The sequence below is a fragment of the Pandoraea bronchicola genome (assembly GCF_902459805.1).
GTDB lineage: Bacteria > Pseudomonadota > Gammaproteobacteria > Burkholderiales > Burkholderiaceae > Pandoraea > Pandoraea bronchicola.
In genome coordinates this window covers 171,374-227,276 of sequence record NZ_CABPST010000001.1, presented here as the reverse complement: position 1 = coordinate 227,276, position 55,903 = coordinate 171,374, and the positions used below count along the sequence as shown (strand labels likewise).

The window sequence follows — 55,903 nt, the reverse complement described above, 5'->3', positions numbered from 1 at the left end:
GCGCACGGTGCCGCGACCTTCGACCACCGAGAAGACCGTCGCGTCGGTGCTGCGATAGGTCTTGCCCTGGAAGCCGGCCGGCAGGTATTGCATGAATGTCGCCATCGTCGGCATCGGCCAGCCGCCGGTCGCCGGATTGACATAGCGCAGCTTGATGCCGTCCCACGGATCGAGTTCGCCGTTGCGATACAGCGTGTCGAGCGCTTCGCGCGAGCGGGCATACGGATAGCTGAAGATCGGCGAGGTTGGATCGCTTACCTTGTGACGCACCGGCAGCATGTTGAAGCCATAGCGCGCAAAGCTGTCGCCTTCGGGGCGCTGCACCGGTTGCTGCGCTTCGGGGTAGTTCTCGGCAAAGCCCGCATCGAAGTACTGCACGAGCGGAATGTCGAGGCCGTCGAGCCATACGACGGGCTCGCCGTCTGCCGGATTGCCGTGGTCATGCCACGTCCACGACGGCGTGATGATGAAGTCGCCCGGATGCATCGTGGTGCGCTCGCCGTTCACGGCCGTCCACGCGCCGCGACCTTCCACGATGAAACGCAGGGCCGACTGGGTATGACGATGGCTCGGCGCGATCTCGCCCGGCAAAATGAGTTGCAGCCCGGCGTACAGCGAGCCGGTGATGCTCGACGAACCCGGCGTTCCCGGGTTCTGCAAAATCAGCACGCGGCGCACGGCTTCTTCCGCACTGATGACACCGCCCGCCTCCATGACCAGCGGACGCACTTCGCTGAATTTCCAGATGGCGGGCACTACGCGCGGGCGCGGCTGCGGCGGCACGAGGCTGTGCAGCGATTCCCACAGCGGGGCCATATGGTTGCGGCCGATGTGTTCGTAATAGGCAGCGCGCTCGGCGCTGGGGGCGCGTTCGGACATGCATGTCTCCGTCTCGGTAGGGGGCCCGGTCAGCTTGTCGAACAAGCTCAGCCAGCGAGGGCTTGCGGGTCTATGGATAGCGTTATACTCGGCGAGACATATTCTTTGAAATGAATAAATCATCGGATCCATACGAAAAAACGTATGGCTCGAGCGATTTTTGGGGCACCTGAAGGGTGTCCGGAGACTGCGCATGGACTGGACCCATCGCCTGCGTCTGCGCAATCTGCAGATGCTGCTGACCCTCGCGGAGACCGGCAACATGAGCCAATCCGCGGCATTGCTCAATACGACGCAGCCCGGTTTGTCGAAGTGGCTCAAGGATCTGGAGGACGATATCGGCCTGCCGCTGTTCGAGCGTCAGGCGCGCGGTCTGCGTCCAACGGTCTACGGGGAAGCCCTGGTCGAACATGCCCGGCGGATCGAAGCGCAGCTCGATACGGCGCGCGACGATCTCGACGCCATGCGCGAGGGCGGCAGCGGGCTGGTGGCGATCGGCACGTCGGGCGCGTCGTCGGCGGACACGGTGCCGCTCGCGGTGCTGTTGCTCCTGCAGCGCATGCCGCGTGTGCAGGCGCGGGTGATCGAAAACACGATGGACCGGCTGATGAATCAGCTCGCGCACAGCGAAATCGACATCGTCGTGGGGCGTTCGGCCCCGGAGTTGCAGGACCGCAATGTCCGCGCCGAGGCGCTGTACCTGGAGCCGCTGCATTTCGTTGCGCGCGCGCGCCATCCGGTCTTTTCGCTGGACCGGGTGGACTGGCCCGACATGCAGCGCTATCGCTGGGTGGTCTGGCCGCGCGGCACGCCGATTCGCAACGCGCTGGAGACGGCGCTCGCCGAGGCCGGATATCCGCTGCCGAACGACACTGTCGAGTCGAACTCCACGATTCTCAACCTCACGTTGCTCAACAACAGCGACATGATTGGCCTGGCGTCGCATCGCACGGCGAGCCGCTTGCAGGCGCTCGGCGCGTTGCGCATCGTGCCGCTGCGCCTCGCCGGGTTCGGGGCGATCTCGATGTACTGGCGCGACGACGGCGCGAATCGCGCGGCGGTGGCGGCGGCGCTCGAGTGCCTGCGCAGCGCGGCGACGCGCTCGACCGGCGACGTCATCGCCGGCGTCGGGGGCGAGGGATGAGCGCTTCGGCCCTCGGGGCCGATAGCGGGGGCTGCCGTTTGCTACACTTGCCGCCTAACGAAGTCACTCTCTCGGGGCATCAATGATTGGCCGCATCTCCGGCACCTTGCTGGAAAAAAATCCGCCGCACATTCTGGTCGATTGCCAGGGCGTGGGCTATGAAATCTCGGTGCCGATGAGCACGTTCTTCAATCTGCCGAACCTTGGCGAGCGCGTGACGCTGCTCACACAGTTCATCGTGCGCGAAGACGCGCAACTGCTCTTCGGCTTTGGCTCACCGGACGAGCGCAACACCTTCCGCGAACTGCTCAAGATCTCCGGCGTTGGCGCGCGTACGGCGCTGGCGATTCTCTCGGGCATGAGTGTGGCGGACATCGCACAGGCCGTCACGTTGCAGGAGTCGGGGCGTCTGACCAAGATCCCGGGCATTGGCAAGAAGACGGCCGAACGGCTGCTCCTCGAACTCAAGGGCAAGCTGGGCGCGCAATTGGGCACGGTGCCCGGTGCGGCCACGCCGCACGATCACAAGAGCGACGTCATCAACGCGTTGCTTGCGCTGGGCTACTCCGACAAGGAAGCGCTCGCAGCCGTCAAGACCGTGCCCGACAGCACGAGTGTGTCGGATGGCATCAAGCACGCACTCAAGTCGCTCTCCAAAGCCTGAGCGCGACACGACCCGGCCTGACCGATCAGGTCGCGAAGAGGCAGTGAGGAAACGGCATGCAATTGCGATGGCTTGAAGACTTCGTCGAACTCGCCCGCACGCGCAGTTTTACGCGGGCGGCGGAGAACCGTTTCGTCACGCACCCGGCCTTCGGCCGGCGCATCCGTGCGCTCGAAGAATGGGTGGGCACGCAACTCGTTGAGCGCAGCAAACCGCTGGAACTCACTGCCGCCGGTACGGTGTTTCTCGATGCCGCTACCAATGCGCTCGACATTTTGCACAGCGCTCGCACGCAGTTGCAGGACGCCGCGCCCACGCTCGAGAACAATCTGAAGATTGCGACCGGCCGCACGCTGGCCGCGACGTTTTTTCCCGACTGGTACGACGAGACGGTTTCGCGCATTGGCTTCTTCACTGCCACGCTTTCCACGAGCGGCGCGGAGGAGGCCATCCTGCGGCTGGCGGCCGGCGAAGTCGATCTGCTCATCGTGTATTCCAGCGCGCACACGCGGCTGCTCATCGATCAGGAGCGCTACGACTGGTTGAGCGTCGCGCGTGAGGTGCTGGTGCCGGTGAGTGCGCTCGACGCCAAAGGCCGGGCGAAGTATCGGCTGGCGGCCGGACCGTCGCCGATTTCCTGGCTGGCGTTCACACGCACCTTGACGTTGCGCGCGGTGCTCGCCCGTCATCTGGCCGAGATGCCGAACCGGCCCACGCTTAAACCTGTCTATCAGGCCGACTCCTACGAGGCCATTCTGGCGATGGCGCGACGCGGCGCCGGTATCGCGTGGCTGCCGCAACGGCTAGTGGCCGATGACGTTGCGCGCGGCACGCTCGCTATCGTGGGCGGCAAAGATTGGCAGATCGGCTTCGATATCGCGCTTTACCGGCGGCGCCATCAGCCGCACCCGGTGCTCGATGCCATCTGGCAGAGCGCTCGTCAGGCGTCGGGCGACGACGCCTGAGCCGGCCTGCGGTTCTCGTGCCGCCTTAGCCGCGCATCAGCACGGCCATGCCCTGTTTCACATACTCGAGCAAACGCGCGTCGATGAGCGTGCCGGTCATCAACTCCGGCTCACGCATGTTCGCTGCGCGGATTTTCGCGTGCGTGGCAGGATCGTCCCCGGCATAGGAGCGGAAGTACGTCAGCCATTGGCGCACGAGCTTCTGCGCCTCGGGCGCGCCGGGGGGCGTGCCGGCGTCGAGTTGGTCGCGCATCGCGCCGATCAGCACCGGCCATTCATCTGTGTACGTCAGGTAGTTCGCTTCCAGGAAGCGAAATTCGTCGTCGTTGAGGTATTTCCGGTAGATCCGCAGCTTGGTCTGCGCGAAGGCTTCCTTGACGTACTGCATCAGGTCCTTCGTGATGCCCGTTTGCGTCTGCACCGACGGCTCGCGCTGGTGCATGATGTTGAGCTTGGCGAGCAGACGCGCATCACCGGCCGTGTCGCGCACGATCATCTTCATCCATCGGCGCGAGACCGCCTGCGCCGCCTCACCCGTCGACGGCTCGCCGCCTGCCATCAATGCGTTGACTTCCGCCACGATAGCGGGCCAGTCGGATTCGTGGGCCTGCTTGTTCTGGTACAGCGGGAAGCGGGCCAGTTCGTCCTGCGAGAAATATTTGTCGTACATATTCATCAGCTCCAGCGTTCTCAGCCATTCGGCAAGTTCCGGGGCTTCGCCAGACGACAACTGCGTTTGCAGCCGCATGAGGCGCTCGCGCAGACGGCTCGCGTCTTCGATCTGTTGCGTGAGCATGTCGACCTGCCGTGCAATCAGCGTGTCGAGGGGGACATCCCGGTTTGCCAGCCATTGACCGATGTCGGTGAGCGACATACCGAAGCGGCGCAGCGCCTGAATCTGATGCAGACGGGCGATGTCGCTGCGGTCGTAGAGTCGATAACCGGCATCGGAACGCGCCGAAGGCGTGAGCAGCCCAAGCGTGTCGTAGTGGTGAAGCGTGCGCACCGTCAGGCCGCTGCGTTTGGCTAATTCACCGACTTTGAGCCGCATGGAAACTCCCGTGATCTTCTGGCGTATGACAAGGCTGAAGCCTCACGCAGCGTGAGGGTCAAGCGATTTTAAGCGACGAAGCCGCAGGCGCCGATGACAGGGATAAGAGAAGAGGGAAGCGGGGAAGGCCGTCGCGCGGGCGAGGGAACCTGCCCGAGCGAGGTGAAGCGGAGACTGCCAAGCCGGCAGAGGCGAAGCGTTGCCACGCTCGCCCCGGCCGTCTCGATCAATGCTCGTGATGCAGATACTTCGCCTGACGTGGCAATCGCAGGCTGACCAGGAAGGCCACGACCATCATGCCGGTCACATACCAGTAGAACGTCGGTTCCATGCCGGCTTTCTTGAGGCCGAGCGCCACGTACTCTGCCGAACCGCCGAAGATGGCGTTGGCCACCGCGTAGGCCAGACCGACGCCGAGCGCACGCACTTCGATCGGGAACATCTCGGCTTTCACAATGCCGCTGATCGACGTATAGAAGCTCACGATGGCGAGCGCCAGACAGATCAGCAAAAACGCCGCGGTCGGGCTCTGTACCGTCTTGAGCGCCGTGAGGATAGGCACCGTGGCGATCGCGCCAAATGCGCCGAACAGCAGCATGTTGTTGCGACGGCCGATCTTGTCGGACAGCATGCCGAAGATCGGCTGCATGCACATGTAGACGAACAGGCAGCCCGTCATGATGTAGCTGGCCGTCTTGATCGGCATGCCTGCCGTGTTCACCAGATACTTCTGCATGTAGGTGGTGAAGGTGTAGAAAATCAGCGAACCGCCGGCGGTGTAGCCCAGCACGGTGAAGAACGCCGCCTTGTGATGGCGGAACAGACCGGCGATCGAACCGGCGTCGCGATTGTTGCGGCTCGCGCTCGTCGACGTCTCGTGCAGCGTGCGACGCAGCATGAGGGCCACGACCGCCGTGATCGCACCGACCACGAACGGAATGCGCCAGCCCCAGGCCTTGAGCTCGGCCTCGTCGAGCAGTTGCTGGAGAATCACGACCACGAGCACGGCGAGCAACTGACCGCCGATGAGCGTGACGTACTGGAACGACGAGAAGAAGCCGCGACGGCCCTTGAGGGCGACTTCACTCATGTACGTCGCCGTGGTGCCGTATTCGCCACCGACCGACAGGCCTTGCAGCAGACGCGCGAACAGCAGCAGCGCCGGCGCCCAGTTGCCGATGCTGGCATACGTCGGGAGCGCCGCGATCAGCAGCGAGCCGAAGCACATCATCATCACCGAAATGACCATCGAGTTCTTACGGCCATTGCGGTCGGCGATCCGGCCGAAAATCCAGCCGCCGATCGGTCGCATCAGGAAGCCGGCCGCGAACACCCCCGCCGTATTGAGCAACTGCGCGGTGGGATCGGAACTCGGGAAGAACGCCGGCGCGAAGTAGATCGCGCAGAACGCATAGATGTAAAAGTCGAACCACTCGACCAGATTCCCCGATGACGCCGCGACAATCGCGAAAACGCGTCTGCGGACTTCTTCCGGGGAGGGCGGCTGCGTGGCCATGGCGGCTTCGGATGTAGCTGTAGCTGTGTCTCTCATTTCTACTGGCGATGGGGGCATCGCGTTGATAACTACGTTTGCGACATGACGCGAAGCCGCGTTTGTCTCATATGCATTTCACATATGAAGCACTAAGCAACTATCGCGTCGCGGGGGCGGGGCCAACTATAGCGGGTCTCGGCAGGGGCAGACAATGCCCGGGCGTCGGATTGATTATTGTGAATATGGAAACAATCCGGTCGATTGTTGCGTTGCAGCATGGTGATCACGCCCGTCTGGCGGTGGTTTGCGCGAACGCCCTGAGCGTTTCGATAGACGGGACGAAAACACGAAAATCACAAAAATATTTTTGACGGCGCGATGTCTCAAGCGGGTTGTCAGGCTTATGCGCGCGCGTGGGGTGTATTTCTGTTGCGCATTCATAAGCATTTCGATAACAAATGCTTAGGCGCGAACAGGGGGGCCGGTACGATGAGCGGTCGCGCTATCTGAAAGCCCTCACGCCGTGTTCGTGAGGCGCCATCCCCAGAACTCATGCAAGGCGATACGTTATTGATCAAGTCGGGCGGCGCTGCCGCGCTGACCGAGTGGCAGCACCATCTGGCACGGCTGATGCCCGGCCTGCGGGTGTACGGATGGGACGATCCGTTCGTCGACGCGCGCAGCGTGAAGTACGCGCTGGTCTATCAGCCCGACCACGGGCGTCTTGCCCGCTACCCGCGCCTGCGCCTGATTCTGAGTGCGGCCGCAGGCGTTGACCATATTCTTGCGGACCCGGCGCTACCGGCGGATATCCCCATCGTCCGGATGGTGACGGACGAGACACGCGAGCGCATGAGCGACTTCGTCGCGTTCGCCGCGCTGGCCGCCGTGCGCGACATGCCGGCCATCGTCGCCGCACAGCGCGACGGTCAATGGGCCAACGAGCTGACCGGACGCCTCGCCCGCGACACGCGCGTGAGCGTGCTCGGTCTGGGGGAACTGGGGCGTGCCGTCGCCGCCCGTTTGCGTGCCAATGGCTTTCGCGTTAATGGCTGGGCACGTACACCGAAGGCGCTTGCCGATGTGCGCGTATTCGCGGGAGAAGCGCAACTCGACGCGCTGCTCGCCGAGACCGATATTCTCGTCAATCTGTTGCCCGATACGCTCGCGACGCGAGGCATTCTCGGGCGCAAGCTGTTTGCGCGTCTGCCGGCAGGCGCGAGCCTGATTCAGGTCGGACGTGGGGCACACCTCGACCGGCAGGCCTTGCTCGATGCGCTCGATAGTGGCCGCCTGCGCTCAGCGGTCGTCGACGTGTTCGACGTCGAACCGTTGCCGCCGGACGATGCGTTGCGCCGCCATCCCAAGATTCTCGTCACACCTCACATTGCGTCGACGGTGTCATATGCCGCGCGAGCGCGTCAGGTGGCCGAGGTGCTTGGCGCACACCTTCGCGGCGCGCCGTTGCCGTTTGTCTACGACGCCCAGCGAGGGTACTGACCCCATGCGCCCAGCCTCACGCGACTCGTCCTTCACGGCCTCGCAGCGCCGGGCGTTCGTGCCTGCATCAAGCGCGATCACGAAGGCATCGCTTCGTCATTGGTGACGGGTGAGGGGGCGCGCCGAAGCATTATTCGACAAAGCATCGAGAGGTCTCTTCAGAAGACGACGGAACTGGTATTGGTCAGGTCATCCCCTTCGACAAACTGGAGCGCAACATGGAAGCCGTCGGCAGCCGCGACGAGGACGGAGCCTTCCTCGAGCGTGGTCCACGGCACGCCGTTTTCACGCAGCGTGGCTTGCGTTTGCGCCAGAGAACGGGTGCGCAGGATGAGCGCAACATTGCGTTCGCTGCCGTCATCTGTCGTCTCGACCTTGCCGAAGCGTTGCCCGGCCTCGGCGGGCGTGACGAAGTGAACGCGGGCGCGGCCAGCCGTGAACGAATAGCCCTGCGCGCCGGTGGCCGCGAGTACGCCGGGGCCGAAGACGCGGTCGTAGAGCGCGGCCGTGGCTGCCGGGTTGGGCGACGAGATCACGAACCCGGCGATGTCAGTCACGCCGTTCGGATGGTCACGCCATTCGTCGCGCCAGACATGCTCCGGCGTGAAGTGATGGCAGAAGAAGGTGCGACCGTTGCGAACGAGTTCGCTGGCCAGACGTACCGTGCGAAAGCGGGCGTCTTGCGTGGTGCCGTCCGGCAGTTGGACGGGGCGGAAGAATTCGGCCGGTGTTTCCACACCGACACCGCGCGCCTGCAATTCGGCGAACAGGCCGTGCGAGTCGTGCGTCTTGAAGACCAGCCCCGTCAGACCGAGCGGGGCTTGGGTGACGTCTGGGCGTGCGGTCGATTTGCCCGCCTCGTAGCCGAGCAGTTCGAGGTAGTTCTCGCCGAAGATGGCCAGATGATTGCTGGTGCCGAGCGAATGGTGGCCGCGCTCGGTCAGGGCGAAGCCCAGACGGCGGTAGATGTCCACCGAGTGGTCGAGCTCGCCTTTGACGTTGACGACAACGTGATCGAGTACCGGTGCGGGAAGCTGACTCACGCCTGACCTCCGGTGCGTTGACGATGGGGCAGAACGGTGGCGGCAGGGCAGGCGAAGGTGGCGAAGGCGGCAATCAACGCGCCCGAGGCAGAACGACTAGACACGACAGCTCCCGACAGAAAAAGGACGACGGGTCCATTCTAGAAGCCTTTGGGGGCCGGCCCAAACGATGGTTTTTGCTTTGCTTAGTGCCGCGCCGTGCGGTCGTGAGGCCCTCACGACTGCACGGCGCGCGTCCGACGGGGCATCTGCACGGCTCGTCCCGCCGACGCCAGGCAGCTTACTCCACGGTCGGAGAACGCCTTGGCCTTAACCGTCAGGTCGCGGCGTGAGGATGCGATCGAAGGAAGTGACGGTTCGCGCGCAGAATCGTCAGACCTTCGTATGGAACTGTGCGAGCAGATCGAGAAACAGCTCAAGCGCACGTGTTCTCGGGCGCGAGGCTTCGGTGATGGCGCTGATCGCGTTGTCATACTCCGGGCCTGACGGCACCCGGGCGAGCGCATAGCGCTTTGGAAACGACGCCGCGTAATACTGTGGCAGCAGGCCGACATAATGCCCGGACAGCACCAGCATGGCGACCGCTTCCAATCCCGACGCCGTCGGCCCTCGCGTCAGTCCCAGCGAATGAAGCGCTTCGTGGACAAACGGCTGGGTCCGGTAGACGAGCGGCAGCGTCGAGGCGTCCTTGATCCGGTGCCGCGCCACGTACAACTGATGACGCTCGATGAACAGCGGCTGATAGTGAAACCCGGCTTCGCGACGATACATGCCGCGAATGGCGAGCTGCACTCGGCGCTCGCGCAACGCCAGGTCGAGTTCGTTGAACGTCATGACCGTCAGTTCGACCTTCACGTCGGGCGCTTGCGCCTTGAGGGCCGCCAGCGCCTCGGGAATGTGGCAGCCGACGTCGGACACGATATGTTCGACCATGCCGATGGACAGTGTGCCCGACAGCACCCCTCGCACCGCATCGATTTCGGGACGTATCCGCTCCAGTGACTTCAACGCGTCGCGGGCCAGCTCCAGCGCGACTTTGCCCGCATGCGTCAGGACGAAGCCGGACGGCCCGCGCTCGCAAAGGCGCGTGCCCAGTGTCTCTTCGACCTCGCGGATGTGCCGGCTGATCGAGGCTTTCGACATGTTCAACTGTTTTTCCGCCGCAGCAAAGCCGCTGGCCTGCGCCACCGCACAGAAGATGCGCAACGAGCGCAGGTCACGCTCGCTGAAATCACGATTTGCCAAGGGTTAACTCCAGCGAAGCACGCTAAAACCGTGACGGATAGCGCGTTTCAAAAGGTTTCATTTTTTGGAACCATACCAATAAAAAAATCATTTTTCATGATCTTTTTGCCCGCATACATTGGTTCGCACAGGCACATCGAGCCGATGCGCCAGACCGATTCGAAACTCACAAGACGCGAGGCAAGCTATGAAGACCTGGTCCAGACGATCCTTTGTAAAGGCAACGCTCGCATCGAGCGCAGCATTGGCGTTGCCGGCACTGCCGACGCTCGCCTACGCCGAGGGCGGCACCCTGGCCGACATCAAGAAGCGCGGCAAGCTGACCGTCGGCACCGAAGCGGCCTACGAACCTTTCGAGTTTGTGGAAAACGGTCAGGTGGTCGGGTATGGGCATGACGTGCTGGAACTGATGGCAGCGAAGCTCGGCGTGCCGCTCGAGCAGATGAACCTGCCGTTTCAGGGGCTGCTGCCCGGCTTGATGTCGCACAAGTTCGACTTCGTTGCGACGAGCGTGGGCATCACGCCGGAGCGCGCCAAGCGCTTCGCCTTCAGCCAACCCGTGGGCGTCGTGCGCTCGGTCCTGATGGTTCGCGCCGACGACGTTGCGATCAAGCAGACCATGGACATTGCGGGCAAGACCATCGGTACGCAGATGGGCTCGTCGTCGCAGCCGGTGGCGGACGAATTCGAGAAAGAACTGAAGGAAAAGACGGGCAAGGGTTACGCGGGTACACGACTCTTCCAGGCATATCCCGACGTTTCGAACGCACTCGCCAACAAGACCATCGATGTGGCGTTGATGCCGTCGAACATCGCGGCCGTTCAGATGCGCAAGCAGCCCAATGTCTTCCGTATTGCCAGCGCCATCGGGCAGCCGAAGTTGCTGGCATGGGTCGCCAATCCGAACGATCTGGAGATCCGCAAATTCATCAACGATTCTCTGGATGAATTCCGCGCGAACGGCAAGCTGGCGGCGCTGCAGAAGAAGTGGTTCGGCGCGCCGATGGAGACGCCGCACGAGAACTACCTGCCGCAAGGTGCCATTTGACGTCCGGCACCATGTTCGACTGGCTCGATATGGGCGGGGTAATCGCGCCGTTTCTCGAGGGGGTCGTCTCGGGGACGGCAATCACGTTGGCGGCGTCGGCGTGCGCTTTCGCGATCGGTCTGGCGCTCGGCGTCGTGTTGCTGCTCGCGCGTATCTCGCCGTTCGCGCCGTTGCGCGGGCTGGTCGTGTTGTGGGTGAGTCTGATTCGCGGTACGCCAGCATTGATTCACATGCTGATCGCGTACTACATGGTGCCGGCGCTGTTCGATATCTCGATCTCGCCCATCACCGCCGGGATTGCGGCGCTGGCGTGCAACACCAGCGCCTACATCGTCGAAATCCTGCGCGGCGCGCTCGGCACGATCTCTCGCGGACAGCGGGCGGCAGCGTATGCAATGGGCATGCGGACCTCGCAGGTCTGGACACATGTGTTGCTGCCGCAGGTCATCTACCGTGCCATTCCGCCGCTGACCAGCGAGTTCACGATTCTGCTCAAGGCGTCGTCGCTCATGTCGATCATCGCCGTGCCGGAGCTGGCGACCGTCGCACGCAATGCCACGCTTCAGACCGATCTGCCGCTGCAGGTGTTCGCGATCACCGCCGCCGTGTATTTCGTCCTGCTGTTCTGCATTTCGGCCGCATCGCGTGTGTGCGAACGCCGGGTCTCGAGGATGCTGCCCCATGGCCATTGATTTCGCTATCGTCCGGGAAGCGATTCCCGTCCTGCTCGAAGGTCTGCGCGTCACCGCACTCGTGAGTGTGATCGGCATTCCTCTCGGCATCGTGACGGGCATCGCCGCCGCCTACTCGGCGCAGTCGCGCACCGTCTTGCGGCCCATCGCGCTGGGTTATGTCGAACTGGTGCGCAACATCCCCTACCTGATCCTCGTCTATCTGTCGTTCTTCGGCTTGCCCAAGCTCGGCGTGAGTGCGTCGGCCATGGCGGTCGCAGTGGGCTGCACGGCGTTCTACACGGGCGGCTACTTCTGCGAAATCCTGCGGGCGGCGCTGCGCAGCGTGGCGCGGGGGCAGACGCACGCTGCGCTCTCGCTCGGTATGACTTACTGGCAGACGCAAAGGCACATCATCGCGCCGCAGTTGTTCGGCTTTCTCATCCCGCCGACAACGAGTCTCGTGATCATGATGTTCAAGGACTCGGCCATCTTCTCGGTGATGAGCCTGCCGGAGATGACCTATCAGAGCAATCTGCTCACCGCCAATACGTTCGCTTACGTCGAAGTGCTCGGCACGACGGCGTTGATTTACTGGGTCAGCAGCGTCTTGCTGGCCGGTGTGGGGCGACGTCTGGAAACCGTTGTCGGGCGACGTACCCGGCACGCCTGAACGCCCCTTGATTCCCACCAAAGGACCCCTCTCATGACGACTTATACCGTTGCGCCGCGTATCGGCCATCCGACCCTGCTCTATTCGGAGCTGGATCTCGACATCGACAATCTCAAGGCCGACATTGCCGTGCTGGGCATGCCGTATGGTGCACCGTATGCGGCGTCGGACTTCAGCAACGATCAGACGAATGCGCCGTCCGCCATTCGTCAGGCCACGGACCGCGTGGTGCGCCGTCCGGCGCATTATGACTTCGACATCGACGGTCCGCTGCTGCAGGGACGCACGGATATTCGCTTTGTCGACTGCGGCGACATCATCCCGGATCTGACGAAGCCGGGCGAACATTACGCCCGCGCCGAAGCGGCGGTGCGGCGCATTGTGGCCGGTGGCGCGATGCCCATCGTGCTTGGCGGCGATCACGGCATCACCACGCCCGTGCTGCGCGGTCTGGATCAGAAGGGACCGATCACGCTCGTGCACATCGATGCCCATCTGGATTGGCGCGACGAAGTGAATGGCGTTCGCGAAGGACTCTCGAGCCCGATTCGTCGCGCGTCGGAGATGGCGCACGTCGACCGTATCGTGCAGATCGGCCTGCGCGCGCAGGGCAGCGGTCGTACCGAAGAACTCGTTGCGGCGCGGGCCTATGGTGCCGAACTGGTAACGGCGTACGAACTGCACGACATCGGCATGGACGCCGTGCTCGCGCGCATCCCGGACGGTGGCAACTACTATCTCACCATTGACGCGGACGGCCTCGACCCGTCGACGATGCCTGCCGTTGCCGGTCCGGCGCCGGGCGGCGTGACGTTCGTGCAGGCGCGCAAGCTGATTCACGGGCTGGTGCGCAAGGGCCGCGTTGTCGGCATGGATATCGTGGAGATTCAGCCCGAGAAGGACGACGCCAACCTGATCTCGTGCGTGACGGCCGGCCGTCTCATTCTCAATCTGATCGGCGCGTCGATCCGCGCGGGGTATTTCGACAAATGAGCACGGCACAGTCCATTATCGAAATTCGCGATGTCGATAAGTGGTACGGCTCGCACCACGTGCTCAAGCAGTGTTCGACGCATGTCGGCAAGGGCGAGATCGTGGTGGTTTGCGGGCCGTCCGGTTCCGGCAAATCGACACTGATCAAGACCGTCAATGCGCTGGAGCCGTTTCAGAAGGGCGATGTGGTGGTCGCCGGAACGTCGCTCACGGCCAAGACGACGAATCTGCCAAAGCTGCGCAGCAAGGTCGGCATGGTCTTTCAGCATTTCGAGTTGTTTCCGCATCTGGATCTCACGCGCAATCTCACATTGGCGCAGCAGATCGTGCTGGGCCGGGACGCCAATGCGGCGCGCACCAAGGCGCGCGCCCTGCTTGACCGCGTCGGCCTGTCAGCGCATGCGCACAAATATCCGGGACAGTTGTCGGGCGGACAGCAGCAACGCGTCGCCATCGCGCGAGCGTTATCGATGGATCCCATGGCAATGCTGTTCGACGAACCGACGTCGGCGCTTGACCCGGAAATGGTCAACGAAGTGCTCGACGTGATGGTGGAACTCGCCCGGGAGGGCATGACGATGATGGTCGTCACGCACGAGATGGGCTTTGCGCGACGTGTGGCGCATCGCGTCGTGTTCATGGAAGACGGCGCCATCATCGAAGACAGCCCGACCGACGTGTTCTTCAACGGCGCCGCCAGTGTTGCCGCCAAACGTTTCCTCTCGAAGATCCTTCCCCATTGAATGCGCGCCGTGCCCGCATAACATCAAGACTTCATATATAGACATCATGACGCATACCCGTATCCGCAAGTTCAATACCCGTGAGACCTATCCGGAACAGAAGCTCGACAACGACCTATGCCAGGCGGTGATCGCAGGCAACACCATCTATTTGCGTGGACAGATCGGTCAGGACCTCGATACGCGCGAGTCCGTAGGTATTGGCGATGTGGCAGCGCAGACCGAAAAGGCGATGGCCAACGTGGCAATGCTGCTCGACGAGTGCGGCAGCCAACTCGAAGACATCTGCAAGGTCACGGTATACATCGTCGATCCGCGCTATCGCGAAGCGGTCTACAACGTGATGGGCCGCTGGCTCAAGGGGGTGTTCCCGGTGTCGACCGGCATCGTGGTGCAGGCGCTGGCGCGTCCGGAGTGGCTGGTCGAGATCGACGTCACCGCGGTGAAGGCGGGGGCGTAAGCGCAGCGAACGCAGCGCGTGCCCCCGGCTCCCCGGCTCGTTGCCGGCGGTCACGCGTCGGCTCTGTCGAGAGGCCGGCAGCGGGAGCAGAAGCCCCGGTCAGAAGCGGCGTTTGACGTATACCGTCGCACCAATATCGTGCTGCCCCAGCAGCGGCACGCGCGCAGTGGCCGAAATGGACCAGTCATCGGTCTTCAGCGACAGGCCGCGTTTCGGATCGGAGCCAAGTTTGTCGTCGGCGTTGTCCCACTGAACGAGAGACAGTCGCGGCGCTACGGCAGGAACGATGGCCAGATAGCTTCGCGCGGGTGGCGCCGCAGGCTTTTCTGCCGACGTGCCGACCCAGCTCGAATGCCGGTTGTCGTCGGCCAGCGCAGCGCTGTTGATCGCTTCGATTCGTGTGTACAGGAGCGCGTTGTCATCGGCCGGCGCGGGCGTATCGGGACCTTGGCGGCCGAATGGGTAGAGCGTAACGGGGACGGCAGGAACCACGGCGACAGACACAGGCGGGGCAGGTGGCGGTACGTGAATGGGGAGCGGCGCAGGACCAATATTGGCCAATATCATCTGTTCGGATGAGTTCGAGTTGGCGCCATCAGCAATCGCCACGCCGCTCAGCGTGACGACACATGCGCCGATCATCCATTTGCTTAGGCACGTCATGGACATGCCTCCCGTGAAGAAATGGAAACGCTACGTCATCAGCCCCATTTGGTCTTCACATGCGACCTTCGCATAACGAACCGTCTTTCGCGGCTTCTGCGCATCGCCTGCACTTACGAAGTGTAGTCAGTCATTTGTTTCCTGCTACCCCAATTTTCACCGAGGTGGGTCTCGATCAGATCAGCGGCGCCTGCAAAAGCCCGTCTGGCGTGACGCTTGCGTGTGCGCTGTCAGCGCGGCCTCGGGTTTGTCCCGACGCCGTTCTGCTCAGCCGCTTTCGCATCGCGCGCCTTGAGCCACAATCCGAAGTCCTTCATGACTTCCACCACGGCGCGCAAACGCTCGCCGTCTTCCGATAGCTCGTACTCCACCCGGACCGGAGACGTCGGGTACACCGTGCGCGTGATCAGGCCGAGCGCTTCCAGCGCGCGAAGATCGAGGGTCAGCATGCGTTGGGAAATGCCGGGCACGTCGCGGCGCAAGTCGTTGAACCGTTTGGGTCCATCGAGCAGATAGGACACGAGCAATAGACGCCAGCGACCGCCCAGAATGCGCATCGACTCTTCCACAGAGCAGCCGGACAAGTTCTCTTTCATTGCAATCTCACGTCTTGATGGGTAAGTATATTTTTTGTACTTACACGACATTTTAGTGCCTTCTTCCTTTTTTATCCCGAATATCTAGAATGGCGTGACTCGCCTTGAACGCCGGGCGATCCAGCATGCTTTCAGTCGACGAGTTCAATTTCGGGAACGCAAATGAAGCTTTACTACCTGCCGGGCGCCTGCTCGCTTTCGCCCCACATCGTGGTCAATGAATTGGGGCTGGACGTGTCGTTGGTGAAGGTCGATTACAAGACGCACATGGCGGAAGATGGCAGTGACGTCTACGCACTCAGCCCTTTCGGCTATGTCCCGCTACTGGTGTTGGATGACGGCACCCCGCTTCGTGAAGGGCCGGCGATCGTGCAGTATCTGGCAGACCTCAAGCCGCGACTGGGGCTCGCCCCGGAGAATGGCACGCTGGCCCGGTATCGCCTGCAGGAATGGTTGAATTTCCTGAGTACGGAAATCCACAAGGGATTCATTCCATTGCTCTATGCAGTGCTGGCCGGCAAGTACGGCACGGAATCTGCCAAGCCGAAGCTCGAGCGCCGTTTCGAATGGATCAACGAGCAACTGGCAACGCGCGAATACCTGATGGGGGAGGCCTACAGCGTTGCCGATGCCTATCTGTTCTCATTGACGCAATGGGGGCAGGCGTCATGGATGACATCGGTCTACAAAGCGGATATTCATTTCGACGAACTGGCGCATCTGCAACGCTGGTACGCCCACGTACGGGAACGCCCGGCGGTGCGACAGGCGCTTGAGGTCGAAGGCTTGCTGCCTCGTCACGCCTGATCCAGCCGCGCCAGTGGTTTGCGCAGCCAGGCGACGAAGTCGTCGAGGTTCTCTGCCGAAGTACCACTGACAGCGATCGCCCTCAATCCGAATGGGAACTCGACGAATCGCCAGGGGGCGGCGAGGCGTCCCTCGTCGATTTCCTTTCGCGCCAGACCTTGATCGACAAGCGCAACACCGAGTCCGGATCGAACGCGACGGGCGTGAGCGTGATGGCCGACAGACTACACGTCCACCAGCAGGATTTCGATTCGCTCCTTTGCGCGACCCGTATTTTTGCGTTTTAGCTTCACCGCGCCAATCTCGCGCGTCGATGTTGGATGCGTGCCGCCGCAAGGCATCATCGCAAAGCCTTCGACTCTCCAGTATCTTCGCTGCGTTTCGACATCGCTGAAATCTGTGAGGATGGGGAGGTCTCGTGCGATCAGATTTGCGGCCTCCGACTCAATCTCGGGAAACAGCGGTGCGAGGCTGACATCGCTCGCGAAATCGATGCGCGCCTTGTCTTGTGCGATGTGGGCGCCGATGCGCTCGATGCCCGGGCGCAGCCGATAGACCAACTGCAAGACCATTTCTGCGGCGAAGTGCAGGCGCATCAGGCGATAGCGCCTGTCCCAGTCAATTCGCCATGTGACGCAGTCCCCAACACGTAGCGAATGGTCGTGCGGCAAGGTATACACGATGTCGAGATCAAGCTTTTCGGCCTTGATAACCGGGTATCCGCCGAGGGAACCATCATCGCTTTCCTGACCGCCGGAGAACGCAAAAAATATCGTCGACTCGACCTGCACTCGGTCGCCGTCCACTTGACTGACGACGGTATCCAGCGTTGTTCGGTAAGGTTCGTCCCAGAATACTTTTCGCGTCACGATCTGACGGGTCCCGATTGCCTGATGAGGCTCATAGGATAGTCGAGCCAGCCGTGTTGGCGCTTGTACGATCTTGCGATCGGTGGCCCCTTCCGCCTGATAGCATCACTGGCCCTGTTCTAAGCGTGCTCGGGAGATGCAACGGAACGCTTCATCTCCCGATGGCGCTATAGCGCCGGCCAGCCGTCGCGAGAAGCGCATTGCCGGTCAACGCGAAGAGCATGAGAAAGAGCGCGACGGACATGAGCGCGTCGATATTCCCCAGATTCATCGCGTTGGCGAGTTGATGACCCAACCCTTTTTGCGACGCGAACATCTCACCAATCAATACGCCGAGCAGCGACAGGGAGAATCCCAGCCGCACACCCGAGAGCACTTCCGGCAACACCGCCGGAAGCGCGACACGAAATGCGATCTGTCGACGCGACAGATGCATGGCCCGGGCCGCGCGGAAATAGACGGGCTTGATCTGCCGGACACCGTTCATCGTGAAGATCAGAATCGGGATCAAACCATGCATGACGCCGAACGCCACCTTGGAGGCGAGCCCCAATCCGAAGATCAGCAACACCAATGGGTACAGCGTCACCTTTGGCAGCGAATACAGATTGACCATGATCGGCTCGGCAACATTCGCCGCCAGACGGTTCGCCCCCAGTCCAAGCCCGAGCGCCACTCCCCCCGCGATGGCAATCACCAGTGAGTAGGCCAGCGCACGGCCGGTCTCTGCGGCATCTTCCCAGAACGATGCCGTGCCCATCATCTGCCCAAGTCCCTGCACGGTCGCCGCAGGAGAGCCGACAGCAGCGCCATTCAGCAGGTGTACCGTTTGCCAGATCCCGATCAACGCCAGCAGGACGGCAAATGTGCCGAGCGGGTTAGGTTTCTTCGTTTCCATGAGATGTGAACCCGATCAGCGACGACCAAGCGCCTGAAAGCGCCTATCGACGTGGTTCAGTACGCTGTTGACCAGCGTCACCGTGACCAGCACCAGGAGCATCAGCGCATACATGTCAGCGTTCTCGAAATTGTTGTACGCGTAGCTGATGGCGTAACCGATGCCCGACCCCGACAGGATGAACTCTGACGCGATAACGCCGATGAACGCGTGCGACACCGCGAGCCGGACGCCGCTGAAGAGATGCGGCAAGGCCGCGGGCAGTTTGATGTGCCACACGGTTTGCCAACGATCGAGCCGCATCACGCGGGCGGTTTTCGAGAATGATTGCGGAATGCGATCGAGTCCGGTCATCGTCGCAGTGATCATCGAGACAATCGCGAGCAGGGTGGCAATGGCAATGATCGGCAACGCCCCGACGCCAAACAACACGATGAAGACGGGGTAGAACGCGAACGTCGGCACGGCGTAATAGCTCGCAATGAGCGGCTCCAGCGCCCGGCGTACCCCGGGCATGGCGTGTATCGCGAGGCCGGCGGCAAAGCCCAATCCCACGGCGCAGACCGAGGCGACGGCGATGTTGGCGAAGCTCGTGACGATGTCGTGCGTGAATCGTCCTTCGCGCAGAATCTCGATGGCGTGTGCGGCCATCGCACTCGGGGCGATCATGACCGAAGCCGGGATCGCGCCGGTGCGGCACAGTCCTTCGATAAGCAGTAAGAGGCCGGCGACAATGCCCAGGCGAATGGAGTGTTCGGTGCGATTCATGACAATGTCTTCGTACCGTCCATCAGCGCCCGCGAACGCCCGGGTGGCTTGTGCCGACATCGTCACCGGGCCGTTCGTCAGCCTGCATCGCCTTGAGCGATTCGGTACGCAGCCTCTCCCACAGGCGAGCGGTGATTTCACCGAAACGCGGCGTGATAACGCTCTGACTGCTACGCTCACGCTCCCAGCCTGTCTCGATGATGTCGATGAAGCGGCCCGGACGGGACGACATCACGCCCACGCGATCCGACAGCACCGCCGCCTCGTCGAGCGCGTGAGTGATCAGCAGTACGGTGGCGGACGTCTCTCGCCAAAGCCGCAACAACTCGTCGCCCATGAGCATGCGAGTCTGCTGGTCCAGCGCGCCGAACGGCTCGTCGAGCAGGATCAGGCGCGGCTCGATGACCAGCGTACGCGCAATACACATGCGCTGACGCATTCCCCCAGAGAGCTGCGCCGGATGGGCATTGGCGAAGTCGCGTAGCCCCATGAAGCCGAGTGCATAACCGACGCGACGTGCGATCTCGGCACTGTCGAGGCCCGCCATGCGAAGGCCGAAACCGATATTCTCGCGCACCGTCAGCCAAGGGAACGAGGCGTCCTCCTGAAAGACAACACCGACCCCTTCGGGCACACCGGAGACCGTTTTCCCTTCAAAGCTCACGTTTCCCGCGCTCGGTGCGGCGAGCCCCGCGATCAGCTCGAGCAACGTCGATTTGCCACAGCCCGACGGGCCGACGACCGAGAAAAACTCACCCTTGCGCAACGTCAGATCGACAGGGCCGAGCGCCTGCATTCGCGTGCGCTTGCCGGTTCGCTCGTGCGGCGTATCGAATGCTTTCGTCACACCTGTCAGCACGACATGCGGCGCATGTCGGTCAGACGGCGTCCCGGCGCCATCGACCGCATGCCCATGCGGACTCGGGCAATGCGAGGTCATAGTTGGCCCTTCGCGCGAACATCCGCCGGCAGGAAGCGCGAATCGATCAGCTTCGCCCAATCGACGTCTTCCTTGATCTCGCCGATGAGCTTGAGCCCGCTCGCAACCCGATCCAGTTCCGCACGATCGAATTGCCCCTGGCTCCACATGTGCGAGCGCACCATGTTGTCGACGGCTTCCGTGGCAACGTCAGGCGAAAGTTTGAACTGCACCGCGAGCAGTTTCGCTGCGCCTGCCGGATCGGCGTATGTGGCGTCCACGCCTGCGCGGCGTCCGGCGATGATCGCGCGCAGCGTATCGGGGTGCGATTGGGCATACGCGCGCGTGGTGATGCCGACCGACGTCGTCATTGGCTTGAGCACGTCGCCGGCACGATAGAGCGTGTGATATCGCGACTTGCGCAGAATCGACAGCGGTTCGATCGCGACGGCAGCGGCGACCGCGCCTTGCTCGAGCATCGTCATGCCGTTGACGTAGCCGCCAGAGGCGACGCGCGTGACCTTCGAGGCGTCGATTCCCTTCTCGCGCAAGACCATCAGAAAGAGCATCTCGGACACGCTTTTGGGCGAGGTGATGGCGACCTTTTTGCCGACGAGATCGTCCAGGGTGCGCACGGCGCTGCCGGGCATCGTGACCATCGACGCCTCGGCAACACTGCGTGTGCCAGTGTTCACGATCACGATGTCCAACCCCTGACGCGCGGCTGCCAGCGCGGCAGACACGGCAACTTCGCCGTAGGGTGTCTTGCTTGCCAGGATGTTGCGCACGGTGGTGCCGCCGCCGCCCGAGCTGAGGATGCCGGTAATGTCGACGCCGGCCTTCTTGAACAGGCCCTTGTCCATTGCCACCGCGTAGGGCAGCCCGTACAGGCTGCTGCCCCATTGAGTGACGGAAATCTCCTCGGCGTGCGCGACATGCGCCGTCGATAGCAAAAGGGCGCTCGCCAGTGCGAACAAGTGGGCGAGTTGGGACAGCCTGTTCATCATCTACTCCGGGTCAGACAAACCGGCGCATCACCGCGCGCCGGGGAAGAAATCAAAAACGAGCACGCCTTGCGGCGCAAGCAAAGGGCCTATCGCCGCTTTGAAAGCGTGATGGACGGGGTCGAAGCAGGTGGCGTCATGCACGATCGGCTCCCCGACATAAAAGTTGCGATCGCCTTCGGAATCGAACGTCATGAAGAACGCATGTTCGAATCCGAACCCGTTGCCTTCGCCGCTTTCCTGCCGACCATGCTCGATGCTGCGAATATACGGTCGCCCATCGCGCAGGCAGTCGTCTTTCAGACGAAGAAAGCGCTCAATCATAGACTCACGCGTAGCGGTTGGCACGTGATTCGCAAAACGCAGCAGCACGATGTGCCGGATCGGGATCGCACCGTAGTCTCTTGACGTAAAGGCATGCTCGCCGATTTGCGCGCATCGGCTCGCGAGGCGCTCGGTGGCGGGCGGCAAAGCGTATTCGGCTGATGCCGCGAGTGGATCGGTGGTTTGGCTGGCGGTGAGCGGCGTGGCGTTCATCGTAGAACTCCGTTCATGGTGAGAGGGGTACCCAGTATCGGATGCGACGCCCATGAAGGATTGTAGAAATGCGCATCGCCGGCCAACGCAGCACGTCGCAACTGCGATGGCGTCTGCCCCGTCAGGGCACGGAATTCATGAACTTGCTGCGCCTGATCGATGTAGCCCGCGTCGAGCAACTGCGTGAGCGTGCAGGAGGGGGGCGCGAGCAACAGCGCCCGCAGCGAGCGGCGCAACCGGGCCAAACGCCGGAATCGTACCGGCGACGTGCCGGTCGTCTGGCGGAAACGGACTTCCAGTTGCCGGCGGCCGAGGTGGGTGACGGTGCCGAGGTCTTCGATGCGCGTCTGAGCACTGTGAAGTTGCGCAATGGCCGGGCGGATGTCGCGGCCGGCCAGAGGGCGCCGGAGCTGCTTGAGAAAGAAGCTGTCGAGGAGCGCGGCGCGAGCGTCGAATGCGGTGGCGTCGGCCATGCGCTCGTGCAACTCGTTGACGGACGCGCCCCACAGTTCGGTGGCGGCAACGAATGTATCCGCGAGTTCGCAGACAGGCACGTCCGTCAGCGACGGAATTTCCCCGGACTTGATCCGGACCGCAATGAAGTCGAGGGCGGCCGGGGCGTCGAGGGCGGCGCTCGTTGCGCGAAGGCAGGTGATGTGCGCGCCCGGCAGACGGACGCCTGTGGCGGTCGCGAACGACTGGCCGAAGTGGAAGAAGATCTCCATTCCGCCGGGCCCTGGCAGCAGCGGCATAAGACGCACGGCAGAGGCGGCACGCACACCGGACGCAGCCCGGACGTCCCAGCCCCAGTAGCGATCGATGGCGGTCTGAAGCGCCGCAGTGGGGCGTCGATGTGTGATGCGCATGGATTTCGTCGTTTCAGAACGAAGTGTCACAGGGACTGGCGAGGGTTCGACGGGACGTTTTCGCCGTCGTTTTCGAGGCTCACATGATGAGGCATTTTGGATTTTCCCGTCGGTGTGTGCTGGCGGGTCTCGTCTTCGGAGACGGCGGCGACCTGCAGATTGCCGTATTCGTGGTTAGTATTGGCGACGCGTTCGTTCCTGCCGGCACTGCGAGGCTGCTCATGCGCATTATCGAGATTCGCGAGCGCAGTATCCCCGTTTCCCGCTATGACGATCCCGTCATTGCTTCGGACGGTCCGACGACCAGCCTGGTTGCCGTGACGACGGACGTGATGCGCGCCGGTAAGCCGGTGATCGGCTATGGCTACGCGTCCATTGGCCGCTTTGCTCAGGGCGGATTGATTCGCGAACGATTTGCGCCACGTGTGCTGTCCGCAGCAGCGCACGACTTCGGCGATGACAGTGGCGTCACGCTGGACCCGTTTCGCGCGTGGCGCGTGATGATGACCGGCGAAAAACCCGGTGGTCATGGCGAGCGGTGCGTTGCGGTGGGAGCGCTGGATATGGCGATATGGGACGCCGCCGCGAAAATCGCCGGCTTGCCGCTGTATTGATTTCTTTCTGACAAGCTGGGCCGCGTAGTGCTTTCTGGCCGCACGGCGGGCATCTGTTTTCGTTGCACCTTCGCGCCGTTCGCGGGACTGGCTGACGGCATGTGCGTGGTGGCCGGCCATACCGATGTGCCTCAGGTGTCCGGCATCGGATTCGAGACGGTTCCGGCCGTGTGGCAGGCATTTCAGGCGCTGCATTGAGCCCACCGGAAAATGACGCTCGCCAGTGCATTCATCGCACCGGCCAATGACCCCGCACCGGAAATCAGAAGACGTGATTGCATACAGGCGTTCGTGGCTCGCAACGATTGACAGCTTAGGCATGGCGCTTTACTTTGTAAAGCATGACGACACCGAAAATCGGAAAACCCGTACGCGGATCGAAGACCGGACGACCCATTATGGTCGTACTGGATTTGCTCGGGCGGCGCACGGCGTTGCGAATTCTCTGGGAACTGCGTGGTACACCGATGACGTTTCGGGCGCTACAGGACGCATGCGAGACGAATGCGCGCCTGCTCAATACAAGACTGACCGAGCTCAAGGGGGCGGGGCTGGTCGAGCACGGCGAGGGCGGTTATCGCCTGAGCGCCGAGGGCCGGCGGCTGGAAGCCGCATTGCAACCGTTGCTGGGCTGGGCCAAGGGATGGGCCACGCGCGACCCGGGCGCATTCGAGGCGACTGATCACGAGAAGCCCGAATGATTCACGGCACCAGATCACAACACGACGACTACGCGACGTATGCCGACTCAACCTATTCAGGCAATTATTTTCGATTTCGATCTGACGCTGGCCGACTCCTCCGAGGCCATCGTCGAATGTACCCAATATGCATTGACGCGTCTGGACTGCCCGAGCGCGACGCCCGAGCGGATACGCTCGGTGATCGGACTTTCCCTTCCGGTCATGTTTCGTTCCTTGAGCGGGGACGCCGATCCGGAGCGTGCCTCGGCGTTCGTCCGGTACTTCGTCGAGCGTGCCGACGTCATCATGGTGCAGTCCACGCGAATCTATCCTCAAGTGCCGGGGCTGTTAGCGGATCTGCGCAATGAGGGTCTGGCGCTTGCCATCGTTTCGACCAAGTTCCGGCACCGGATCGATGCGATTCTCACCGTGGCTGGCTTGCGCTCGCAGGTTGACGTGCTCGTGGGGGGCGAAGACGTGAAGCGGCATAAGCCGGATCCCGAGGGGATCGTGCAAGCGCTCGGACAGCTCGGAATACCGGCGGCACAAGCGATTTACGTTGGCGATCACGCCGTCGATGCGCAAGCGGCAGCGCAGGCGGGCACCGGATTCATCGGCATGGTGAGCGGGACCACCTCATTCGATGCCTGGACACAGGCGGGTAAAAAGGCGGTCAAACGCCATGTGGGCGAGGTGGTGGACCTTGTGCGGGCGATGCGGTTGGTGTGATTTCCGGCAGACGCGGGTCGGTAGCGCTCGGTGGTCGGGTTGTGCAGGGCGGTTGTGCGTGTTTCCCCACCAGCGGCATTTAAGGATGCCGCCTATCGGTGCAAGGTGTTCGATCTCATCGAGGACGCTGGCTCGCCTTGCCTCTGTCGATACGGATGGGCGACTCCCGCGTTGGACTTTCGCAGTGCGACGACGCGCACGATCCGCATCCGGTTCCGCATCCGGACGAGCGTGGCGTGGTGTCACGCCAGCGGCGGGCTGGCGTGACGCCACGCCGCACCAGCCAGTCCAGAGATCGTTGCGTCACCCAACGTGTTTGTCGAGGTAAGACGTGTTTGACTACGCTGAACGCGCTCGCCGCGACAATTGCACCGATGACAACGTTTTGAACGACATGTGACATTGCATTCATCCCATCACTTTATAGAAGCCACAGCGCCAGACGGTAAGTCACGAAGGATACGAAGTAGGCCAGGCCGAACATGTAACTGAACGAGATCAGGACGTAGCGCCAGGACTGTGTTTCGCGTCGAATGACGGCGAGGGTCGACATGCACTGCGGTGCGAAGGCAAACCACGCCAGCAGTGAGAGAGCCGTTGCGAGGGAGACGTTCGACGACAACGCGGCTGCCAGACCTGCGGCGTCGTCGGCGCCGCCTGCTACCGCGTAGACCGTGGCGAGAGCCGTCACCGCCGTTTCGCGTGCGGCAAATGCGGGCACCAGCGAAATACTGATTTGCCAGTTAAAGCCCAGCGGCGCGAAGATCACTTCCAGTGCCCGCCCGATGTAGCCTGCAAACGAATAGTCGATCGCGGGGCCGGTCGCGCCCGCAGGCGCAGAAGGGAAGGTCGAGATAAACCACATGATGACCGTCAGCGCGAGAATCACTCCAGAGAGTCGCCGCACGAATATCCAGCCGCGTTCCCAGAGGCCGAGCGCCAAATTGCGTATCTTCGGCATGCGGTAAGACGGCAGTTCCATCAGCAGCGGTGGTTGCGAGCGTGTACCGCGCAGGCGTTTCGAGATCCAGCCGACCGCCATCGCACCCGAGATGCCTGCGACGTACATCGCAAAGAGGACCAACCCGGGAAGCTTGAATACACCGAGCACCGGGCGATCCGGAATGAAGGCGCCGATAAGCAGCGCATAGACGGGCAGGCGCGCCGAGCAAGTCATGAGCGGCGCGACGAGGATCGTGGTGAGACGCTGGCGCGGGTCGGCAATGCTGCGCGTACCCATAATGCCCGGGATAGCGCAGGCAAAGCTCGAGAGCAGCGGGATGAAGGAGCGCCCGGTCAGTCCGACCTTGACCATCATTCTGTCGAGCAGAAACGCGGCGCGCGGCAAATAGCCGGATTCTTCCAGTACCAGAATGAAGAAGAAAAGCACCAGAATTTCCGGCAGGAAACCCAGCACTGTGCCCAGACCGCCAAAGATGCCGTCAACGACCAGACTGCGCAAGGGGCCATCGGGCAGATAGGCTCCGGCCTGCTCGCCAAGCCAGCCGAAACCGTCACCGATGGCGTCGGTCATTGGCTTGCCGACAAAATAGACCGCTTGAAAAATCAGGAACATCACGGCGGCGAGCAGCAACATCCCGATTACCGGATGTAGCGCCAGTCCGTCCAGACGCTCGTCCAGCGCGTTGGTGATGTCGGGCGCGCGCACGGCAATCCGCATGATGCGTCGCACTTCCGCGTGCAGATCACGCGTGTCGAGTGTCATGTTGTGGGGCGCAGCATGATCTGCGTCGCGCACCTCGACGGCGCTGCCGGACTGCGTAATGCCATCAAGCGTATCGACGAGCGCTCGCACGCCCGAGCGCGCAATGGCCACTGTCTCGATGACCGGTATGCCCAATTCGCGTGCCAGTGCATGGACATCGACATCGATGCCCCGGCGGCGAGCCGCGTCCATCATGTTCAGCGCCAGCACCGTCGGGCGTCCCAGCGCGAGAATCTCGAGCACGAAACGCAAATGCAGACGCAGATTGGTGGCATCCACCACGCAGACGATCAACTCGGGCACCGGCTCTCCGGCATAGATGCCGTGAAGCACGTCGTGCGTGACCTTCTCATCCAGACTGGTTGCGGAAAGACTATAGGTGCCGGGCAGGTCGAGGACACGGATCGTTTTGCCCGCAGGAGTGACAAACGTGCCTTCCTTACGCTCGACCGTCACACCCGCATAGTTCGCCACTTTCTGACGAGCACCGGTCAACTGATTGAAAAGTGCAGTTTTGCCGCAGTTCGGATTACCTACCAGCGCAATTCTCATCGACGTCGATACCATGCGATTCACCCTAGCTCGACCTGAACACGCGCGGCTTCGTCGCGTCTGAGCGCAAACCGGGTGGAACCTACCTGAACGACCATCGGATTCCCTCCCCACAGCGCAAGCGCGACGACACGAACCGGCTCGCCAGCCACGAAACCCAATTCGCGTAGACGACGCGCGACGGCATCGGGCGGTGCTTGATCGACGACAGAGACGACGGTCGCCGTGTTGCCCTTCTTCAATTCCGACAATTGCATGGGGGGTCAATGCTGGTAACGATAATGATTTTCATTATACGTAGACTATTCATACCTCCCGGGGGGCTGGGCTTGCAAACCATGCGCAACTCGCTGTCCGAGATCCCGGGGATCTCAATCCCGCCGGGGGTTCGCGCGTCACAGGGTACGAAATGCTGCGTCCAAATGCCGCACCTGTGAGCACGCGAACGCTGATGGATAGCTCGTAGATTCCTATTTCCGCCGTCGCAAATTTGATTGGCGCTGGGCCCCGGGAAACCGTCAGCCGTCGAACTGGCGATCCGTCGCGAACGGGGGCGTGGCGCGACAGCAAGGGCGCAGCCCTTACGGCTGCGCACGGCCAACCACTCTGCTCTGCGCTATCGCGAGGCTTGCAATAGGGGCGTGACGAATTTTTCGAGGCGCTCTGCGGTCCACGCCGGTGGCGCGGGGTCGTCCCAGCCGTTGTGCGCCAGCCGGCCCGCACGGTCGATCGCGAAGTTCACGGGAATGCGCCAGATCCGCCCATATCCGCCAGCGTAAGCGCTACCCAGTAAGCCGACAGGAAAGCTCAGACTGGCAGCGATCTTGCGCACCATCGGCAGGTTCTCGGGAGCGTCGAGGCTGAAGCCAAGGATCTGGATCCCGTCGCGGGCATGCCGCTCGGCATAGGCGGAGAGCAGAGGCAGTTCCTCATGGCACGGATCACACCACGTAGCCCAGAACGTGAGGATGACAACCTGACCGCGCAGGGCCTGCGTAGCGATCTCACGCCCCTCCAGTGTGCGAAGTATCAATGGGGGAGCTGGTTGGCCCACCGTCAGACTGTTCGCGCGCGCCGGCGGAAGCCACCCCGACAGTCCGGCACCTGCGATCAGTCCGCCCGCAGTCCGCAGCCAATGACGACGCACCAGCGAGGTACGGGGCGTCAGAGGGCGTTCGTCAGAATGCATACGAAACCCCGACGTTTCCGGTCCAGCGAGGGAACAGTTGATAACCGTCGAGCTTGCTGTAGATGGCCTTCTGCACGAAGCCGTAGACGTGCAGATTATGCGTGACGGCAACGGTGACGCCGGGGCTCAGATAGGCCACGGTGCCACCGGTATCCGTCGTGTCGGCGAGCGCGCCCTGATCTGCACTCTTGCGGGTGAAGTTGATCTGGAGCTGTGGCACGATCATCGGGTTCGCCTCGTAACGCAAGCCGGCGCTTACCGTAGTGAGATTGCCGGGACGATAGTCCGCGTTCACCTGATTGAGCTTTTCCATCACCGCGGATTGAAACTGCACGTTCACGAACGCGTCGAAATCCTGGCTCACGGGCTGGTAATAGTACGCGCCCAGGATGATGTCCGTGCTGCCGGTGCCGGGTTGCAGACTCGTGTCGAGTGCTTGACCGCCTGCGGCATTCGGTCCGCTCGAGAAGAACACCGGATGCCCGACGGTGGCGCCTGTCACAACGTTCTGACCGCCATAGGCACCGGTGGGGAGCTTCACCCCGAGTTGCACGCCGAGGTTGCGCGTCGGCAGAAAGCCTTGAAAATTGGCGATCAGCTTGACGTCGCCCAGTCCGCTGCTCGTGGCGCCGCTGACATTGTCAGGCGTGAGTTGAGCGGTGCCGGCGTTCCCGTAGGTCGTGTGGCTTCGATCGATGAACGGCACGACGGCGCTGAAGTTCCAACTGCTGTTCGGACTGTAGCTCAGGCCGAGGTTGTAGTAGCGGTTGATCGTTTGTTTCTCGACTTCCTGGCTGCCGCCCGCGTCGTTGATTGCCGCGGCTTGTGATGGCGGGACGGCGCCTGTGCCGCTGCGCAGTTGGCTCTGATTGATGAAGCTGTAATCGAAGCTGATGCGCCATCCGGGGAGTGCCGAATACCCCATGGCGGCGTCGGTGCTCAACGAGCAGCCGCAGGTGGCGCATGCTTGCGCCACATTGGACATGAGCAGGCCGACAGTGCAGGCAACCGCAGTCCCCGCTAGACGTTTCGATACCATTGACGTGACTTCCCTCTGGGTGTTCTGAGTAGACGGCCCCATTGCGGGGCCCCCGTGGCATCAGATGCCACGGGTGTGTGTGCTGTCGAATTCAGAACGCGAGAGGAGGCGCGCGTGGCCGTCCGGTCGGAAACGCCCCGGCCGGCGTAAATCCCAGGATAAGCGTGATGGCCGAAAACGCCACCACGACACAGGAGAGGTAGACCGCGAGCAGAGCCGTGCCCGGGGCGACGCCATGATGCTCGAGCACGCTGCAATAGCCGCATGCGTCGTTGTGAGGCGTTGACGGATGCTGCCGGTTGTCGTCGGCATTGCCGAAGCCGCGATTTTCCGGTTGCAACGTCGCCGAGCAAAGAACACCGGTTGTGGCATTCGCATGCGTTGCCAGCAGAAAGTGACTGACCAGAGGCGCGACGACAAGTAGCCACATGGCGATGAGGCCAAGCCAAACCGTGAGTCGCTTTTGGTTGCGCAGTGTCATGGTGGTCAGTGTGCGAGCGCGAGGAGTCTAGCACCGCCCATTGCGCTCATATAGGGCATCGTCGCATCACTGCAACGCCTTTCCATTACGCCCGCCACCGCCCGATCTCAAGACGAAAAGCGCCTGTCGCGCGTAATGGCGCGCAGCCGCGCGCGTGTGCCCGCCGACGCTGATATTACGGTTGTAATCGCTTGTAAAGAAATGCGGCTATGCGCAGGCACTTACCCGCGCGCTCGGCCGATGATTGCGTCTGCGCATCGTCTGTAGAATCGCTCTCCTGTCAGTCTTGTTCCCTGGTGGCCCAAATGGATATCGCCGACTATCTCGCGCAGGTGACTTCGAATGGACCGATACCCGGCATTTCGCTGGCGACACTGCGTGGCGGCGAGCGGCACATCGAGTGCTACGCTGGTGTGCGGGGGGCGCATGACCCGTTGCCGGTCGATGCGCAGACCGTTTTCGAAGCCGCTTCGCTGACCAAGCCGGTCGTCGCCTTTGTCGCGCTTCAGTTAGTCGAAGAAGGACGGTTGCATTTGCACCGGCCACTTGTCGACATTTGCGGCGAGTACGTGCCCGACGATCCACGCGCACGCAGCATCACCGCCTTCCATGTGCTGACGCACACCAGCGGATTGCCGAATATCGTTCGTGCTGAAGCGCCATTGCGCACCTACTTCACTCCCGGCGAGCGTTTCAGCTATGGCAGCAGCGCCTTCGCATGGCTTCAGCGTGCGTTGGAATCGGTCGGCGGCGCACCGCTGGAGGCGCTCGCGCAGACCCGCGTGTTTGCGCCGCTGGGTATGCACCGATCCAGTCTTCTGTGGCAGGCGCGCTTTGCGGAGAACCATGCGCAAGGACACGAGTGGGAGGGCGAACCGGTGCCGAAGCGACGGCTGGCGGCGGCGCAGGCATCTTGGTCGATGCTGACGACGGCGTCTGACTACCTCGCATTCGTGCAGGCTGTGCTGGCGGGCAAGGGGTTGTCCGAGGGCGCCCATGCAGCTTGGTTCTTACCGCAAATGAATGGGCGGCAGGGGGGCGAAGCGGAAGACCTGCATGCTGCAAATCCCATCGATCCGGCGATTGCCTGGGGATTGGGCTGGGGCGTCGAGATCGCGCAGCGCTGCTGCTTTCACTGGGGCAACAGCCCGGGGTTTCGTGCGCTGGTGCTGGCCAATCGCGAGACCAAAGACGCCGTGGTCTGGTTCGCTAACGGCGCACGAGGTCTGCGTGTCGCGCACGACGTCGTGCCGCAGGCGGTGCCTGGAGATCATCCATGTATCGCGTGGTTGGGTATCGGGCGGTTGTGACGAAGCCGGCGCGAGGGGGGGGCTGCCGACGGCGTGAAGATCGCCCGCGGTTCGCGAGCGCGGATTCACGCGCGGCATACCCGCCCCCAAACAGCACCTTTGCGTGCCGAATCGGCACGAAGCCCGGTTTTCTGCCGCCTACACTCCGCTTCCTGAGACTGGCAGGTGGGCGCTGACGCGCTTTGGGCGCGTATCACGTGGCCACCACACATTTATCCCAACGCCAGCGATCCAGAGGAGCAGGGCATGACCAGTAACGCCAAACCCCACAACCCGTGGCGCGAGATCTGCGCCGCGAGTATCGGCAACGCACTCGAATTCTACGATCTGCTGATCTATGGCTACTTTGCCATCGTGATCGGCCAGTTGTTCTTCCCCTCGCATGACGCGACAACGTCGTTGCTGCTCTCCGTCGGCACCTTCGGTATCTCGTTCGTCACGCGTCCGCTTGGCTCGATCGTCCTCGGCAGCTACGCCGACCGCGCCGGCCGCAAGGCATCGCTTACGGTGTCCATCGGTCTGATGATGCTCGGCACCGCCATGATCGCGTTCGCACCGACCTATGCGCAGATCGGCATTGCCTCGCCGCTCATCATCATCGTCGCACGCATGTTGCAAGGCTTCTCGACGGGCGGTGAGTTCGGTGCCGCCACGGCCTTCATGGTCGAGCACGCCGACGCCAAGCGCCGCGGCTTCTTCGCGAGCTGGCAGATGTCCACGCAAGGCCTCGCCACGGTGCTCGCCGCCGGGGTATCCGCCCTGCTGAGCATGCTGCTCACCGCCGATCAACTGAGCGCATGGGGATGGCGTATTGCCTTCGCCGTGGGCCTGCTCATCGGGCCGGTCGGTCTTTACATCCGCCGCAATATCGACGAGACCGCCGACTTCAAGAAACTCGGCGAAAAGCAGCGCGAAAAGTCGCCGCTGCGCGAAGTCTTCGGCCGTGATCGCGCCAACATGTTGCTCGGCGCCGGTGTCGTTGCTGCGGCCACCGCGTTCAACTACGTCCACAAGCTGTACATGCCGACATACGCGGTCAAGCAGTTGCATATTCCGGCGACGTCGTCGTTCATCGGTGCCGTCGTCACCGGTGTGATGCTGATGATTGCCGCGCCTGTCGTCGGCCATCTCTCGGACAAGTTCGGCCGCATTCGCGTGATGCTCTGGGCGCTGATCCTCGTGGGGGTCACGACCTACCCGCTGTTCGTGCTGCTCAACCGCTATCCGACCTTCCAGACGCTGCTCATGGTGCAGGCGCTCGTGGGGCTGCTCATCGCCGTGAGCCTCGCGCCGCTGCCCGCACTGCTGGCCGACATTTTCCCGACGAGCACACGTGGCACCGGTCTGGCGCTGTCGTACAACTTCTCGGTGACGCTGTTCGGCGGTTTCGCGCCGCTGATCGTGACCTGGCTCATCGACGCGACGCAGAACAAGCTCGCACCGAGCTTCTACGTGATGGCGACCGCCGTGCTCAGTATCACCGCTGTGATCTCGCTGGGCCGCCGTGTGCGCGCCGGCAAGATCGCCGGTATTACGCATGGCTCGCCCCGCGCTTCGAAGGCTTGATCGACGCCTCCGGCGATCGGCCCATCAAGCGCATCATCCTCATCCGATGAACTGATTTTCGCCGTAACGACGACGTGCGCTGTCCCCTACAGCGACGTCGTCATCTTTTTCGGCATCCCCTGCGGAGCATTTTTCATGACCACGCTCGAAGCGATCCGCGCCGCCCTGCCGGCGTACCCCATCGAAGTCTCGTTTCCTGACATCAGCCGCTGGCGCGAAGGCAACACCGGCATCGATTTTCTGCACTCGTTCGATAGCGCAAAGCCCGGTAAGCACGTGATGATTCTTGCGCTCACGCACGGCAACGAAGTGAGCGGCGCCATCGCTGTCGACGCACTGCTCGCCGCCGGTGTGCGCCCCACGGCGGGACGCCTGTCGCTGGGCTTCGGCAATATCGGTGCGTACGAGCAATTCAGCGCGGAAAACGCCGACGCCACCCGCTTCCTCGACGAGGATATGAACCGCGTCTGGACGCCTTCGACGCTCGACGGCGAGCGCCATAGCCGCGAGTTGTCGCGTGCGCGCGCCATGCGTCCGTTCATCGATACCGTCGATCTGCTGCTCGACATTCATTCGATGCACGAAGCGTCCGCGCCGCTGATGATGACCGGTCCGCTGGAGAAGGCGATTGCCCTGGCCGCCGAACTCGGCACGCCGGAACACGTCATCATCGACAAGGGCCACGCGAACGGTACGCGTATGCGCGACTACGGCGGTTTCGGCGATCCGGCCAGTCCGAAGAACGCACTGCTCATCGAAACGGGGCAGCACTTCGCCAAAAGCGCGCGTGACGTGGCGCTCGACAGCGCAGCACGTTTCCTGCTGCACGCCGGTGTCGTGGCCGAAGCCGACGTCGCGCCATTCCTCACGCAGACGTTGCCCGCCCGTCAGAAGTTCGTGGAAATCACGCAGCCAGTCGTGGCGCGCTCGATGGACTTCCGCTTCTCGCAGCCGTTCACGGGACTGGAAGTGATCGAGAAAGCCGGGACCGAGATCGCCCGCGATGGCGACGACGTCATCGTCACGCCCTATGACAACTGCGTGATCGTGCAGCCGTCGATGCGCCATCTGGGTGTGAACGTTACGATGATGCGTCTGGGGCGTTTGCTGGATCGCTGATGACGCGACGATAGCGTCGGTAACACCAAAGTGACAAAACGGGCCGGCACATCGCCGGCCCGTTTTGTTTCTGCGCGCGTTCTGTCGTGACCGTCAGAACGCGCTGGCGGTCGAATCCGCGACGACCGCTGCAACGAGCGCAATCTGCGCAATCAGCGCTCACGAGGCTCGTCATGACGATGCCGAGCCAGCTTTCGCAAAGCGAGCGCGCCGCGGCTGGCCGTGCGCGCCAGCTCAGGCTGCGCGTGAGGTGCTTGTGGCATGCAGGGCGTGCGTCGTGCCCGTATCGTCGCCAGTGTCGTCTCCAGTGTCGCAAGCCTCGATAGCCTGAGCAGGTCTGCCGCGGCGAAGGCTCAACTGGGCGAGCACGTCGGCATGTTGATTGCCCCAGCGATACAGCATCTCGATAGGCTCGATGAACAACTCGCCCAACGATGTGAGCGAATACTCCACCTTGGGGGGCACGACGGCATAGACCTCGCGATGAATCAGGCCGTCGCGCTCGAGTTCGCGCAACGTCTGCGTGAGCATCTTCTTGGAGATTCCGGGCAGGCGGCGCTGCAATTCCCCCGTGCGCGTGGTGCCGCACTGCAGCGCGTATAGCACCATGCTCGTCCACTTCACGCTGAAGAGTTCCAGCACGCGACGCGGCACGCAGGTTTCTTCGAAAACAAAGGGTTCGGGTTTGCTCATGGTAACTAAATGGTGACTATTCAACTAAAGGGTGCCTACTGGGGATTTGGGCGCTTCGTCACTATACTTTGCGACGGTAGTGCGCGTCATCCGGTGCGAGGGCTTTGTGGCCCGCAGAGCCGGTGTTGAGCGCGCGCAGGTAAATGGAGAATCCCATGAGCAGTTTGTCGAAGACGGCCCTCTCTATGCTGGATCTGGTGCCGATACGCGCTGGCGGCACGGTGGCCGAAGCCCTGAAGCAATCCACGGAACTTGCCCAGCATGTCGAGCGTCTGGGTTTCGAGCGCTTCTGGTTGGCCGAACACCACAACATGGACGGCATCGCCAGTTCGGCGACCGCGCTGTTGATCGGTCACATTGCGGGCAAGACGTCGCGCATTCGCGTGGGCTCAGGCGGCGTGATGCTGCCGAACCACCCGCCGCTAGTCGTCGCCGAGAACTTCGGCACGCTCGCCGCGCTGTATCCGGGTCGCATCGATCTGGGGCTGGGCCGTGCGCCCGGGGCGGATCAGGCGACGATGCGGGCGTTGCGCCGCGATCGCCTGTCCAATGGCGACGACTTCCCCGAGCAGGTTGCCGAATTGCGCGCACTACTCGCACCAGCGCAGCCGGGGCAGCGCCTTGTCGCTACGCCCGGTGCGGGCAGCGACATTCCTGTATGGTTGCTGGGCTCATCGCTGTTTTCGGCACAACTCGCGGCGCATCTGGGGCTGCCATACGCGTTTGCGTCGCACTTCGCTCCGCGATTCCTGTTCGACGCACTCCGTCTGTACCGCGACCTCTTCCGTCCGTCGGCGGTACTGGACAAGCCTTACGTGATGGTGGGTGTTCCCGTTGTCGCGGCGCCGACCGATGAGGAAGCGGCATTCCTCGCGACGTCGGCGCAGCAGAAGATTCTGGCGCTCATGCGCGGGCAGAGCCTGAAATTGCAGCCACCCGTGAACGATATGGACGAGCGTTGGGATCCGGCCGAGCAGCATTCGGTGGAAGCGTTCCTTGGCGTGTCCGTCGTGGGTGGCCCCGAGCGAGTGAAGGCTGGGCTGTCGGATCTGGTCGAGCGCACGCAGGCCGATGAGCTGATGCTCGTAACGGACGTCTACGATCCCGCGTTGCGACTGCGCTCATGCGATATCGTCGCGTCGGTCTGCAAGGGTTGACGACCCGGGACGCGTCAGGCGAGGGAGGGAGTGGGCGGTCGCAACGTGAGCATCTCGTGCGCGTCGCGCGGCTTCCTGCCACCTGCGCGTCGCCGGCGCGTCAGCGAAAGCGTCCGATGGAGAACGGTGAGAGGTCGATGAGGGGCCGTTCGCCGGCGACGAGTGCCGCAATGATGCGTCCCGTTGATGCTGCGGCAGTCAGACCGACGTGACCGTGGCCGAACGCATAGAACGCATTCGGCACTTTCGACGCGGCACCCAGCACCGGTAGCGAGTCGGGCGTGCTGGGGCGGAATCCCTGCCAGCGCGCACCGTCGACCGATTGCGTCGACTTCGTGCCTTGCACGGCGCCCGGAAACATCTTGTGCAACTGCCCCAGCAGCAGATCGGCTCGCCGCCAGTTCGGCGGCGCCTGCAAGCCGGCTAACTCGACCGTGCCCGCACCGCGAAGGCGACCGTTCATTGGTGTGGCGAACAGCTTGCCCTCGGCCCACATGACGGGGCGTGAGGGCATTTCGTCAGGCGTCGGAATTTCCACGTGATAGCCGCGCTCGGTGTCGAAGACGATGCTATCGCCCAACTGGCGCACGAACGGTGCGGACCAGGCCCCCGCCGCAATGACCACCGCACTTGCGGCTTCACGCCCTTTCTCGGTATGCACGGCCACGGCCTGCGTGTCATTGGTCTCGATGGCCGTGGCAGCCGCATCGACAACACGGCCACCCCGTGCGATCACCTGCGCGGTCAGACGTGCCAACAGCGCGCCCGGATCCAGGGTATGACCCGTCTCGCTGATGTATCGCGCACCGACGAAGTCATGCGATAGCGTCGGCTCGAACTCACGAAGCGCAGCCGCGTCGAGCGTCTCGATGCGCACACCGTTGTCGCGGCGAAGCGCCATTCCGCCTTCGTCCCCCGCCATACCGTTCTGGCTGGAGTAAGCGATGAGATAGCCGCGACGTGAGACCAGATCGTTCGCGTTCGCATCGTCGAGCAGGGGTTGATAGGCGTCGAGCGCGGGGCCGAGTAGCGCGCGCAACGCATGCGCCTGCGCGGCAACACGAGCGGGCTGGCTCGCCGCGACGAAGCGCATCAGCCACGGCACCATGCGCGGGAGATAGCGCCACCGCAACACCAGCGGACCATCCGGTTGCATCAGCCAGCCGGGTACCTGCCACAGCACACCGGGCATCGCGATCGGGACGACCGACGAGCCATTGATGCAGCCCGCATTGCCGAGCGATGCCGCCTGACGCGCCGACTGCCGGTCGACGATCACGACCGAATAGCCGGCACGTTGAAGATAAGCGGCGGTACACACGCCGACCAAACCGCCCCCGATAACGACGACGGGACGCGAATCGTTCATGAAGCCGTCCTGCAAAAACATGAAAGCGCCTAGTGTACTTCGTCGGATGCGTACGACCGAGCGCCTTCAAAATTCATGAACGCTCTCAGATCATCTCCAGCGGACGTTTGCGCGAAGGTGGCTCGAAATGATGATCGAGCAGCGCAAGTTCTTCCGCGCTCAGATTAATGTCGTGGGCGGCGCGGTTGGCACGCACGTGTGCCTCGGTGCTCGCCTTGGGAATCGCGATGACGCCCGGCCGGTGCAGCACCCAGGCCAGTGCGATCTGCAATGGCTCGACGTGGTGCGCACGGGCAATTTCGCCCAGTACGCCCACGGTCCGCAGCCGCCCCTGTTCGATGGGCGAATACGCCATCATCGGCATACCGCGTTCGGCAAGCCAGGGCGCGAGATCATATTCGGAGCGGCGTCGTGACAGGTTGTACAACACCTGGTCGGTTGCGCACGCGTTGCCACCGGGAGCATCGAACAAGGCTTCCAAGTCGTCCACATCGAAGTTGCTCACCCCCCAATGCCGGATCTTGCCCGCCTGACGCAAGGCTTCGAAGCCAGCAATCGTTTCCTCGAGCGGTACGTCGCCACGCCAGTGCAGCAGATATAGATCGAGGCGATCGGTGCCCAGGCGCTTCAGACTGCGCTCGCAGGCGGCGATCACGCCACGCTGCGAGGCGTTGTGCGGGTAGACCTTGCTCACGAGAAACACCTCGTCGCGCAGCCCGTCGAGCGCTTCCCCCACGAGGCGCTCGGTTGCGCCTTCGCCATACATTTCGGCCGTATCGACCAGCGTCATGCCCAGCGAGACACCGAGGCGCAACGCATCGATTTCCTCGCGCCGCCGCTCTGGCTTCTCGCCCATCATCCACGTGCCCTGGCCAAGCACAGGCACGGTTTCGCCTCCGGGAAATGAGATGTCTCGCATCGTCTGTCCTCCGTGATTTTGGTCATCATTATCGGCCCGCCGGTCGAGCAATGACCAGCGCAGTGAGGGCTTCACGCAACACTTCGCGGCGTCGTCCTATCTTTTGAACCGGATTCGTCCTAAGCATGGCTCGGAGATGCCCGCTATTGCATTCGTGCGCCGATTCTCTCGGATAGTTCACACATCTTTGGCCGCACTGCCACGATAAGCTGATCTCACCGATGCACACGGCGAATGTTGCTCCGCAGCGAGACGGCTCGGTGATGGCTCCGGCTGTGTGCATCGGGCCTGAGCAAAGGAGGGAGGCATTTGTGGTGGTGCGAACGCAAAAAAAAGAAAGCCCCGCAAGCGGGGCTTAAAGGCCGACCAGGCAACAGTCGGCCAAGGAGGTTCATCGGGAGGGCGCGGGCCGGGCACCGGCGTGCGCTTCAGACGTATTGTCGGCACAGTAGAGCCGTCCGTGGCGAGGAGGAATCCGAATGCCGGGAGAAGATTTGAAGTGACAACTGTGACGATTGGCGACCTTTTCGCGTAACAGGACGGACGCCATAATGGCGTCATCCCCATAACAGAACAGGAATCCCCGAGATGGATAACGCGATCAAGTTCCGTTCGCGCGGCTCGCAACGCTTGCCGGCCGGGCGTTACGCGCCGCCTGCAATCTTCTTTCACTGGGCGGTGGCATTGCTGATTGCGATTGCCTATGCGGCGGTGATCACGAAGGGATATCTGCCGAAAGGCAGCGTAGAGCGTGCGTCGTCCATGACGATTCACGAGTGGGCTGGGGTCGCGGTGCTGGTGCTGGCAGTACCGCGTCTGCTCTGGCGATGGATCAAGGGGGCGCCTGGGGCGCTACCCGGTCAGGGCTGGCTGGTGCGGGCGTTGTCGGCCGCCGTGCATTTGCTGCTCTATGTGTTTCTGTTTGCGCAGCCGGTGCTGGGGTATCTCGCGCTCAATGCCGGGGGGCATGTGCTCACCATTCCAGGGCTGGATATTGCGCTGCCGCAATTCATTGGAAAAGACGTTGAAGTCCGCCGGTCGATCAAGGAGATTCACGAGACGCTTGGCAATGCGTTCTATTGGGTGATCGGCCTACATGCACTGGCGGCGCTGTGGCACCACTACTTCCGTCGTGACGAGACGCTGCGGCGCATGCTCTGAACGCGTTTTGCCTTATCGCGAGGCGTTTGTCAGGTGCGCGACGCCTTTTCATGCGCCGCGCACGCCGAATGAGTCAGCCCGATGAGAATCAGAACGCGAAGCGCACGCCCGCGAATACGCTGCGCCCGTCGCCCGGATAGAACACAGCGGTATTGGCCGTGCGGGCATCGGTCACCGTGCTGAAGTCGGTGACGTAGCGCTTGCCGGTCAGATTGCGGGCATCGAGATAGAACGTCACGCCGCGCTGAATCAGATACGACGCTTGTACGCCGAGTAGCGTGTAGCCGGGCACGCGCATGGTGTTGGCATAGTCGACCCAGGCGCCGGTCGGCACCCAATCGAGCGATGCCGAAATCTGGAAGCGGTTCGACCAAGCGTAGCCGAGCGTCGTGCGCAGCACATTCGTTGGCACTCCGGCGATGCGGTTGTTGCCGTACTGCGGGTCGTCGCGGAAGCGGAAATCGCTGTAGTTCCAGATTTGCGACAGCGTGATTCGATCCCCGGTCGCGACCACGTCCTTGAACAGGTCCACTGCAGCGCCGACTTCCAGGCCTTGCAGCACGGTCTTGTTCGCGTTGAAGGTTGACGCGGGGATATCGGGCGACGTTGTGTATTGCAGTAACTGATCGCGCACCAGCGAACGATACGCTGTCACGTCCCATGCCACTCGGTCGAGTTTGCCGCGCGTGCCGGCTTCAATCGTCCAGGCGTGTTGCGATGCCAGCGGAACGAAGCGAGAGGTGGCGCCAAACGTCTGCGAGAGATCGGTGAAGTCGGGCACGTCGGCGCTGCGCGTTACGTCGATAAAGGCCTGCACGTCCTTGCGCGGCTCCCACAACAGACCGATCTTCGGATTGACGCCCGAATATGCGGCGCTCGTTGAACGGTAGTTGGTGTCGCCCGCTAGTCCACCGTAGTCGATGTATTGGCGAACGTCGCGGTAGGCCTTGGCGCCGATCATCAGACCGACCGTGGGCAGGAAGAACAACCGGTTCTCGAAATACGCCTCGTAGTTGTAGGCGCTTTGACGGGAGTCGAGTGTTTGCGTGCCGCGATTGCCATTTACGTTGACGTACTGCTCGGCTCGCGTGTTTCCGCCAAAGAAGCGTGCGCCGACGATGAGGTCGTTGCGCATGCCGGCCAGCGTCAGGTTGGCCGTGTAGCGTGGCGCGACACCATAGGTCCAGCCATCCTGATCGATGACCTGGAAGATCGGGTGGTACAGGCTCTTGTGAATGACCCACGACGCGATGTCGAGCTGGCCGGTGGCGAAGCGAATGGTTGTCAGGTTGCCGAGTCGTTCGGTGCGTGTGTTGCGCGCCTGATCGCCGGAGACAGCGGAGGCGGCGGCTTTCGTCGGATTGTTGAGCGCGTCGAACAGCGAGAGCGTGCCGGGCAGCTTCTGGTCGACGATGTAGGCGCCGAAGAAGAAGCGGGTTTCAACGTTCGGCGAGAACCTGTAGCCGATGTTGGCGTTGATTTGCGCGTAATTGCCCTTGTCGTGGTCGCGATAGCCGTTGGAGCGATTGAGGGTGACGGTGGCGAGCGCGTCCAGCGGGCCGAAGATACGCGACATCTGGCCGCTGGCGCGCACCGTGCCGAAGCTGCCGCCTTCGAGGCGGAACTGGTTGGGCGCGTCCGCCGTATAGGCCGTCGGCGTGACAAAGTTCAGGGCACCGCCAAGCGTGGTCGAGCCGTAAGTGAGGCCGTTACCGCCCTTATAAATCTCGGTCGAGCGCAAACCCATGGGGTCGATCTGGTAGTAGTCGCCACTGCCATCGGCCGAGTTGGTCGGAATGCCATCCTGAAGGATTTCGAGTCCGCGAACGTGATACCCGCGAGCGATCCCGGAGCCGCGAATCGACACACGCAGTTCCTGGCCGTAACGGTTCTGCACGTAGACACCCGGGGTGTCTTTGAGGATGTCGCGCAGATTGAAGGCGTAGGTGTTCTGGTAGGCGCCGGCGTCGACAAAGCCGACGGAGCCTGCGGTCTGGAACAGGTTGGCTTTTTGTTCGTCCACGCTCGGCGACGTGAGCGACTCCGCCGGTGCGGTCACGGTCGTGAGCGGCAGCGTGGCCGAAGGTGCATCCGGCGCGGCGGGTGCCTGCGGGACGGCCACCTGAGCGAGGGACAGCGTGGGCGCGAGCGTCGCGGATTGTGCGCCCGGCGTCGATGACGCGGCTTGGGCGTCCGGGTGGTTGCCGGTGTGGGTTGCCGCGTGCGTTGCTTCGATCGCAATGCTCTGGCCGGTTTGTGCCGAGTCGTTAGTGAGTGCGTGCGCGGCGCTGCCCAGCGAGGCGAGGGCAAGCGCAATGGCCGTTTGCAACGGCTTCTGTGTCATGGGACGTGACATGAGAGTCTCTCTCGCGACCGCGTGGCGGCCGCCTGATGATCGTGTGGTACCGAACGTGTGCCGGGCACCGCCGCGACGGGTGCGAATGGCAACGACTCACGCGTCGCCGTGGCACTCGCCGTGGCACTCGACGTGATATCGCGCAGACGCGGATGACGCGTGCGACAGCGTGACTCCCCCGCGAAGCGGGCGGCGCTGACAGCACGGATCAAACGAGCCACGCGGACGACGTGTTCACAGCGAGTACCGCTAGCGACAGGACGTGCTAACGAAGCTCGACGCGTTCGGCAAGGCCTCCCGGTATCGGCCGGAAGTCGCAGAAATCAGACGGAGAAATCGGGCGGTGCGCGCGCGAGGGCGGCAGAGAAGCGGGGGCGGGGGTGGTACGGCACCAGCACGCGCGGGGCGGCGGCGACGCCAGCCTGCGCGGCGGGCGGGAGGGACAGAAAATCGGTGGTGACGAGCGGCTGGTGGGCCCAAAGCGTGCAGTAGCCACACTTCTCCCAATGGTCGGCCGAGGCGAGCGAGTGGTCTGCGCCGCCGTGGCTGCTGTGCAGGCCCGTGGCCTGCGACGGTACGGGCGGTGCTTGTGCGTCGTCGTGACCAGAGTGTCCGTCGTGGGCGGCCTCACGCCGGGCGTCGGCACGCGGCGTGGTGCTCGTGCCGAGTGCGGCCTGCGAGCCCTGTACCGTGCAGTAGACCGCGAACGGGTCTTGCTGCGTGGCCGCACGCCATTGCGCAATCGCCGGCATGAGCGCTGCCAGCAGGATCGCCAATAAGGCGATCCCGATTGCGACGCGATGCTGACGGAGCTTGCGCATGCCTGGGCTGGATGACGAAATGGGAAAAAATCAGGGAACCAGGCATTGTAGGTGTTGTCGCCAAGCGGCGTAAATGCTTTGCGTTCTCATGTAGGGAATGCGCGACAATTTGCCGCATCGGGCGTCCGGACAGAAGCAGGAACGCCACAGCCCCTCTGCGTGTGGCGCTCCCCGCCGGATATCAGAACTTCACGCCCACACCGACGCCGACGATCAGAGGATCGATGTGCAGCGTGCCGAGGTCGGTACCTGCGAGCGAGGTATCCGTCTTCATCCAGACTTTCTTGATGTCGATGTTGAAGAACATATTCTTGGTCATCTGAATGTCCACACCGGCTTGCAGTGCCGGACCGACGCTGTGGTTCTTGATTGAAATCGGCGTGCCGCCTGCGTTCAGGCTGCTGTTCCAGAAGCGCGTGTAGTTGATACCCGCGCCCACATACGGACGCACCTTGCCGGCATGGTTGAAGTGGTATTGCAGCAGCAGCGTCGGCGGCAGCACGTTCACGCCGCCCATTTGTCCGAGGTTCGACGTGAGTTGATGACGCGACATGCCGAGAATGAGCTCGACGCCGACGTTATCGAGAATCATGTAGGTGAAGTCGAGTTCCGGCACGATCGCATTGTTCACGGTCACGCCCAGCGTCGGCAGCACACTGCCGCTCGCATGGGAGTCCGGCATGATGCCGATGGCCCGTACGCGCGCGAGGATGTCGCCGGCATAGATGCCTTGCGAGCTGTCCTTGATGAAGCCGAAGGTTTTCTCCGACGCGGGAGCTGTCTTATCTGCGGCCTGTGATGAGGCTTGCGGGTTGTCTTGTGCCGAGGCGGATGCGCTGAAGAAGGTGGCGCCGGTAACGAGCGCGGCTGCGATGGCCGCGGCGCTGAGGGAGTGCTTCATGATGATGTCCAAAGTCGTGAGTGAGCACGACCGATGGTAGAAGCAGGTCCCTGCAGTGAAATTGATGCGGGTCAAGCGCAGGATAACGTGCGCGCGTTGTGCGACAAACTGTCGCGCGGTGGTGGGGTTTTCACGACGAACCGTCGCGAGGGAGCAACACGACCGTGAGCGAGCGCACACCCTGGGCGCCCTGAATCAGCACGCCTTCGATGTCGGCCGTTGCCGACGGGCCTGTGACGAGCACCGCGTAGCGTGCCGACGCGAAGTCGGGCAGGCGATAAGCATCCTGCAAACCGTCGACGATGTCGCGCGGATCGAGCAGCACCACGAGATGCTGCACGAGATAGCCGAGCGCGTTGATGCCGTACTCTTGCTCGGAGAGCCAGATGGACCCCGTCTCGGCGACGCCGAAGCGTGCGCGCACGATACCGACCTCGACGTCGTGCAGCGACGCCGGTACACGCAAGACATCGAGCGGTTGTGCCGATGCGGCTTCCGGTGTCGCTGTCACCGGCACCACACCGGGGAAACGTTCGGCGAGCCAGGCGGCTAACGCTTGCGCGTTGTCGAGCGTCGCGAGTTTGCCGCCCATGGCGACGAGGTGGCTGCCAAACCGCTCGCACCGGTCGCCGGCAGGTGTCTCGAAGACGGGCAGCACCGGCAACGGAAACCGCTCAAGCGCGCCTTCGGCCGGGTGCCCGTCGTCGCGCAGCGCCACGCGTTGTGCGGCGCGTACGCGCACGAGAAATTCTTCGCGGGAAGTGCTCATGATCGGTCCTTGCGTTCAGCGTCGTGCGACGCCCGGTTGGCCTCATACCAGTCACGGAATGTCTGCTTCGGAGCATCGGGAAGGTCGCGCCCCTTGCCCCAGGTGTTGAGCGGGTTGTAGAGCACCATATTGGGCAGACGATGCAACGCGGTGTTCATCGATTTGACCGACGTGCGATACAGCGCCGGGTTGGCGAGCAACTTCCCGGCCACCTTGATCAGGCTGCGTTTGACGCGCGGCAGCTCGCCTTCCTCGGCCACGATCTGGCGCCACTTGTACAACTGCTCGTGAATGTTGATGCGAACGGGGCAGACGTTGGTGCAACTGCCGTTCATGGTCGAGGCGAACGGCAGCGCGCTGTAGCGCTTGAGGTCGTAGGCCGGATTGAGGATGGCGCCGATCGGACCGGCGTAGGTGCTGCCATACGACAGGCCGCTGCTGCGCCGGTAGACCGGACACGTATTCATGCAAGCGCCGCAGCGGATGCACTTGAGCGAGTACCAGAAGTCGTCCATGGCCAGACGTGCCGAACGGCCATTGTCGACGATGACGAAGTGCATCTGCGTGCCGGGGCGCGGCGCGCGAAAGTGCGATGTGTACTGCGTGATCGGCGACCCAAGCGCGCTGCGCGACAACAGGCGCACGAATACCCCGAGATCGGCGACGCGCGGAATCAGCTTCTCGATACCGATGGACACAATGTGCACCGGCGGCACGTTGGCGGACAAGTCGGCATTGCCTTCGTTGGTGCACACGACAACCATGCCCGTTTCCGCGACGGCAAAGTTGCATCCGGTCATGCCCGCGCCCGCTTCGAGAAATGCCGGCCGCGTGGTTTGACGCTGACTCTCGGCCAGATAGTGCACGTCGTCGTTGCTCGGATCGGTGCCGAGCGTGCGGCTGAACAATTGCGCGACGTCACCCCGCAGTTTGTGCACGGCGGGCACCACCACATGCGACGGCGGCTGGTTGTCGAGTTGCTGGATACGTTCGCCGAGATCGGTTTCCATCACGGAGATGCCACGCGGCTCGAGATACTCGCGAAGCTCGCATTCGTCGGTGAGCATCGACTTGCTTTTGACAAGGGTTTTGACCTCGTTCGCGGCGAGAATGCCATGGACGATGCTATTGTGCGCGGCAGCGTCGAGGGCCCAGTGGACTTTCACGCCGTTCGCTTCGGCCTGCGTGGTGAACTGATCGAGGTAGTCGCCAAGCCGCGACAGTGTGTGCTCCTTGATTTGCGACGCGAGCGTGCGCAGCGTTTCCCACTCGCCAATGGACGCCGCCTGCGCATCGCGCTTCATCCGCAGGTCCCAGAGGCGTTTGTCGTGAAACGCCACGTGTTCCGTCTTCGCGAGAAACGCCTCGGCGTTCTTCGCGTGATCGACGCGCTGCCCCGCGCTCATGCCGTCACCTCGCCGTGCGTTGCGGGCGACAGCGCACCGACATCCACGCCATTGAGGACCTGCGCGATATGCAGGAAGCGCATGGGTGTCTGCGTGCGTGCCGCACACCCTTTCTGGTGCATCAGGCACGACATGTCGGCCGAGACGATGCACTGCGCGCCGGCTTCGAGATGGTCCCGCACCTTGTCCTGTCCCATTCTCACCGACACTGCCTGTTCCGACACCGAGAAGGTGCCGCCGAACCCGCAGCATTCGTCGGGACGGCGCGGGGCGGCGAAGCGAATGCCGCGCACGCCTTCGAGCAGTGTGCGGGCTTTCGACCACGGCTCACCGGGAATCTCGCTGGCCGACGCCGCATGCAGATGGCGGATGGCGCTGCAACTGTTGTGCAGGCCGACCGTGAGCGGAAAGCTGGCCCACGGAAAGTCGCGCACCTTCAGCACGTCGTGAAGGAACTCGGTGAGTTCGTAAGTGTTGGCACGAACGGCGGCCACCCGTTCGGACTCGCCTGCTGCCGTCAGATGCTTGCGCACGTGATGCACGCAGCTCGACGAGGGCGACACGATGTACTCGTAACCGGCGAAATTGTCGATGAAGAGCGCCTCGGTGCCGGCGGCATCGGCTTCGCAGCCGTTGTTCGCCAACGGTTGCCCGCAGCACGTTTGACGACGCGGGTAATCGACCGTCACGCCGAGTTTCTCGAGCAGTTCCAGGGTGGCGATGCCCACTTCGGGAAACAGTGCATCGATGAAACAAGGGACGAACAGGGCCGCTTTCATGGGATTCTCCGACAAGGGGGACAACGACAGACTCAATGCACCAGCATCCCCGTGAGCCAGTACGCCTGCACCAGGGTGATCAGGCCCGCGAGTACGACGAACATCAGGCTGTGCCACACGGTGAAGCGGAAGAGATCGGCTTCCTTGCCGATGAGGCCGGTGGCTGCGCAAGCCACGGCAATCGACTGCGGGGAAATCATTTTTCCGGTCACGCCGCCGGTCGTGTTCGCGGCGACGAGCAGCGTGTTCGACACGCCGATCTGTTGTGCCGTGGTGCTTTGCAGACCGGAGAAGAGCGCGTTGGACGACGTGTCGGAGCCTGTCAGGAACACGCCCAGCCAGCCGAGCAGCGGCGAGAAGAATGGGAATGCCGAGCCGGTGTGGGCGAGCAACAGCGCGAGCGTGGTCGACATGCCCGAATAGTTCATGACGAACGCGAACGCCAGCACGAGGCCGATAGCCAGCACCGGCTTGCGCAGTTCCGCAACCGTCTCGAAGAAGCTCTTCACGCCGTCGACTGGCTTCATGCGAAGCAGGGCCATCGAGAGCAACGCCGCGATGAAGATCGCCGTGCCGGTGGCCGAGAGGGCGTCCCACTTGAAGATGGCGTCCATCGGCGCCGGCGTGGCGACGATCGGCGCGGCTTTCGCCACGAGACGGTCGAGTCCCGGCACGTGCAGCGAGGGCACCGTCCACGCGAGCGGGCCGGTCTTCGCGAATAGCGCCTTGAAACCCGGCAGGCTCCAGATCGTGACCATGCCGGTGAGGATCAGGAACGGCGACCACGCGCGCAGGATCTGGCCGGCCGTGTAGGGCGAGGACTGGGTGCCGCGCGTCGACCCGCCGCCGCCCAGTCCGCCGAGCACAGCGGCGCCGCCCGAAGTCGTCACACTCGCACGACCCAGTGCCGCCGCAGTCTTCGGCTGCCAGACCTTCAGGAAGCTGGCCAGACACACCAGCGAGAACAGCGACGAGATGATGTCCGGCAGTTCCGGTCCGATATGGTTCGACGAGAAGTACTGTGCGACGGCGAAGCTGCCGCCGGCGACGAGTGCGGCAGGCCAGGTCTCCTTGACGCCACGCTTGCCATCCATGATGAACACCAGCCAGAACGGCACGAAGGCCGAGAGCAGCGGCAACTGACGCCCGGCCATCGCCCCGATATGGAACGGATCGATGCCGCTCACCTGACCGGCCACGATGATCGGAATGCCCATCGCGCCGAAGGCGACGGGGGCGGTGTTGGCGATCAGGCAAAGCCCTGCCGCGTAGAGCGGCTGGAATCCGAGTCCCACGAGCAAGGCGGCGGTGATGGCGACCGGTGCGCCGAAGCCTGCAGCACCTTCGAGAAATGCGCCGAACGAGAAGCCGATCAGCAGCATCTGCAGACGCTGGTCGTCGGTGAGCGACACCACCGAACTGCGAATGATGTCGAACTGCCCCGTCTTGACGACCACACGATAGAGAAACACCGCCGTGATGATGATCCAGGCGATCGGCCACAGGCCGTAAGCGAAGCCGTAGACCGCCGAGATGGCCGCCATCTTCGCGGGCATGCCGAAGTAGGCGACGGCGATCCCCAGCGAAAGCGCGACGGTCAGCGCGCCTGCCGCATGCGCCTTCATGCGCAACCCGGCCAGCGCCACAAAGAATACGACAATCGGTAGCGCGGCCATGAGTGCCGCAATCCATAGCGTGCCACCCGGCACGTAGTTCTGTACCCACACTTCCACTGACGTCTCCTCGATTTGGTGATCGATTGCTTTAAGGCCGGTTCAGGCCGTATTGCCGTGCATGCTGCCGCGTTCGATGCGGGTGGCACGACGGTTCGCGCGGACATGTCGCCCGGCTGCCGCGATGATCGACACCAGAGAATCGTTCGGGCAAACTGGTCGTACCAGTTGCTGTGATTGACGCCGGACAGCGCAGAATCGCGGCAGACCCTGAACATGCGTCAACGCCGCACGCGCGGGCGCCGAAAGGGCGGTGCGGCGCCATTCGATTGCCGCTTTGGCGCGATTTGCGTGCGTGCGGCTCAGCGCGCATGCCACATGCGGCAGGAGACATCACCTTGAGCGGTCCCAATCTGACAGAGCGCATTACGCGCGAACTCGAAACCCGTTTGATCGAAGGCGCGTGGTCGCCAGGGGAGCGCATTCCTTCCGAGCGCGCGCTGGCGGCGTCACTGGGCGTGGCGCGCTCGACGGTCCGCGCGGCGCTTCAACGCCTCGTCGCCCGCGGGCTGCTCAAGGCGCGCGCCGCCTCGGGCGTGTATGTGTCGGATCGTTTGCAGACGGGGTTGATTTCCCCGTGGCGGCAATTGGTGAGCGACCATCCAGAGCTTCGTCCCGACATGTTGGAGTTTCGTTTGATGCTGGAGGGCACTACCGCCTATTTGGCGGCCGTGCGCGCGACTGAAGACGACCTTGCCCGCCTGGGCGAGCTGGTCGATGGGCTGGTTCGCGCGCACAGGCGAGGCGATACCGTGCTCGAGTCGCGGCTCGACGGCGACTTTCACACGGCGCTCGCGAACGCGTCGCACAACGCCATGCTCCGGCACCTGCAAGGCAGCGTTGTCAAGATGCTCTACGAGCACATCTCGCTGAACAACGCGGGGCTGTTCGAGTTGCGCGAACAGGCATCGGAAACCATCCTCGCGCAGCATCTCGCGCTTTGGGAGGCCATTCGCACCCGCCAGCCGGAGGAGGCGCGGCGCATCATGCGCGAGCACATCGTCTTCGTGTGGCGCAAGCTGGAGCCCGACTCGCCGGTGCCGATCATGCCATGAGCTTGCCCGAGGCCCCTGCCGGTTTTGGTAGGATGCGGACTTTGCCACGCTTTCCCCCATCGTGAAGCGCCCGATTTCGTCGCTGTTGCATGCCGCCGCTCAAGCCGGCCGGCATGGTCTCCGTCTCCTGCAACCGCTGCAGCCGTATGCGGCGCGCGCGTGGTATCACCTGCGCCATCCAACGCGCCGTGGCGTGCTCATCGCAATCGCGGCCTTGCCATGCCTGCTCGTTGTCTACACGCTGATTCTGATTCCGTTCACACCGGGAATTCGCGACATCCGGCGGGCGAAGGTCGACCAACCGGCGCAAGTGTTGTCGGTGGATGGCAAGCTGCTTGCTGAATTCCGGCCGTCAAACCGCGAGTGGGTGGCGTTGAAGGATGTGTCGCCAAACGTCGTCAAGGCGCTGGTGGCGACGGAGGATCACCGCTTCTACGAGCACCACGGCATCGACCTGAAGCGCACGGCATCGGCGGCGCTGCACACGTTCTCCGGCGACCGGCAGGGCGGCTCAACCATCACGCAGCAGCTCGCGCGCAATCTGTATCCCGACGGCATCGGCCGCGCGCCCACACTCACACGCAAGCTCAAGGAAGCGATTACCGCACTCAAGATCGAAGCGCTTTACACGAAGCCCGAGATTCTCGAGACCTATCTGAACACGGTACCGTTCCTGTACAACGCGTATGGCATCGAGATGGCCGCGCGCACGTACTTCGACAAGTCGGCCGATCAGCTCGACGTGGTCGAAGCCGCCACGCTCGTCGGCATGCTCAAGGGCAACAGCTATTACAACCCGGTGATCAACCCCGAGCGCGCATTGCAGCGTCGCAACACCGTGCTCGCGCAGATGGTCAAGTTCGGGGATCTGGACGCGTCGAAGCTCGCGGCGTTGCAGAAGCGCCCGTTGCGCATCAACTTCGAGCGGCAGACCGAGGCGCCTGGGCCGGCGCCGCACTTCGCGCAGCAACTGCGCAAATGGCTGATCGGTTGGGCGGACCGCAACGACTACAACATCTACTCCGATGGCCTCGTCGTCCATACCACCATCGACTCGCGTTTGCAGACGATGGCGACGCAGGCACTGACGCGTCAGGCCAATCAGTTGCAAGGCATTGCCGACGCTAACTGGTCGGCACGCGGCGGCTGGCGTGACAGCACGGGGCTGGTGCAGTCGTTCGTGCGCGAGTCGGCGGAATATCGCAACGCGGTCGCGGCAGGCGAAGCGCCCGAGGCTGCCATGAAGCGCCTGCTGGCCGACAAGACTTTCATGCAGAATCTGCGCGCGACGAAGACCCGCGTGCAGGCCGGCTTCCTGGCCATCGATCCGCGCACGGGGGAAATTCGCGCATGGGTCGGCAGCCGCGACTTCACGATCGATCCGTTCGATCACGTCCAGCAAGCGCGCCGTCAGCCGGGCTCGACCTTCAAGCCGTTTGTCTATGGCGCGGCCTTCGTCAAGGGCAGAAAGCCTGACGACACGATCATCGATCAGGCCGTCGAGATCCCGCTGGCCGGCGGTGAGATATGGCGCCCGAGCGACGACACTGCGCCGACCAACAAACCCATGATGCTGCGCGATGCTCTGGCGCAATCGCGCAACACCGTCACGGCACAACTGATGCAGGACGTCGGACCAGCGCGTGTGGTCGGATTGGCCCGGGCGATGGGCGTGCGCGAGAGCAAACTCGATCCGGTGCCGTCGCTGGCGTTGGGCACGAGCCCCGTTTCCCTCAAGGAAATGGTGGCCGCGTACAGCACCATCGCTGACGGCGGCGAGTACCGTGAGCCGACGATGGTCACAGAAATCACGAACAGCGAGGGCGACGTGCTGGCGACGTTCTCACCCGCCCGCCCCGAACGGGCGCTCTCCGAGAACGACGACTACACGTTGCTCGACACGATGCGCGGCGTCATCAATCGCGGCACGGGCAATGCGATTCGTACACGCTTCGGCATTCGTGCCGACGTGGCAGGCAAGACGGGCACGACGCAGGACAATGCCGACGGTTGGTTCATCCTGATGCAACCGCAGTTGGTGGCGGGAGCGTGGGTCGGCTTCAACGACAGCCGCATCACGCTGCGCAGCGATTATTGGGGACAGGGCGCGCATAGCGCTTTGCCGATCGTCGGCGATGTGTTCTCGCGGGCGTTGCGCGCCAGGGTGATCGACGCGAATGCGAAGTTCGAAACACCCGACAACCATCATTGGTACAGCGACTGGTGGACGCGTGCCTCGGACTGGGTGGCAGGGCTTTTCGCGAAGAAGGCGGAGCCGGAACCCAAGCCGAAGGCACCGTCGAAGCGCCCGGCAGCGCCGGCGGCGGCATCGGCACCGCCGGTCTCGACGCCCGATGCGGCGAGCGACGGCGGACCGTTGCCGGTGCCGGTGGCGTCTGCAGTGCTGGCGCAACCGGAATACGCAGTGCCCGCGAGCGCGCCGCGCGGCACCACGATTCCGGGCGTGCCGGGCGAGTGGAACGGGCCGGGGGGGGCGTCGCCGAATGGTGCGGTGTCCCCGTCCTCATCAGGCGCCGGTGCGTCGTCTGCACAGCCGGTGACGCCCGCCGTTGCGCCACCCGCGACGCCCCATTCCGCCTCACCCGCAGCGGCGCAATAAGCGGCCGTCGGTGAGGGGAGCCGCCCGGTGTCCACCGGGCGGAATTGCCATAACAGATATGCAACATTTTCATGACTGACCGGTCATGGCTTGCGCTATATTCATCAAGATATAGCGGTGGCGATGCGTCTGCCGCAACACTGCAGAGGACGCCAGCCATGTTCATTCGGCAGTTGAGTTATCTCGTGGCGCTTTCACAGGCGCAGCACTTTCGTCGCGCGGCGGCGATGTGCAACGTGTCGCAGCCTACGCTATCCGGTGCGATCCGCAGTATCGAAGAAGAGTTCGGCCTGCCGATCGTGCGGCGCGGACGCCGCTTCGAGGGCTTCACTCCGGAAGGGGAGCGCGTGCTTGCGTGGGCGCGGCAGGTACTGGCCGATTGTGAGGGCTTGCGACAGGAGGCGAGTGCGAGTCGTCGCGAAGTCTCCGGTTGCCTGCGCCTCGGCGCAATTCCCACGGCGCTGCCCCTCGTGCCGCAGCTCACCGACGCCTGCCTGCGCGACTTCCCCGGCATGCGTCACGAGATCTACACGCTCTGCGCAACGCAGGCGCTGCGTCAGCTTGCCGAACTCGATCTGGATGTCGGCTTGAGCTATCTCGACGATCCCCGTTTGCGCGAATTCGAAACCATCCCGCTGTTCCGTGAACGATACGTGCTGATCGCGCGTGACGAAACTGCACTGGCCGGACGCACGTCGTTGTCGTGGCACGAGGCGGCGAAGCTGCCACTGTGTCTGCTCACGGGTAACATGCAATGCCGTCAGGGAATCGACGCGGCGCTCGCGCGGGCGGGCACGTCTGCGTCGCCGCGTGTGGAGACGGATTCGCTCATGGCGCTGTATGCGCATGTGCGCTGCGCGGGACTCTTCAGCATCGTGCCGCACAGCGTGCTGTGTCTCGAGGAGATGCGCGACGAACTGCATGCCGTGCCGTTGCGGCCCGCGCTGCATCGCGAGATCGGTCTGATTTTGCGCGATCGGCAGCCGCGTGCGCCGTTGCTCGACGCCGCCGTCGCTTCGTTCCGGTCGGTCGATTTGCAGAGGAGGCTGGACGCCTTGTTGCCCGTGTAACCACGCTGAGGCGGCGGTGCGCTCAAAAATCGCTTGACCTGAAGTCGACTTGAATTGGCAGACTGCCATGACATGCGCCAAGCCGGGCGGATCGCGGGACATCATGGGGATCGACTGACGTCCATTCGGCACGCGCTTTTACGAGGTATGCCAATGACTGCATCCATCAATCACGCTCAGGCCGAGCTGTGGAACGGGGGCTCGGGTAGCGCCTGGGTAGACAACCGGGTTACGCTCGATCAGATGTTTGTGCCCCTTGCACGATTTCTCGTCGACCGCGCCCGCGAGACGGCGCAGCACTTGCCATCGGGACGATTGCTGGATGTCGGCTGCGGTACCGGCGGCACGACGCTCGCCCTCGCCACCGCGCTTGGCGGCCAGTGGCAACTCACCGGCGCCGACATTTCCGCACCGATGATCGCTGTCGCCCGCTCACGCGCAGCGCATGCGCGGGCCGCGGTTGAATTCATCGGCACTGATGTGCAGACCCACGCGTTCTCGCCGTCGCGCTTCGACCTCATCGTCTCGCGACTAGGTGTGATGTTCTTCGACGACCCGGTCGCCGCGTTTGCCAACCTGCGGGCAGCGGCGCGACCCGGCGCGGCGTTGCATGCGCTCGCATGGCGCTGTCCCGCCGAGAATCCGTTCATGACCGTTGCCGAACGTACGGCCGCGCCGCTGCTCGCCGGTCTGCCGCCGCGTGTGCCGGGGGCGCCGGGGCAATTCGGTTTCGCGGATCGGGCGCATGTGACAAACGTATTGACAGCCAGTGGCTGGGAGGACGTCGCACTCACGGCCGTGCATTTCGAATGCGCGTTTGCGCAAGCCGATCTGCGTGAGTATGCGTCGCGTCTGGGTCCTGCCGGATTGGCCCTCGCGCGGATGGCGCCGCACGAGCGCGCGCCCGTGGTCGATGCGCTCGTTGACGCTTACGCGCCGTTCGTGCACAACGGCGAAGTGCGCTTTACTTCCGCGTGCTGGCACATCGCTGCCCGCGCCCCCAGCATCTGAGGCGTCACCCGGTGAGTTGATAGGTCTCGCCGATCAACCGATCGGCCGGAACGATTTTCCAAGTGCGTCTGCAGCGCCGATCATTGGCCCCAATGCAGCGACGTCGTCATGCGTCGCCAACGCAGACATCTTGTCAATAATCATTCAGGAGCGAGACATCATGGCCAAGATTGTATGTGTGCTGTACGACGACCCTGTCACGGGATACCCGAAAACCTACGCCCGTGACGATCTTCCCAAGATCGAGTCGTACCCCGATGGTCAGTCGCTGCCGACGCCGCACGCCATCGATTTCCAGCCGGGCGCACTGCTCGGCAGCGTGTCGGGCGAACTGGGTCTGCGCAAGTACCTCGAATCGAACGGCCACCAACTCGTGGTGACGTCGAGCAAGGACGGCGATAGCAGCGTGCTCGACCGTGAACTGGCTGACGCTGAAATCGTGATCTCGCAGCCGTTCTGGCCGGCTTACATGACGGCCGAGCGCATCAAGCGCGCGAAGCGACTGAAAATGATCGTGACCGCCGGCATCGGTTCGGATCACACCGATCTGCAAGCCGCCATGGAACACGGCATCACGGTTGCGGAAGTCACGTACTGCAACAGCAACAGCGTTGCCGAACACGTGATGATGACGACACTCGCGCTCGTGCGTAACTACCTGCCGTCGTACAACTGGGTGCTCAAGGGGGGCTGGAACATCGCCGATTGCGTCGAGCGCTCGTACGATCTGGAGGGCATGCACGTTGGCACGGTGGCGGCAGGGCGAATCGGTCTGCGGGTGCTGCGTCTGATGAAGCCGTTCGGCACGCATCTGCACTATCTCGATCGCCACCGTCTGCCGGCATCGGTCGAGAAGGAACTGAACCTCACGCACCACACGAGCCTCGAGAGCCTGGCGAAGGTTTGCGACGTGGTCACGCTGAATTGCCCGCTGCACCCGGAAACGGAGCACATGATCAACGCGGACAGCCTGAAGCATTTCAAGCGCGGCGCGTATCTGATCAACACGGCACGCGGCAAGCTATGCGACCGCGACGCGGTGGCGGCTGCGCTCGAGAGCGGACAACTCGCCGGCTACGGCGGCGACGTGTGGTTCCCGCAACCGGCGCCGGCGGACCATCCGTGGCGCCACATGCCGCATCACGGCATGACGCCGCACATCTCCGGCACGAGCCTCTCGGCGCAGACGCGCTACGCCGCAGGCACGCGCGAGATTCTGGAGTGCTATTTCGAGAACCGTCCGATTCGTAACGAGTACCTGATCGTGCAGGGCGGCAAGCTCGCCGGGGTTGGCGCCCATTCGTACAGCGCGGGTAATGCCACGGGCGGCTCGGAAGAAGCGGCCCGCTTCAGGAAGTCGGTCTGACGCCAGCGTCAGGCCTGAAGGTTCACGGTAGTCCATGCAGTACCGCAAGGCCCGCCGGGATGTCCGTCCGGCTTCCGGCGGGGTAATACCTCCTCGTGCTTCACTGCGTTCTCAGGCCGGTCATCTCATCGATGCACCGGCGTTTTTTTGCTCAGGCAGGACGCTTCGGAATGTCGAGCCCGCGAACGACGGCGGGACGCGCGACGAACGCCGCGAGTGCGCGCTGCACGTGTTTGAACTGGGCGAAGTCAACCAACTCGCCTGCCTCGTAGAAGCCAACGAGGTTTCGGATCCAGGGGAAGGTGGCAATATCGGCAATGGTGTATTCGTCGCCCATGATCCACTGGCGATTTGCCAGATGCGTGTCGAGCACGCCGAGCAGGCGCTTCGATTCGTTCACATAACGGTCGCGCGGGCGTTTGTCTTCGAAGTCCTTGCCCGCGAACTTATGGAAGAAGCCCAACTGACCGAACATCGGGCCCACGCCCCCCATCTGAAACATCACCCACTGCAGCGTTTCGTAACGCGCGGCCGGATCGGCGGGCAGCAGCTTGCCGGTCTTCTCGGCGAGATACCACAGAATGGCGCCCGACTCGAACAGCGGCAGCGGTTTGCCGCCGGGACCGTTCGGATCGAGGATCGCGGGAATCTTGTTGTTGGGATTGAGTGACAGAAACTCGGGCGATAGCTGGTCGTCGGTCTGGAAGCTCACCAGATGCACTTCGTACGGCAGGCCGATTTCCTCGAGCATGATCGACACCTTCACGCCGTTGGGGGTGGGCAGCGAATACAGTTGCAGACGGTCGGGATGCGCAGCGGGCCACTTGCGCGTGATCGGAAACTGGGACAAATCGGCGGACTGATCGGACATGGGGATCGACGCATTGGTGTTGAGCGGCCGGCACGGCCGCGGGACAGCCAATATAACGCCAAGCGCGCGGACGTGCTGGCGCCCGCGTCGATGCTGAGTTCGTGCCCCCCCTTCGGGTCCCCCCTTGCCGGGCGGCATGCTGTCAGCCGGTCGTTGGTGACATGCGTGCGGCAGGGTGCGTGAATCTTGCTCATGAAATCATCAAAAATTCTCACCTTGCATGCGCACTCATCGCGGCCTTAAATTGAAAGCCTTCACGACGGTTGCATGGCACTCCGACACGTGAAGTCTTGTCATGATGGCCGGCAAATCCTGCCGCGCTGCCTTCCGTGTTGCG

55 protein-coding genes and 1 pseudogene (1 of these 56 only partly in view) are annotated in these 55,903 nt (G+C 63.1%); 25 read left to right on the top strand and 31 right to left on the bottom strand.

Annotation, left to right across the window (positions count from 1 at the left end; genetic code table 11):
• On the bottom strand, positions 1-879 hold the 5' portion of the coding sequence (gene gtdA / locus PBR20603_RS01010) for a gentisate 1,2-dioxygenase (protein ID WP_150557696.1). 159 nt of this gene lie to the left of the window's left edge; only the first 879 of its 1,038 coding nucleotides appear in the window; it begins with the start codon at positions 877-879; the stop codon falls past the left edge of the window.
• A 193-nt stretch (positions 880-1,072) separates the two neighbouring features.
• On the opposite strand from gtdA, the gene PBR20603_RS01005 reads away from it, so the two are divergent.
• The 3 genes from PBR20603_RS01005 (at position 1,073) to PBR20603_RS00995 (ending at position 3,652) form a co-directional block, all read left to right on the top strand.
• Positions 1,073-2,023, top strand: coding sequence for a LysR family transcriptional regulator (locus PBR20603_RS01005; RefSeq protein WP_150557695.1), 951 nt, complete (start codon positions 1,073-1,075; stop codon positions 2,021-2,023).
• A gap of 82 nt (positions 2,024-2,105) precedes the next feature.
• Positions 2,106-2,687, top strand: coding sequence for a Holliday junction branch migration protein RuvA (ruvA, locus tag PBR20603_RS01000; RefSeq protein ID WP_150557694.1), 582 nt, complete (start codon positions 2,106-2,108; stop codon positions 2,685-2,687).
• A gap of 56 nt (positions 2,688-2,743) precedes the next feature.
• Positions 2,744-3,652 carry a LysR family transcriptional regulator gene (locus tag PBR20603_RS00995; protein ID WP_150557693.1) on the top strand — a complete coding sequence of 303 codons (909 nt, stop codon included), beginning with the start codon at positions 2,744-2,746 and terminating at the stop codon, positions 3,650-3,652.
• A gap of 25 nt (positions 3,653-3,677) precedes the next feature.
• Here PBR20603_RS00995 and PBR20603_RS00990 read toward each other — a convergent pair whose 3' ends face one another.
• Together PBR20603_RS00990 and PBR20603_RS00985 are read right to left on the bottom strand one after the other, a co-directional pair.
• Entirely contained in the window at positions 3,678-4,703 is a 1,026-nt protein-coding gene (locus PBR20603_RS00990) for a MerR family transcriptional regulator (protein WP_150557692.1), read from the bottom strand.
• A gap of 226 nt (positions 4,704-4,929) precedes the next feature.
• The gene (locus tag PBR20603_RS00985) at positions 4,930-6,219 is read right to left on the bottom strand and encodes an MFS family transporter (RefSeq protein WP_150557691.1); all 1,290 of its coding nucleotides are present in this window, start codon (positions 6,217-6,219) and stop codon (positions 4,930-4,932) included.
• A 531-nt stretch (positions 6,220-6,750) separates the two neighbouring features.
• Here PBR20603_RS00985 and PBR20603_RS00980 point away from each other — a divergent pair.
• Complete coding sequence (locus PBR20603_RS00980) at positions 6,751-7,698, top strand: 2-hydroxyacid dehydrogenase (protein WP_150557690.1); 948 nt, start codon at positions 6,751-6,753, stop codon at positions 7,696-7,698.
• 158 nt (positions 7,699-7,856) lie between these two features.
• Here the strand turns inward: PBR20603_RS00980 and PBR20603_RS00975 are convergent, their stop codons facing one another.
• Both PBR20603_RS00975 and PBR20603_RS00970 read right to left on the bottom strand, forming a co-directional pair.
• Positions 7,857-8,741, bottom strand: coding sequence for a VOC family protein (locus PBR20603_RS00975; RefSeq protein WP_150557689.1), 885 nt, complete (start codon positions 8,739-8,741; stop codon positions 7,857-7,859).
• A 372-nt stretch (positions 8,742-9,113) separates the two neighbouring features.
• The gene (locus PBR20603_RS00970; RefSeq protein ID WP_150557688.1) at positions 9,114-9,986 is read right to left on the bottom strand and encodes a LysR family transcriptional regulator; all 873 of its coding nucleotides are present in this window, start codon (positions 9,984-9,986) and stop codon (positions 9,114-9,116) included.
• 187 nt (positions 9,987-10,173) lie between these two features.
• On the opposite strand from PBR20603_RS00970, the gene PBR20603_RS00965 reads away from it, so the two are divergent.
• From PBR20603_RS00965 to PBR20603_RS00940, 6 genes are read left to right on the top strand one after another with little or no spacing between them, the layout of a single operon-like run.
• Positions 10,174-11,034, top strand: coding sequence for a transporter substrate-binding domain-containing protein (locus PBR20603_RS00965; RefSeq protein WP_150557687.1), 861 nt, complete (start codon positions 10,174-10,176; stop codon positions 11,032-11,034).
• An 11-nt stretch (positions 11,035-11,045) separates the two neighbouring features.
• The gene (locus tag PBR20603_RS00960) at positions 11,046-11,726 is read left to right on the top strand and encodes an amino acid ABC transporter permease (RefSeq protein ID WP_150557686.1); all 681 of its coding nucleotides are present in this window, start codon (positions 11,046-11,048) and stop codon (positions 11,724-11,726) included.
• Positions 11,716-12,378, top strand: a complete 663-nt coding sequence (locus tag PBR20603_RS00955; protein ID WP_150557685.1) for an amino acid ABC transporter permease — start codon at positions 11,716-11,718, stop codon at positions 12,376-12,378. Before PBR20603_RS00960 ends, PBR20603_RS00955 begins: the two co-directional genes overlap by 11 nt.
• Positions 12,379-12,411: 33 nt before the next feature.
• Positions 12,412-13,371: an agmatinase gene (locus PBR20603_RS00950; protein ID WP_150557684.1), complete on the top strand. Its 960-nt coding sequence runs from the start codon at positions 12,412-12,414 to the stop codon at positions 13,369-13,371.
• Positions 13,372-13,385: 14 nt separating this feature from the next.
• Positions 13,386-14,114 carry an amino acid ABC transporter ATP-binding protein gene (locus PBR20603_RS00945; RefSeq protein WP_150558270.1) on the top strand — a complete coding sequence of 243 codons (729 nt, stop codon included), beginning with the start codon at positions 13,386-13,388 and terminating at the stop codon, positions 14,112-14,114.
• A gap of 46 nt (positions 14,115-14,160) precedes the next feature.
• Entirely contained in the window at positions 14,161-14,574 is a 414-nt protein-coding gene (locus tag PBR20603_RS00940; RefSeq protein WP_150557683.1) for a RidA family protein, read from the top strand.
• Between the two features lie 99 nt (positions 14,575-14,673).
• Here PBR20603_RS00940 and PBR20603_RS00935 read toward each other — a convergent pair whose 3' ends face one another.
• Positions 14,674-15,237: a hypothetical protein gene (locus PBR20603_RS00935; protein ID WP_150557682.1), complete on the bottom strand. Its 564-nt coding sequence runs from the start codon at positions 15,235-15,237 to the stop codon at positions 14,674-14,676.
• Between the two features lie 230 nt (positions 15,238-15,467).
• Positions 15,468-15,833, bottom strand: coding sequence for a winged helix-turn-helix transcriptional regulator (locus PBR20603_RS00930; RefSeq protein ID WP_150557681.1), 366 nt, complete (start codon positions 15,831-15,833; stop codon positions 15,468-15,470).
• A 162-nt stretch (positions 15,834-15,995) separates the two neighbouring features.
• Here PBR20603_RS00930 and gstA point away from each other — a divergent pair, with 162 nt between their 5' ends.
• Positions 15,996-16,640, top strand: a complete 645-nt coding sequence (gstA, locus tag PBR20603_RS00925) for a glutathione transferase GstA (RefSeq protein WP_150557680.1) — start codon at positions 15,996-15,998, stop codon at positions 16,638-16,640.
• A 224-nt stretch (positions 16,641-16,864) separates the two neighbouring features.
• Here the strand turns inward: gstA and PBR20603_RS00915 are convergent, their stop codons facing one another.
• The 7 genes from PBR20603_RS00915 to PBR20603_RS00885 all read right to left on the bottom strand — a co-directional run bounded on the left by PBR20603_RS00915 (position 16,865) and on the right by PBR20603_RS00885 (position 22,501).
• Positions 16,865-17,509, bottom strand: a complete 645-nt coding sequence (locus PBR20603_RS00915; RefSeq protein WP_150557679.1) for an alanyl-tRNA editing protein — start codon at positions 17,507-17,509, stop codon at positions 16,865-16,867.
• A 151-nt stretch (positions 17,510-17,660) separates the two neighbouring features.
• Positions 17,661-18,407 carry an ABC transporter permease gene (locus PBR20603_RS00910; protein WP_150557678.1) on the bottom strand — a complete coding sequence of 249 codons (747 nt, stop codon included), beginning with the start codon at positions 18,405-18,407 and terminating at the stop codon, positions 17,661-17,663.
• Positions 18,408-18,422: 15 nt separating this feature from the next.
• Positions 18,423-19,175 (bottom strand): ABC transporter permease, encoded by a 753-nt coding sequence (locus PBR20603_RS00905; protein ID WP_150557677.1) that lies wholly within the window; start codon positions 19,173-19,175, stop codon positions 18,423-18,425.
• A 22-nt stretch (positions 19,176-19,197) separates the two neighbouring features.
• Positions 19,198-20,022 (bottom strand): ABC transporter ATP-binding protein, encoded by an 825-nt coding sequence (locus PBR20603_RS00900; RefSeq protein ID WP_246174311.1) that lies wholly within the window; start codon positions 20,020-20,022, stop codon positions 19,198-19,200.
• An 89-nt stretch (positions 20,023-20,111) separates the two neighbouring features.
• Positions 20,112-21,098, bottom strand: a complete 987-nt coding sequence (locus PBR20603_RS00895) for an ABC transporter substrate-binding protein (protein WP_246174309.1) — start codon at positions 21,096-21,098, stop codon at positions 20,112-20,114.
• 30 nt (positions 21,099-21,128) lie between these two features.
• A complete protein-coding gene (locus PBR20603_RS00890; RefSeq protein ID WP_150557675.1) occupies positions 21,129-21,635 on the bottom strand; it encodes a Dabb family protein in 507 nt (168 codons plus the stop codon).
• Positions 21,632-22,501: a helix-turn-helix domain-containing protein gene (locus PBR20603_RS00885; RefSeq protein ID WP_150557674.1), complete on the bottom strand. Its 870-nt coding sequence runs from the start codon at positions 22,499-22,501 to the stop codon at positions 21,632-21,634. The genes PBR20603_RS00890 and PBR20603_RS00885 overlap by 4 nt, the downstream gene beginning before the upstream one ends.
• 221 nt (positions 22,502-22,722) lie before the next feature.
• Between PBR20603_RS00885 and PBR20603_RS00880 the strand changes: the two are divergent.
• The 4 genes and pseudogenes from PBR20603_RS00880 to PBR20603_RS00870 all read left to right on the top strand — a co-directional run.
• Positions 22,723-23,112: pseudogene (locus PBR20603_RS00880) on the top strand (mandelate racemase); the annotation flags it as partial.
• 30 nt (positions 23,113-23,142) lie between these two features.
• Positions 23,143-23,313 (top strand): hypothetical protein, encoded by a 171-nt coding sequence (locus PBR20603_RS24035; RefSeq protein WP_174977738.1) that lies wholly within the window; start codon positions 23,143-23,145, stop codon positions 23,311-23,313.
• A 200-nt stretch (positions 23,314-23,513) separates the two neighbouring features.
• Positions 23,514-23,816: a winged helix-turn-helix transcriptional regulator gene (locus PBR20603_RS00875; protein WP_246174308.1), complete on the top strand. Its 303-nt coding sequence runs from the start codon at positions 23,514-23,516 to the stop codon at positions 23,814-23,816.
• Positions 23,817-23,855: 39 nt separating this feature from the next.
• Complete coding sequence (locus tag PBR20603_RS00870) at positions 23,856-24,527, top strand: HAD family hydrolase (protein ID WP_150557672.1); 672 nt, start codon at positions 23,856-23,858, stop codon at positions 24,525-24,527.
• A 115-nt stretch (positions 24,528-24,642) separates the two neighbouring features.
• On the opposite strand, the gene PBR20603_RS24535 is transcribed toward PBR20603_RS00870, so the two are convergent.
• From PBR20603_RS24535 to PBR20603_RS00845, 6 genes are all read right to left on the bottom strand, one after another.
• Entirely contained in the window at positions 24,643-24,930 is a 288-nt protein-coding gene (locus tag PBR20603_RS24535) for a DUF6587 family protein (protein ID WP_425495782.1), read from the bottom strand.
• An 18-nt stretch (positions 24,931-24,948) separates the two neighbouring features.
• Positions 24,949-26,820, bottom strand: a complete 1,872-nt coding sequence (gene feoB, locus PBR20603_RS00865) for a ferrous iron transporter B (protein ID WP_150558268.1) — start codon at positions 26,818-26,820, stop codon at positions 24,949-24,951.
• Between the two features lie 5 nt (positions 26,821-26,825).
• The gene (locus PBR20603_RS00860) at positions 26,826-27,062 is read right to left on the bottom strand and encodes a FeoA family protein (protein ID WP_150557671.1); all 237 of its coding nucleotides are present in this window, start codon (positions 27,060-27,062) and stop codon (positions 26,826-26,828) included.
• Between the two features lie 359 nt (positions 27,063-27,421).
• Positions 27,422-27,994 carry a TlpA family protein disulfide reductase gene (locus PBR20603_RS00855; RefSeq protein ID WP_150557670.1) on the bottom strand — a complete coding sequence of 191 codons (573 nt, stop codon included), beginning with the start codon at positions 27,992-27,994 and terminating at the stop codon, positions 27,422-27,424.
• A complete protein-coding gene (locus tag PBR20603_RS00850) occupies positions 27,984-28,979 on the bottom strand; it encodes a transporter (RefSeq protein WP_246174375.1) in 996 nt (331 codons plus the stop codon). Before PBR20603_RS00850 ends, PBR20603_RS00855 begins: the two co-directional genes overlap by 11 nt.
• Before the next feature lie 145 nt (positions 28,980-29,124).
• The gene (locus PBR20603_RS00845) at positions 29,125-29,514 is read right to left on the bottom strand and encodes a DUF2946 domain-containing protein (protein ID WP_150557668.1); all 390 of its coding nucleotides are present in this window, start codon (positions 29,512-29,514) and stop codon (positions 29,125-29,127) included.
• Positions 29,515-29,819: 305 nt separating this feature from the next.
• On the opposite strand from PBR20603_RS00845, the gene PBR20603_RS00840 reads away from it, so the two are divergent.
• The 3 genes from PBR20603_RS00840 (at position 29,820) to PBR20603_RS00830 (ending at position 33,509) form a co-directional block, all read left to right on the top strand.
• Complete coding sequence (locus PBR20603_RS00840; protein ID WP_174977737.1) at positions 29,820-30,824, top strand: serine hydrolase domain-containing protein; 1,005 nt, start codon at positions 29,820-29,822, stop codon at positions 30,822-30,824.
• A 246-nt stretch (positions 30,825-31,070) separates the two neighbouring features.
• Positions 31,071-32,390, top strand: a complete 1,320-nt coding sequence (locus tag PBR20603_RS00835) for an MFS transporter (protein ID WP_150557666.1) — start codon at positions 31,071-31,073, stop codon at positions 32,388-32,390.
• Between the two features lie 135 nt (positions 32,391-32,525).
• Positions 32,526-33,509, top strand: a complete 984-nt coding sequence (locus tag PBR20603_RS00830) for a M14 family metallopeptidase (RefSeq protein ID WP_150557665.1) — start codon at positions 32,526-32,528, stop codon at positions 33,507-33,509.
• 234 nt (positions 33,510-33,743) lie between these two features.
• Here PBR20603_RS00830 and PBR20603_RS00825 read toward each other — a convergent pair whose 3' ends face one another.
• The gene (locus PBR20603_RS00825; RefSeq protein WP_246174307.1) at positions 33,744-34,202 is read right to left on the bottom strand and encodes a winged helix-turn-helix transcriptional regulator; all 459 of its coding nucleotides are present in this window, start codon (positions 34,200-34,202) and stop codon (positions 33,744-33,746) included.
• A 155-nt stretch (positions 34,203-34,357) separates the two neighbouring features.
• On the opposite strand from PBR20603_RS00825, the gene PBR20603_RS00820 reads away from it, so the two are divergent.
• The gene (locus tag PBR20603_RS00820; RefSeq protein WP_150557664.1) at positions 34,358-35,359 is read left to right on the top strand and encodes an LLM class flavin-dependent oxidoreductase; all 1,002 of its coding nucleotides are present in this window, start codon (positions 34,358-34,360) and stop codon (positions 35,357-35,359) included.
• A 100-nt stretch (positions 35,360-35,459) separates the two neighbouring features.
• Here PBR20603_RS00820 and PBR20603_RS00815 read toward each other — a convergent pair whose 3' ends face one another.
• Together PBR20603_RS00815 and PBR20603_RS00810 are read right to left on the bottom strand one after the other, a co-directional pair.
• Positions 35,460-36,728, bottom strand: coding sequence for an NAD(P)/FAD-dependent oxidoreductase (locus tag PBR20603_RS00815; RefSeq protein WP_174977736.1), 1,269 nt, complete (start codon positions 36,726-36,728; stop codon positions 35,460-35,462).
• Positions 36,729-36,813: 85 nt separating this feature from the next.
• Positions 36,814-37,647: an aldo/keto reductase gene (locus PBR20603_RS00810; protein WP_150557662.1), complete on the bottom strand. Its 834-nt coding sequence runs from the start codon at positions 37,645-37,647 to the stop codon at positions 36,814-36,816.
• A 588-nt stretch (positions 37,648-38,235) separates the two neighbouring features.
• Here PBR20603_RS00810 and PBR20603_RS00805 point away from each other — a divergent pair.
• Positions 38,236-38,808 carry a cytochrome b gene (locus tag PBR20603_RS00805; protein WP_150557661.1) on the top strand — a complete coding sequence of 191 codons (573 nt, stop codon included), beginning with the start codon at positions 38,236-38,238 and terminating at the stop codon, positions 38,806-38,808.
• Between the two features lie 88 nt (positions 38,809-38,896).
• Here PBR20603_RS00805 and PBR20603_RS00800 read toward each other — a convergent pair whose 3' ends face one another.
• The 7 genes from PBR20603_RS00800 to PBR20603_RS00770 form a co-directional block, all read right to left on the bottom strand.
• Positions 38,897-41,164 (bottom strand): TonB-dependent receptor family protein, encoded by a 2,268-nt coding sequence (locus PBR20603_RS00800; RefSeq protein WP_246174306.1) that lies wholly within the window; start codon positions 41,162-41,164, stop codon positions 38,897-38,899.
• A 323-nt stretch (positions 41,165-41,487) separates the two neighbouring features.
• Entirely contained in the window at positions 41,488-41,985 is a 498-nt protein-coding gene (locus tag PBR20603_RS00795) for a DUF2946 family protein (RefSeq protein WP_150557660.1), read from the bottom strand.
• Between the two features lie 181 nt (positions 41,986-42,166).
• Entirely contained in the window at positions 42,167-42,886 is a 720-nt protein-coding gene (locus PBR20603_RS00790; protein ID WP_150557659.1) for an OmpW/AlkL family protein, read from the bottom strand.
• A gap of 130 nt (positions 42,887-43,016) precedes the next feature.
• The gene (locus PBR20603_RS00785; RefSeq protein WP_150557658.1) at positions 43,017-43,655 is read right to left on the bottom strand and encodes a LutC/YkgG family protein; all 639 of its coding nucleotides are present in this window, start codon (positions 43,653-43,655) and stop codon (positions 43,017-43,019) included.
• A complete protein-coding gene (locus tag PBR20603_RS00780) occupies positions 43,652-45,061 on the bottom strand; it encodes a lactate utilization protein B (RefSeq protein WP_150557657.1) in 1,410 nt (469 codons plus the stop codon). Before PBR20603_RS00780 ends, PBR20603_RS00785 begins: the two co-directional genes overlap by 4 nt.
• Positions 45,058-45,840 carry a (Fe-S)-binding protein gene (locus PBR20603_RS00775; RefSeq protein WP_150557656.1) on the bottom strand — a complete coding sequence of 261 codons (783 nt, stop codon included), beginning with the start codon at positions 45,838-45,840 and terminating at the stop codon, positions 45,058-45,060. Before PBR20603_RS00775 ends, PBR20603_RS00780 begins: the two co-directional genes overlap by 4 nt.
• Before the next feature lie 32 nt (positions 45,841-45,872).
• Entirely contained in the window at positions 45,873-47,573 is a 1,701-nt protein-coding gene (locus PBR20603_RS00770) for a lactate permease LctP family transporter (RefSeq protein WP_150557655.1), read from the bottom strand.
• 311 nt (positions 47,574-47,884) lie between these two features.
• On the opposite strand from PBR20603_RS00770, the gene PBR20603_RS00765 reads away from it, so the two are divergent.
• The 5 genes from PBR20603_RS00765 (at position 47,885) to PBR20603_RS00745 (ending at position 54,695) form a co-directional block, all read left to right on the top strand.
• Positions 47,885-48,628 (top strand): FadR/GntR family transcriptional regulator, encoded by a 744-nt coding sequence (locus PBR20603_RS00765; RefSeq protein ID WP_425495776.1) that lies wholly within the window; start codon positions 47,885-47,887, stop codon positions 48,626-48,628.
• A 58-nt stretch (positions 48,629-48,686) separates the two neighbouring features.
• Positions 48,687-51,248, top strand: a complete 2,562-nt coding sequence (locus PBR20603_RS00760) for a penicillin-binding protein 1A (RefSeq protein WP_425495781.1) — start codon at positions 48,687-48,689, stop codon at positions 51,246-51,248.
• A 158-nt stretch (positions 51,249-51,406) separates the two neighbouring features.
• Entirely contained in the window at positions 51,407-52,318 is a 912-nt protein-coding gene (locus PBR20603_RS00755) for a LysR family transcriptional regulator (RefSeq protein ID WP_150557653.1), read from the top strand.
• Between the two features lie 147 nt (positions 52,319-52,465).
• On the top strand, positions 52,466-53,329 hold the full coding sequence (locus PBR20603_RS00750) for a class I SAM-dependent methyltransferase (protein ID WP_150557652.1): 864 nt from the start codon (positions 52,466-52,468) through the stop codon (positions 53,327-53,329).
• 160 nt (positions 53,330-53,489) lie between these two features.
• Positions 53,490-54,695: an NAD-dependent formate dehydrogenase gene (locus tag PBR20603_RS00745; protein ID WP_150557651.1), complete on the top strand. Its 1,206-nt coding sequence runs from the start codon at positions 53,490-53,492 to the stop codon at positions 54,693-54,695.
• A 151-nt stretch (positions 54,696-54,846) separates the two neighbouring features.
• Here PBR20603_RS00745 and PBR20603_RS00740 read toward each other — a convergent pair whose 3' ends face one another.
• The gene (locus tag PBR20603_RS00740) at positions 54,847-55,566 is read right to left on the bottom strand and encodes a glutathione S-transferase N-terminal domain-containing protein (protein ID WP_150557650.1); all 720 of its coding nucleotides are present in this window, start codon (positions 55,564-55,566) and stop codon (positions 54,847-54,849) included.
• Between the last annotated feature and the right edge of the window lie 337 nt (positions 55,567-55,903).

Excerpts from the sequence above, each read along its gene's own strand:
- PBR20603_RS00780 (WP_150557657.1), bottom strand. The coding sequence starts at position 45,061 with ATGAGCGCGGGGCAGCGCGTCGATCACGCGAAGAACGCCGAGGCGTTT.
- PBR20603_RS00885 (WP_150557674.1), bottom strand. The coding sequence starts at position 22,501 with ATGCGCATCACACATCGACGCCCCACTGCGGCGCTTCAGACCGCCATC.
- PBR20603_RS00965 (WP_150557687.1), top strand. The coding sequence starts at position 10,174 with ATGAAGACCTGGTCCAGACGATCCTTTGTAAAGGCAACGCTCGCATCG.
- PBR20603_RS00810 (WP_150557662.1), bottom strand. The coding sequence starts at position 37,647 with ATGCGAGACATCTCATTTCCCGGAGGCGAAACCGTGCCTGTGCTTGGC.
- PBR20603_RS00800 (WP_246174306.1), bottom strand. The coding sequence starts at position 41,164 with ATGTCACGTCCCATGACACAGAAGCCGTTGCAAACGGCCATTGCGCTT.
- PBR20603_RS00940 (WP_150557683.1), top strand. The coding sequence starts at position 14,161 with ATGACGCATACCCGTATCCGCAAGTTCAATACCCGTGAGACCTATCCG.
- PBR20603_RS00875 (WP_246174308.1), top strand. The coding sequence starts at position 23,514 with ATGGTCGTACTGGATTTGCTCGGGCGGCGCACGGCGTTGCGAATTCTC.
- PBR20603_RS00750 (WP_150557652.1), top strand. The coding sequence starts at position 52,466 with ATGCCAATGACTGCATCCATCAATCACGCTCAGGCCGAGCTGTGGAAC.
- PBR20603_RS00740 (WP_150557650.1), bottom strand. The coding sequence starts at position 55,566 with ATGTCCGATCAGTCCGCCGATTTGTCCCAGTTTCCGATCACGCGCAAG.
- PBR20603_RS00835 (WP_150557666.1), top strand. The coding sequence starts at position 31,071 with ATGACCAGTAACGCCAAACCCCACAACCCGTGGCGCGAGATCTGCGCC.
- PBR20603_RS00755 (WP_150557653.1), top strand. The coding sequence starts at position 51,407 with ATGTTCATTCGGCAGTTGAGTTATCTCGTGGCGCTTTCACAGGCGCAG.
- feoB (WP_150558268.1), bottom strand. The coding sequence starts at position 26,820 with ATGGTATCGACGTCGATGAGAATTGCGCTGGTAGGTAATCCGAACTGC.
- PBR20603_RS00995 (WP_150557693.1), top strand. The coding sequence starts at position 2,744 with ATGCAATTGCGATGGCTTGAAGACTTCGTCGAACTCGCCCGCACGCGC.
- PBR20603_RS00895 (WP_246174309.1), bottom strand. The coding sequence starts at position 21,098 with ATGAACAGGCTGTCCCAACTCGCCCACTTGTTCGCACTGGCGAGCGCC.
- PBR20603_RS00845 (WP_150557668.1), bottom strand. The coding sequence starts at position 29,514 with ATGACACTGCGCAACCAAAAGCGACTCACGGTTTGGCTTGGCCTCATC.
- PBR20603_RS00890 (WP_150557675.1), bottom strand. The coding sequence starts at position 21,635 with ATGAACGCCACGCCGCTCACCGCCAGCCAAACCACCGATCCACTCGCG.
- PBR20603_RS00870 (WP_150557672.1), top strand. The coding sequence starts at position 23,856 with ATGCCGACTCAACCTATTCAGGCAATTATTTTCGATTTCGATCTGACG.
- PBR20603_RS00790 (WP_150557659.1), bottom strand. The coding sequence starts at position 42,886 with ATGAAGCACTCCCTCAGCGCCGCGGCCATCGCAGCCGCGCTCGTTACC.
- PBR20603_RS01005 (WP_150557695.1), top strand. The coding sequence starts at position 1,073 with ATGGACTGGACCCATCGCCTGCGTCTGCGCAATCTGCAGATGCTGCTG.
- PBR20603_RS00985 (WP_150557691.1), bottom strand. The coding sequence starts at position 6,219 with ATGGCCACGCAGCCGCCCTCCCCGGAAGAAGTCCGCAGACGCGTTTTC.
- PBR20603_RS00785 (WP_150557658.1), bottom strand. The coding sequence starts at position 43,655 with ATGAGCACTTCCCGCGAAGAATTTCTCGTGCGCGTACGCGCCGCACAA.
- PBR20603_RS24535 (WP_425495782.1), bottom strand. The coding sequence starts at position 24,930 with ATGTCACATGTCGTTCAAAACGTTGTCATCGGTGCAATTGTCGCGGCG.
- PBR20603_RS00855 (WP_150557670.1), bottom strand. The coding sequence starts at position 27,994 with ATGCATTCTGACGAACGCCCTCTGACGCCCCGTACCTCGCTGGTGCGT.
- gstA (WP_150557680.1), top strand. The coding sequence starts at position 15,996 with ATGAAGCTTTACTACCTGCCGGGCGCCTGCTCGCTTTCGCCCCACATC.
- PBR20603_RS00815 (WP_174977736.1), bottom strand. The coding sequence starts at position 36,728 with ATGAACGATTCGCGTCCCGTCGTCGTTATCGGGGGCGGTTTGGTCGGC.
- PBR20603_RS00820 (WP_150557664.1), top strand. The coding sequence starts at position 34,358 with ATGAGCAGTTTGTCGAAGACGGCCCTCTCTATGCTGGATCTGGTGCCG.
- PBR20603_RS00990 (WP_150557692.1), bottom strand. The coding sequence starts at position 4,703 with ATGCGGCTCAAAGTCGGTGAATTAGCCAAACGCAGCGGCCTGACGGTG.
- PBR20603_RS00745 (WP_150557651.1), top strand. The coding sequence starts at position 53,490 with ATGGCCAAGATTGTATGTGTGCTGTACGACGACCCTGTCACGGGATAC.
- PBR20603_RS00905 (WP_150557677.1), bottom strand. The coding sequence starts at position 19,175 with ATGAATCGCACCGAACACTCCATTCGCCTGGGCATTGTCGCCGGCCTC.
- PBR20603_RS00825 (WP_246174307.1), bottom strand. The coding sequence starts at position 34,202 with ATGAGCAAACCCGAACCCTTTGTTTTCGAAGAAACCTGCGTGCCGCGT.
- PBR20603_RS00805 (WP_150557661.1), top strand. The coding sequence starts at position 38,236 with ATGGATAACGCGATCAAGTTCCGTTCGCGCGGCTCGCAACGCTTGCCG.
- PBR20603_RS00860 (WP_150557671.1), bottom strand. The coding sequence starts at position 27,062 with ATGCAATTGTCGGAATTGAAGAAGGGCAACACGGCGACCGTCGTCTCT.
- PBR20603_RS00765 (WP_425495776.1), top strand. The coding sequence starts at position 47,885 with ATGCCACATGCGGCAGGAGACATCACCTTGAGCGGTCCCAATCTGACA.
- PBR20603_RS00980 (WP_150557690.1), top strand. The coding sequence starts at position 6,751 with ATGCAAGGCGATACGTTATTGATCAAGTCGGGCGGCGCTGCCGCGCTG.
- PBR20603_RS00960 (WP_150557686.1), top strand. The coding sequence starts at position 11,046 with ATGTTCGACTGGCTCGATATGGGCGGGGTAATCGCGCCGTTTCTCGAG.
- PBR20603_RS00910 (WP_150557678.1), bottom strand. The coding sequence starts at position 18,407 with ATGGAAACGAAGAAACCTAACCCGCTCGGCACATTTGCCGTCCTGCTG.
- PBR20603_RS00830 (WP_150557665.1), top strand. The coding sequence starts at position 32,526 with ATGACCACGCTCGAAGCGATCCGCGCCGCCCTGCCGGCGTACCCCATC.
- PBR20603_RS00840 (WP_174977737.1), top strand. The coding sequence starts at position 29,820 with ATGGATATCGCCGACTATCTCGCGCAGGTGACTTCGAATGGACCGATA.
- ruvA (WP_150557694.1), top strand. The coding sequence starts at position 2,106 with ATGATTGGCCGCATCTCCGGCACCTTGCTGGAAAAAAATCCGCCGCAC.
- PBR20603_RS00930 (WP_150557681.1), bottom strand. The coding sequence starts at position 15,833 with ATGAAAGAGAACTTGTCCGGCTGCTCTGTGGAAGAGTCGATGCGCATT.
- PBR20603_RS00850 (WP_246174375.1), bottom strand. The coding sequence starts at position 28,979 with ATGTCCAATGTGGCGCAAGCATGCGCCACCTGCGGCTGCTCGTTGAGC.
- PBR20603_RS00775 (WP_150557656.1), bottom strand. The coding sequence starts at position 45,840 with ATGAAAGCGGCCCTGTTCGTCCCTTGTTTCATCGATGCACTGTTTCCC.
- PBR20603_RS00795 (WP_150557660.1), bottom strand. The coding sequence starts at position 41,985 with ATGCGCAAGCTCCGTCAGCATCGCGTCGCAATCGGGATCGCCTTATTG.
- PBR20603_RS00955 (WP_150557685.1), top strand. The coding sequence starts at position 11,716 with ATGGCCATTGATTTCGCTATCGTCCGGGAAGCGATTCCCGTCCTGCTC.
- PBR20603_RS00950 (WP_150557684.1), top strand. The coding sequence starts at position 12,412 with ATGACGACTTATACCGTTGCGCCGCGTATCGGCCATCCGACCCTGCTC.
- PBR20603_RS00935 (WP_150557682.1), bottom strand. The coding sequence starts at position 15,237 with ATGACGTGCCTAAGCAAATGGATGATCGGCGCATGTGTCGTCACGCTG.